Origin of the sequence: Paenibacillus sp. JCM 10914 (assembly GCF_001315105.1) — a bacterium.
Taxonomy (GTDB): Bacteria; Bacillota; Bacilli; order Paenibacillales; family Paenibacillaceae; genus Paenibacillus_AQ.
Genome location: NZ_BAZR01000019.1, coordinates 1 through 55,763, shown reverse-complemented (window position 1 = coordinate 55,763; position 55,763 = coordinate 1). Strand labels below are relative to the sequence as shown.

Annotated in this window: 55 protein-coding genes, 17 tRNA genes, 8 pseudogenes, 1 riboswitch and 1 other annotated feature (1 of these 82 running past the window's edge); of the genes and pseudogenes, 15 read left to right on the top strand and 65 right to left on the bottom strand. The window is 48.1% G+C overall.

Annotated features, from left to right (window positions below; genetic code table 11):
- The 6 genes from JCM10914_RS18950 to JCM10914_RS18930 form a co-directional block, all read right to left on the bottom strand.
- On the bottom strand, positions 1 to 418 hold the start of the coding sequence (locus tag JCM10914_RS18950) for a tyrosine-type recombinase/integrase (protein WP_231638707.1). Its footprint begins 440 nt before the window's first position; only the first 418 of its 858 coding nucleotides appear in the window; its start codon is at positions 416 to 418; its stop codon lies beyond the left edge, outside the window.
- 327 nt (positions 419 to 745) lie between these two features.
- On the bottom strand, positions 746 to 985 hold the full coding sequence (locus JCM10914_RS18945) for a type II toxin-antitoxin system HicB family antitoxin (RefSeq protein ID WP_023963701.1): 240 nt from the start codon (positions 983 to 985) through the stop codon (positions 746 to 748).
- Between the two features lie 650 nt (positions 986 to 1,635).
- Complete coding sequence (locus tag JCM10914_RS18940; protein ID WP_052019874.1) at positions 1,636 to 2,022, bottom strand: hypothetical protein; 387 nt, start codon at positions 2,020 to 2,022, stop codon at positions 1,636 to 1,638.
- The gene (locus JCM10914_RS30645; RefSeq protein WP_231638706.1) at positions 1,986 to 2,123 is read right to left on the bottom strand and encodes a hypothetical protein; all 138 of its coding nucleotides are present in this window, start codon (positions 2,121 to 2,123) and stop codon (positions 1,986 to 1,988) included. Before JCM10914_RS30645 ends, JCM10914_RS18940 begins: the two co-directional genes overlap by 37 nt.
- Positions 2,120 to 3,151, bottom strand: a complete 1,032-nt coding sequence (locus JCM10914_RS18935) for a tyrosine-type recombinase/integrase (protein WP_023963700.1) — start codon at positions 3,149 to 3,151, stop codon at positions 2,120 to 2,122. Before JCM10914_RS18935 ends, JCM10914_RS30645 begins: the two co-directional genes overlap by 4 nt.
- 202 nt (positions 3,152 to 3,353) lie before the next feature.
- Positions 3,354 to 3,713 carry an iron-sulfur cluster assembly accessory protein gene (locus JCM10914_RS18930; protein ID WP_023963699.1) on the bottom strand — a complete coding sequence of 120 codons (360 nt, stop codon included), beginning with the start codon at positions 3,711 to 3,713 and terminating at the stop codon, positions 3,354 to 3,356.
- Between the two features lie 384 nt (positions 3,714 to 4,097).
- Between JCM10914_RS18930 and mqnE the strand changes: the two genes are divergently transcribed.
- Both mqnE and JCM10914_RS18920 read left to right on the top strand, forming a co-directional pair.
- Entirely contained in the window at positions 4,098 to 5,204 is a 1,107-nt protein-coding gene (gene mqnE, locus JCM10914_RS18925; protein ID WP_023963698.1) for an aminofutalosine synthase MqnE, read from the top strand.
- A gap of 156 nt (positions 5,205 to 5,360) precedes the next feature.
- Positions 5,361 to 6,419, top strand: a complete 1,059-nt coding sequence (locus JCM10914_RS18920; protein WP_023963697.1) for an NAD(P)/FAD-dependent oxidoreductase — start codon at positions 5,361 to 5,363, stop codon at positions 6,417 to 6,419.
- A gap of 1 nt (position 6,420) precedes the next feature.
- Here the strand turns inward: JCM10914_RS18920 and JCM10914_RS18915 are convergent, their stop codons facing one another.
- Positions 6,421 to 6,657 carry a YuzB family protein gene (locus JCM10914_RS18915; RefSeq protein ID WP_023963696.1) on the bottom strand — a complete coding sequence of 79 codons (237 nt, stop codon included), beginning with the start codon at positions 6,655 to 6,657 and terminating at the stop codon, positions 6,421 to 6,423.
- 81 nt (positions 6,658 to 6,738) lie between these two features.
- On the opposite strand from JCM10914_RS18915, the gene JCM10914_RS18910 reads away from it, so the two are divergent.
- Positions 6,739 to 6,984 (top strand): NifU family protein, encoded by a 246-nt coding sequence (locus JCM10914_RS18910; RefSeq protein ID WP_023963695.1) that lies wholly within the window; start codon positions 6,739 to 6,741, stop codon positions 6,982 to 6,984.
- A 64-nt stretch (positions 6,985 to 7,048) separates the two neighbouring features.
- Here the strand turns inward: JCM10914_RS18910 and JCM10914_RS18905 are convergent, their stop codons facing one another.
- From JCM10914_RS18905 to JCM10914_RS18870, 8 genes are all read right to left on the bottom strand, one after another.
- Positions 7,049 to 7,819, bottom strand: coding sequence for an SDR family oxidoreductase (locus JCM10914_RS18905; RefSeq protein ID WP_023963694.1), 771 nt, complete (start codon positions 7,817 to 7,819; stop codon positions 7,049 to 7,051).
- Between the two features lie 165 nt (positions 7,820 to 7,984).
- A complete protein-coding gene (locus tag JCM10914_RS18900; protein WP_023963693.1) occupies positions 7,985 to 8,827 on the bottom strand; it encodes a MetQ/NlpA family ABC transporter substrate-binding protein in 843 nt (280 codons plus the stop codon).
- A gap of 66 nt (positions 8,828 to 8,893) precedes the next feature.
- A complete protein-coding gene (locus tag JCM10914_RS18895) occupies positions 8,894 to 9,562 on the bottom strand; it encodes a methionine ABC transporter permease (protein ID WP_023963692.1) in 669 nt (222 codons plus the stop codon).
- Entirely contained in the window at positions 9,563 to 10,579 is a 1,017-nt protein-coding gene (locus JCM10914_RS18890; RefSeq protein ID WP_036719017.1) for a methionine ABC transporter ATP-binding protein, read from the bottom strand.
- 109 nt (positions 10,580 to 10,688) lie between these two features.
- Positions 10,689 to 10,839: riboswitch (SAM riboswitch) on the bottom strand.
- Between the two features lie 124 nt (positions 10,840 to 10,963).
- Entirely contained in the window at positions 10,964 to 11,683 is a 720-nt protein-coding gene (locus JCM10914_RS18885; RefSeq protein WP_036719014.1) for a Cthe_2314 family HEPN domain-containing protein, read from the bottom strand.
- Between the two features lie 157 nt (positions 11,684 to 11,840).
- Positions 11,841 to 12,143 (bottom strand): hypothetical protein, encoded by a 303-nt coding sequence (locus tag JCM10914_RS18880; RefSeq protein ID WP_036719011.1) that lies wholly within the window; start codon positions 12,141 to 12,143, stop codon positions 11,841 to 11,843.
- A gap of 234 nt (positions 12,144 to 12,377) precedes the next feature.
- The gene (locus JCM10914_RS18875; protein ID WP_036719057.1) at positions 12,378 to 13,313 is read right to left on the bottom strand and encodes a heme A synthase; all 936 of its coding nucleotides are present in this window, start codon (positions 13,311 to 13,313) and stop codon (positions 12,378 to 12,380) included.
- 164 nt (positions 13,314 to 13,477) lie between these two features.
- A complete protein-coding gene (locus tag JCM10914_RS18870) occupies positions 13,478 to 13,822 on the bottom strand; it encodes a thioredoxin family protein (protein WP_023963687.1) in 345 nt (114 codons plus the stop codon).
- A gap of 136 nt (positions 13,823 to 13,958) precedes the next feature.
- Here JCM10914_RS18870 and JCM10914_RS18865 point away from each other — a divergent pair, with 136 nt between their 5' ends.
- Positions 13,959 to 15,311, top strand: coding sequence for a DUF2515 family protein (locus JCM10914_RS18865; RefSeq protein WP_023963686.1), 1,353 nt, complete (start codon positions 13,959 to 13,961; stop codon positions 15,309 to 15,311).
- Between the two features lie 12 nt (positions 15,312 to 15,323).
- On the opposite strand, the pseudogene JCM10914_RS18860 reads toward JCM10914_RS18865, so the two are convergent.
- From JCM10914_RS18860 to JCM10914_RS18835, 6 genes and pseudogenes are all read right to left on the bottom strand, one after another.
- Positions 15,324 to 16,948, bottom strand: a pseudogene (locus tag JCM10914_RS18860) (oligosaccharide flippase family protein).
- A 55-nt stretch (positions 16,949 to 17,003) separates the two neighbouring features.
- On the bottom strand, positions 17,004 to 17,486 hold the full coding sequence (locus tag JCM10914_RS18855) for a DUF456 domain-containing protein (RefSeq protein ID WP_023963684.1): 483 nt from the start codon (positions 17,484 to 17,486) through the stop codon (positions 17,004 to 17,006).
- A 7-nt stretch (positions 17,487 to 17,493) separates the two neighbouring features.
- On the bottom strand, positions 17,494 to 18,240 hold the full coding sequence (locus tag JCM10914_RS18850; RefSeq protein ID WP_023963683.1) for a Cof-type HAD-IIB family hydrolase: 747 nt from the start codon (positions 18,238 to 18,240) through the stop codon (positions 17,494 to 17,496).
- Positions 18,241 to 18,402: 162 nt separating this feature from the next.
- A pseudogene (locus JCM10914_RS18845) lies at positions 18,403 to 20,441 on the bottom strand (peptidoglycan D,D-transpeptidase FtsI family protein).
- Positions 20,442 to 20,578: 137 nt separating this feature from the next.
- A pseudogene (locus tag JCM10914_RS18840) lies at positions 20,579 to 21,729 on the bottom strand (transglutaminase domain-containing protein).
- Positions 21,730 to 21,777: 48 nt separating this feature from the next.
- Entirely contained in the window at positions 21,778 to 22,224 is a 447-nt protein-coding gene (locus JCM10914_RS18835; RefSeq protein ID WP_023963678.1) for a hypothetical protein, read from the bottom strand.
- A gap of 177 nt (positions 22,225 to 22,401) precedes the next feature.
- Between JCM10914_RS18835 and JCM10914_RS18830 the strand changes: the two genes are divergently transcribed.
- A complete protein-coding gene (locus JCM10914_RS18830) occupies positions 22,402 to 23,568 on the top strand; it encodes an MFS transporter (RefSeq protein ID WP_023963676.1) in 1,167 nt (388 codons plus the stop codon).
- Positions 23,569 to 23,973: 405 nt separating this feature from the next.
- Positions 23,974 to 24,321 (top strand): toprim domain-containing protein, encoded by a 348-nt coding sequence (locus JCM10914_RS18825; RefSeq protein WP_023963675.1) that lies wholly within the window; start codon positions 23,974 to 23,976, stop codon positions 24,319 to 24,321.
- Between the two features lie 93 nt (positions 24,322 to 24,414).
- Here the strand turns inward: JCM10914_RS18825 and JCM10914_RS18820 are convergent, their stop codons facing one another.
- The 3 genes from JCM10914_RS18820 to JCM10914_RS18810 form a co-directional block, all read right to left on the bottom strand.
- Entirely contained in the window at positions 24,415 to 25,032 is a 618-nt protein-coding gene (locus JCM10914_RS18820; RefSeq protein ID WP_023963674.1) for an SCO family protein, read from the bottom strand.
- A 68-nt stretch (positions 25,033 to 25,100) separates the two neighbouring features.
- Positions 25,101 to 26,039, bottom strand: coding sequence for a heme o synthase (gene cyoE, locus JCM10914_RS18815; protein WP_023963673.1), 939 nt, complete (start codon positions 26,037 to 26,039; stop codon positions 25,101 to 25,103).
- Positions 26,040 to 26,322: 283 nt separating this feature from the next.
- A complete protein-coding gene (locus JCM10914_RS18810) occupies positions 26,323 to 26,538 on the bottom strand; it encodes an alpha/beta-type small acid-soluble spore protein (RefSeq protein ID WP_036719006.1) in 216 nt (71 codons plus the stop codon).
- A gap of 126 nt (positions 26,539 to 26,664) precedes the next feature.
- Between JCM10914_RS18810 and JCM10914_RS29335 the strand changes: the two genes are divergently transcribed.
- On the top strand, positions 26,665 to 26,832 hold the full coding sequence (locus JCM10914_RS29335; protein ID WP_162834838.1) for a hypothetical protein: 168 nt from the start codon (positions 26,665 to 26,667) through the stop codon (positions 26,830 to 26,832).
- Between the two features lie 4 nt (positions 26,833 to 26,836).
- Here the strand turns inward: JCM10914_RS29335 and trpS are convergent, their stop codons facing one another.
- Positions 26,837 to 27,823 carry a tryptophan--tRNA ligase gene (gene trpS / locus JCM10914_RS18805; RefSeq protein WP_023963671.1) on the bottom strand — a complete coding sequence of 329 codons (987 nt, stop codon included), beginning with the start codon at positions 27,821 to 27,823 and terminating at the stop codon, positions 26,837 to 26,839.
- Positions 27,824 to 27,931: 108 nt separating this feature from the next.
- Positions 27,932 to 28,172: a binding site (T-box leader), on the bottom strand.
- A 178-nt stretch (positions 28,173 to 28,350) separates the two neighbouring features.
- Between trpS and JCM10914_RS18800 the strand changes: the two genes are divergently transcribed.
- A complete protein-coding gene (locus JCM10914_RS18800) occupies positions 28,351 to 29,322 on the top strand; it encodes an aldose 1-epimerase (protein WP_023963670.1) in 972 nt (323 codons plus the stop codon).
- A gap of 179 nt (positions 29,323 to 29,501) precedes the next feature.
- Entirely contained in the window at positions 29,502 to 29,723 is a 222-nt protein-coding gene (locus tag JCM10914_RS18795; protein ID WP_023963669.1) for an alpha/beta-type small acid-soluble spore protein, read from the top strand.
- A 96-nt stretch (positions 29,724 to 29,819) separates the two neighbouring features.
- Here the strand turns inward: JCM10914_RS18795 and JCM10914_RS18790 are convergent, their stop codons facing one another.
- Positions 29,820 to 30,224 carry a hypothetical protein gene (locus tag JCM10914_RS18790; protein ID WP_023963668.1) on the bottom strand — a complete coding sequence of 135 codons (405 nt, stop codon included), beginning with the start codon at positions 30,222 to 30,224 and terminating at the stop codon, positions 29,820 to 29,822.
- Positions 30,225 to 30,514: 290 nt separating this feature from the next.
- Positions 30,515 to 32,308, bottom strand: coding sequence for a M3 family oligoendopeptidase (locus JCM10914_RS18785; RefSeq protein WP_036719002.1), 1,794 nt, complete (start codon positions 32,306 to 32,308; stop codon positions 30,515 to 30,517).
- 124 nt (positions 32,309 to 32,432) lie between these two features.
- Here JCM10914_RS18785 and JCM10914_RS18780 point away from each other — a divergent pair, with 124 nt between their 5' ends.
- Together JCM10914_RS18780 and JCM10914_RS18775 are read left to right on the top strand one after the other, a co-directional pair.
- Entirely contained in the window at positions 32,433 to 32,618 is a 186-nt protein-coding gene (locus JCM10914_RS18780) for a YycC family protein (RefSeq protein WP_023963666.1), read from the top strand.
- Positions 32,615 to 32,845, top strand: coding sequence for a hypothetical protein (locus tag JCM10914_RS18775; RefSeq protein ID WP_023963665.1), 231 nt, complete (start codon positions 32,615 to 32,617; stop codon positions 32,843 to 32,845). Before JCM10914_RS18780 ends, JCM10914_RS18775 begins: the two co-directional genes overlap by 4 nt.
- A gap of 72 nt (positions 32,846 to 32,917) precedes the next feature.
- On the opposite strand, the gene JCM10914_RS18770 is transcribed toward JCM10914_RS18775, so the two are convergent.
- Positions 32,918 to 33,610: a DUF2225 domain-containing protein gene (locus JCM10914_RS18770; protein WP_231638705.1), complete on the bottom strand. Its 693-nt coding sequence runs from the start codon at positions 33,608 to 33,610 to the stop codon at positions 32,918 to 32,920.
- A gap of 58 nt (positions 33,611 to 33,668) precedes the next feature.
- A complete protein-coding gene (locus tag JCM10914_RS18765; protein ID WP_023963663.1) occupies positions 33,669 to 34,046 on the bottom strand; it encodes a hemoglobin-like protein HbO in 378 nt (125 codons plus the stop codon).
- A gap of 411 nt (positions 34,047 to 34,457) precedes the next feature.
- On the opposite strand from JCM10914_RS18765, the gene ylbJ reads away from it, so the two are divergent.
- Both ylbJ and JCM10914_RS18755 read left to right on the top strand, forming a co-directional pair.
- Entirely contained in the window at positions 34,458 to 35,684 is a 1,227-nt protein-coding gene (gene ylbJ / locus JCM10914_RS18760) for a sporulation integral membrane protein YlbJ (RefSeq protein ID WP_023963662.1), read from the top strand.
- Between the two features lie 64 nt (positions 35,685 to 35,748).
- Entirely contained in the window at positions 35,749 to 36,552 is an 804-nt protein-coding gene (locus JCM10914_RS18755) for an NAD kinase (RefSeq protein ID WP_023963661.1), read from the top strand.
- Positions 36,553 to 36,620: 68 nt separating this feature from the next.
- On the opposite strand, the gene JCM10914_RS18750 is transcribed toward JCM10914_RS18755, so the two are convergent.
- Together JCM10914_RS18750 and lipA are read right to left on the bottom strand one after the other, a co-directional pair.
- Positions 36,621 to 37,112, bottom strand: a complete 492-nt coding sequence (locus JCM10914_RS18750) for a YutD family protein (protein WP_023963660.1) — start codon at positions 37,110 to 37,112, stop codon at positions 36,621 to 36,623.
- Positions 37,113 to 37,139: 27 nt separating this feature from the next.
- Positions 37,140 to 38,032: pseudogene (gene lipA / locus JCM10914_RS18745) on the bottom strand (lipoyl synthase).
- 254 nt (positions 38,033 to 38,286) lie between these two features.
- Between lipA and JCM10914_RS18740 the strand changes: the two are divergent.
- Positions 38,287 to 39,338: pseudogene (locus JCM10914_RS18740) on the top strand (M23 family metallopeptidase).
- Positions 39,339 to 39,389: 51 nt separating this feature from the next.
- Here the strand turns inward: JCM10914_RS18740 and yunB are convergent.
- The 6 genes from yunB to JCM10914_RS18710 form a co-directional block, all read right to left on the bottom strand.
- A complete protein-coding gene (gene yunB, locus JCM10914_RS18735; RefSeq protein ID WP_081739846.1) occupies positions 39,390 to 40,346 on the bottom strand; it encodes a sporulation protein YunB in 957 nt (318 codons plus the stop codon).
- 108 nt (positions 40,347 to 40,454) lie between these two features.
- Positions 40,455 to 40,793 carry a helix-turn-helix transcriptional regulator gene (locus JCM10914_RS18730; RefSeq protein ID WP_023963654.1) on the bottom strand — a complete coding sequence of 113 codons (339 nt, stop codon included), beginning with the start codon at positions 40,791 to 40,793 and terminating at the stop codon, positions 40,455 to 40,457.
- A gap of 3 nt (positions 40,794 to 40,796) precedes the next feature.
- On the bottom strand, positions 40,797 to 41,222 hold the full coding sequence (locus tag JCM10914_RS18725; RefSeq protein WP_023963653.1) for an SRPBCC domain-containing protein: 426 nt from the start codon (positions 41,220 to 41,222) through the stop codon (positions 40,797 to 40,799).
- A 74-nt stretch (positions 41,223 to 41,296) separates the two neighbouring features.
- Complete coding sequence (locus tag JCM10914_RS18720) at positions 41,297 to 41,725, bottom strand: DUF1801 domain-containing protein (protein WP_023963652.1); 429 nt, start codon at positions 41,723 to 41,725, stop codon at positions 41,297 to 41,299.
- Positions 41,726 to 41,819: 94 nt separating this feature from the next.
- Positions 41,820 to 42,617: an RNA methyltransferase gene (locus JCM10914_RS18715; protein ID WP_023963651.1), complete on the bottom strand. Its 798-nt coding sequence runs from the start codon at positions 42,615 to 42,617 to the stop codon at positions 41,820 to 41,822.
- A 35-nt stretch (positions 42,618 to 42,652) separates the two neighbouring features.
- Positions 42,653 to 43,345, bottom strand: a complete 693-nt coding sequence (locus JCM10914_RS18710; RefSeq protein ID WP_081739845.1) for a TrkA family potassium uptake protein — start codon at positions 43,343 to 43,345, stop codon at positions 42,653 to 42,655.
- Between the two features lie 113 nt (positions 43,346 to 43,458).
- Between JCM10914_RS18710 and sspI the strand changes: the two genes are divergently transcribed.
- On the top strand, positions 43,459 to 43,695 hold the full coding sequence (gene sspI, locus JCM10914_RS18705) for a small acid-soluble spore protein SspI (protein ID WP_023963649.1): 237 nt from the start codon (positions 43,459 to 43,461) through the stop codon (positions 43,693 to 43,695).
- Between the two features lie 92 nt (positions 43,696 to 43,787).
- Here the strand turns inward: sspI and JCM10914_RS18700 are convergent, their stop codons facing one another.
- The 28 genes and pseudogenes from JCM10914_RS18700 to JCM10914_RS18565 form a co-directional block, all read right to left on the bottom strand.
- On the bottom strand, positions 43,788 to 45,368 hold the full coding sequence (locus JCM10914_RS18700; RefSeq protein ID WP_023963648.1) for a peptide chain release factor 3: 1,581 nt from the start codon (positions 45,366 to 45,368) through the stop codon (positions 43,788 to 43,790).
- A 127-nt stretch (positions 45,369 to 45,495) separates the two neighbouring features.
- A pseudogene (zwf, locus tag JCM10914_RS18695) lies at positions 45,496 to 47,042 on the bottom strand (glucose-6-phosphate dehydrogenase).
- A gap of 137 nt (positions 47,043 to 47,179) precedes the next feature.
- Positions 47,180 to 47,986, bottom strand: a complete 807-nt coding sequence (locus JCM10914_RS18690) for a YwmB family TATA-box binding protein (protein ID WP_023963646.1) — start codon at positions 47,984 to 47,986, stop codon at positions 47,180 to 47,182.
- Positions 47,987 to 48,137: 151 nt separating this feature from the next.
- Positions 48,138 to 48,788, bottom strand: coding sequence for a response regulator transcription factor (locus JCM10914_RS18685; RefSeq protein ID WP_036718996.1), 651 nt, complete (start codon positions 48,786 to 48,788; stop codon positions 48,138 to 48,140).
- Positions 48,766 to 49,838, bottom strand: a pseudogene (locus JCM10914_RS18680) (histidine kinase). The gene JCM10914_RS18685 and the pseudogene JCM10914_RS18680 overlap by 23 nt, the downstream one beginning before the upstream one ends.
- Positions 49,839 to 49,911: 73 nt before the next feature.
- Positions 49,912 to 50,556, bottom strand: a complete 645-nt coding sequence (gene liaF, locus JCM10914_RS18675) for a cell wall-active antibiotics response protein LiaF (RefSeq protein ID WP_023963642.1) — start codon at positions 50,554 to 50,556, stop codon at positions 49,912 to 49,914.
- A gap of 172 nt (positions 50,557 to 50,728) precedes the next feature.
- Positions 50,729 to 51,418, bottom strand: coding sequence for a PspA/IM30 family protein (locus JCM10914_RS18670; protein ID WP_023963641.1), 690 nt, complete (start codon positions 51,416 to 51,418; stop codon positions 50,729 to 50,731).
- 1 nt (position 51,419) lies between these two features.
- Positions 51,420 to 51,910, bottom strand: a pseudogene (locus tag JCM10914_RS18665) (PspC domain-containing protein).
- A gap of 2 nt (positions 51,911 to 51,912) precedes the next feature.
- Positions 51,913 to 52,587, bottom strand: a complete 675-nt coding sequence (locus JCM10914_RS18660; RefSeq protein WP_023963639.1) for a PspA/IM30 family protein — start codon at positions 52,585 to 52,587, stop codon at positions 51,913 to 51,915.
- A 61-nt stretch (positions 52,588 to 52,648) separates the two neighbouring features.
- The gene (locus JCM10914_RS18655; RefSeq protein ID WP_023963638.1) at positions 52,649 to 52,948 is read right to left on the bottom strand and encodes a hypothetical protein; all 300 of its coding nucleotides are present in this window, start codon (positions 52,946 to 52,948) and stop codon (positions 52,649 to 52,651) included.
- A gap of 231 nt (positions 52,949 to 53,179) precedes the next feature.
- Complete coding sequence (locus JCM10914_RS18650) at positions 53,180 to 53,668, bottom strand: MgtC/SapB family protein (protein ID WP_023963637.1); 489 nt, start codon at positions 53,666 to 53,668, stop codon at positions 53,180 to 53,182.
- Between the two features lie 335 nt (positions 53,669 to 54,003).
- Positions 54,004 to 54,083: transfer RNA gene (locus tag JCM10914_RS18645), tRNA-Leu, on the bottom strand.
- 8 nt (positions 54,084 to 54,091) lie between these two features.
- Positions 54,092 to 54,168 (bottom strand) — tRNA-Arg (locus JCM10914_RS18640).
- Between the two features lie 10 nt (positions 54,169 to 54,178).
- Positions 54,179 to 54,252, bottom strand: a tRNA-Cys gene (locus tag JCM10914_RS18635).
- Between the two features lie 11 nt (positions 54,253 to 54,263).
- Positions 54,264 to 54,338, bottom strand: a tRNA-Gly gene (locus tag JCM10914_RS18630).
- 14 nt (positions 54,339 to 54,352) lie between these two features.
- A tRNA-Gln gene (locus JCM10914_RS18625) sits at positions 54,353 to 54,427 on the bottom strand.
- Positions 54,428 to 54,445: 18 nt separating this feature from the next.
- Positions 54,446 to 54,521: transfer RNA gene (locus JCM10914_RS18620), tRNA-His, on the bottom strand.
- A 45-nt stretch (positions 54,522 to 54,566) separates the two neighbouring features.
- Positions 54,567 to 54,639: transfer RNA gene (locus JCM10914_RS18615), tRNA-His, on the bottom strand.
- 22 nt (positions 54,640 to 54,661) lie between these two features.
- Positions 54,662 to 54,735, bottom strand: a tRNA-Trp gene (locus JCM10914_RS18610).
- A gap of 6 nt (positions 54,736 to 54,741) precedes the next feature.
- Positions 54,742 to 54,826 (bottom strand) — tRNA-Tyr (locus JCM10914_RS18605).
- Between the two features lie 7 nt (positions 54,827 to 54,833).
- Positions 54,834 to 54,909 (bottom strand) — tRNA-Thr (locus tag JCM10914_RS18600).
- 24 nt (positions 54,910 to 54,933) lie between these two features.
- A tRNA-Phe gene (locus JCM10914_RS18595) sits at positions 54,934 to 55,009 on the bottom strand.
- Positions 55,010 to 55,079: 70 nt separating this feature from the next.
- A tRNA-Asp gene (locus tag JCM10914_RS18590) sits at positions 55,080 to 55,156 on the bottom strand.
- Positions 55,157 to 55,188: 32 nt separating this feature from the next.
- A tRNA-Met gene (locus tag JCM10914_RS18585) sits at positions 55,189 to 55,265 on the bottom strand.
- Between the two features lie 28 nt (positions 55,266 to 55,293).
- Positions 55,294 to 55,369: transfer RNA gene (locus JCM10914_RS18580), tRNA-Val, on the bottom strand.
- A 75-nt stretch (positions 55,370 to 55,444) separates the two neighbouring features.
- Positions 55,445 to 55,519 (bottom strand) — tRNA-Glu (locus JCM10914_RS18575).
- Between the two features lie 16 nt (positions 55,520 to 55,535).
- Positions 55,536 to 55,627 (bottom strand) — tRNA-Ser (locus JCM10914_RS18570).
- Between the two features lie 5 nt (positions 55,628 to 55,632).
- Positions 55,633 to 55,708, bottom strand: a tRNA-Asn gene (locus tag JCM10914_RS18565).
- Positions 55,709 to 55,763 lie beyond the last annotated feature (55 nt).

The window sequence follows — 55,763 nt, the reverse complement described above, 5'->3', positions numbered from 1 at the left end:
AGGCTTCCGATGGCCGTATTCCAGTGTCCAACGTCAGAATTATAAGTGTATAATCCCGCATACCAACAAAGGTCGATTGATCGGGTGCTTTAATCAATTCCTGCAAAGTCTCTATGCTAATCGCTACAATTCTAGAGCCCTCTTTTCGCTTTTTGATGTTAGTAAGAGGGTTCTTTTTCAAATAGCCTTTTTCCATACACCAGTTGAAGAATGTACGCAAATACGTTAATCGACTATTAAATGTTGCCGGTGCAATCCCCTCCTGATTTAAGTGTTGGATGACTGCCTCTTCTAAGTTATAGTATGAATCCCACGCATTTGGATATCTTTTTAAGAGTAAATTAACTGTGCGTACATAGTCATCCCGCGTTGATTTAGCTATCCCATTGAGCAACTTAAATTTTAAAAACTCTTCCAAAATGTCCTTCCAGTGCCGAGTAGTCATTTGATTAGGTCTTCTAGGTGGTCTAGGCATTCTTTTTCCCCTTAGTTGATTTTTTCGATATTATAACAAAACCGCAAAAAAACGAACAAATTCACGTAAATATACGAAGGCGCCCACCAACAAAGTGTATACGATTCTATACGAATCAAAACTCCGCTGATGGGCGCATTTTTTATTTTTCGTGATCCACGTATCCGTTACAGTCCGCAGGCTACTTACAATTCCAAGAACGACCAACATGCCAAGTACTTCGTTGCCGTTAAGTCTTGTCGCGACAACGGTTTACCGGGTTTACGCGGATTACTGTACCTCGATAACAACAATTTTCTGATCAGCACCAACAACGATATCCATCGCGTCTGTCGGTTGCGGAATATCGTCACCGTCCGTTTCCATTCCGTAGAGATGTAGCGCAAGACAATCCTTCGCCATGTGCAGCGCTTCTTCGTCCGTGTCGCCGCAGGTTAATGCGCCGGGGAGATCCGGAAACTCTACGGAGATGCCGTCGTCCGCGTAAGTGAAGATTGCGGGATACTTCATCGTTTATCACTCGTTTCTATAACGTTATGTATTACGGTGGGTAGGGGCCCTCGGAAGTGTTTACGTATTAATAACGTAATTTTGTATGTGTTTGTGGCAGGAAAATCGAAAAAAGTTCAAGTATGTTTTATGTCCGCTTTAGGCGAAATCGCCGCGAATTTAACGTCTGTATTTGTTAAAGGTTCGTTAGTATTCCGGGCGCGATTAGAACGGCTAATTCATCGCTTAGATTAGCTAGAACATACCTAATATGATATGGATAGAAGAACGACCCCCAACGGAAACTATTCGGAAACTATTCCCGACAGTGGTTACAGCTAATTAGCTACAAAATAGTTGAATGGTTGCGTATACAGGTGTAGAATAAGATTGACACGATCGAAATGGTCGCAAGGTAAGGCAGTAATAATAAAATCTTATTTAACCGAGTAGCTGATGCCTTCCCCAAGAGATCGGCTACTCTTTGTTTTGCGATAATTTAATCAATTCGATTATTGCGGTAAACAATGCCACTACGAAAGTCATAGCTATAAAGATAATTGTAATCGTTTGATATACGTCCAGAGTATCACCACCGGGCCGCTCTTACCTCGCCATATATTATTCTAGCACAAGTTAGGCGAGCCGCCTCTGCAAAAAAGAACCTCAAATCAAACATATTTTTTCTTAAATCTCCCCGCCTCCCACTCCGCCAGTGCTTCCGCAAATACATCGTGAAAAACACCCACCGGAGAATACACGCTAGGCTTCGGCATTCCCGTCCGCAGATCAACGGCCTTCGTGAAATACCGATCAGCAGCCAATTCGATAACCTCCGCCTCTAGTTGACCGCTAAATCTACGCGTCAGCATCGCGTAAGTATCCTCGAAATAGTGGTCGTATAGGCTTGCGGTATCGTTTAGCGGCAGCTTGCGCAATGCTTTAGCCAGCGCGTGTAATATGGCGTCGTTGTCGCTCTTATCTATTTCTCTTTTAGAGTCATTAGTACTTAAATCATTAATTACTTGTGTCGGTTTCTCCGTCTTCGGTTTTTCCACGTACGGAATTTCCGTTCGTCCGATAAGAAGAACGGGTCCAGTATCGTATAGCCGCTATCGCGCTTCTGAACGCGGACAATGCCGCCTGATGGTTTCGTCATGATTGCGGCCCTTTCTTGCGGATGAACTTGTTAATCGGCGTGTTCTGATCGTGACTTAAACGTACGTCGCGCGTATCCATCTGCACATAACGCCGCATAGTCCGAACGTCTTGCCATCCTCCCATTTTTTGAAGCGTGAAGAGGTCCGCACCATTCAAAACCATTGAACGCGCCCAGGTATGGCGGTATACGTGCGCTGTCATTTTCTTACCTTCTATGCCGGCTTTTTCTCCGTAATATTTCAGCCGCTTATTAAAGTGATTCGCGGTAACCGGATCGCCGTAGCACGATAGAAACAATCGATCAGTCGTAAAGTGCGCGCGATTCTCATCAATTAGTTGAAGAAGTAGTTTCGCGACCTGTGCGGAGATAGGTACGAGACGCGGCTTCCGGTTCTTATTTCGATCGCCGGGCAGCGTAATGAACCGTGTCTGGAAATCGATATCAGCCGCCCGAAGACTTAGCATCTCAGATATACGCAGTCCAGAGTCAAGCATTAAGCATATTGCAACATAATCGCGGAATCCTACGAAGTCACGACGATCCGGTTGCGCAAGGATAGCCGTAACCTCTTCGTCCGTTAGTCCGTTTGTGAGATCCAAGTCCTGACGCATTAACTTAACTGGTCCTGCCGGATTTATTTCTATCAGCTCATCGCGTTCTAATTGATTGAATAGCGCCTTTAACGTTCTCAACCGAATATTAATTGTCGTATCTGTCAATCCAATACGTTGTTTGTCCGACTCTATGTACTTATGGCCGTAGTACCGGCGAGCATCATGCTTCATGTAAAGCACAAAATCGCGCAATGTTGCGGTAGTGACGTCGTCGATATATACCGCCTCTGGATGATTCTCGCGCAGCCACATAACGAAGTATCCGTAATGCTTCTCGTAATCCTTTATCGTACGATCGCGCAGGCCTTCCGCCTTCTTCGCGCTGATTGCCATGTCGAGCGCTTGCTCAAACGTTAATTGCGGATAACTCTTATCGGTATTAATTCGCTTCGTGCGTTTTTTTAAAGACATAAAAAACGACCTCCATAACGGTTATTTACCGTCATAAAGGCCGTGATCCACAATCCCAAAACGCTAATTTTAGGGTTGTTATTATTCCATATCGCGATTGAGGACTGCGTTTTTGCCCGGTACAATCCGCAATCATGGCGCTTATGCTTCCGCAAGGCTTCCGTTCGTCACATCCGAAACCGTTAACGCGGCATTCCCGTCATTAACAAGGCTCTTCGTTTGGTTTGCCAGCATCTGCCGCTGTGCGGAACGATGATCCGCAGCCGCACGTTACCGTTGCGTTCGGATTATGGATCGTAAATCCTCCGGTCATGCCGGATTCCTCGAAGTCGATCTCCAGACCGTTCAAATATTTCAGGTCATCCTTCTCGACAACCACCTTTAACTCCTGTACGTCCATATATACATCGGCATCGGTCTCATTGTCGTCGAAACCCATGGCGTATGAAAAACCACTGCATCCGCCTGCGGCTACACCCAAACGAAGGAACATATTGGGTACTTCCTGTTCAGCCAGCATCTCTCTTAAACGTTCTGCGGCCGTGTCGCTGATCGTAATCATAGGTCACCCTCCTTATATCCTAAGTATACTCCTCTTCCTCTATTCACTCAAGAATGGAATGCTGCCCATTTTCCCTTTAATACAATTACCAGCTTCATTTCCTCTATTTGTATTGCTACCCCGAGGGGTCAGGTTTATAATAGGGAAGGAATATGGGCGGCAACTGTGAGATCATGGTCCAATCGCCTCCGATTTCAACAGGTTAAGGTTTATGGCGGTCTACAGTTGTATATTTTTTCACAAAGTTTCGTATTTATTCAGTCCTAATTATTCAAGTCGTCCGACATATCGAATGCAACCGGACCGTTCCCCATGGGGAATGATTTCACTTTATACACTAAACCTGCTGCACCAAGCAGACAAGTGTGAACAGGAGGATGGAGCATGTCTACCTTAGTAACCCCTTTTACCGACCAGAGAATGGCGGAGATCGTTGCCAAAGTTCGCAACGGCGAACGCTTGAATCTTGAAGACGGTGTATATCTATACCAAACGGATGATCTGCTGACGCTAGGTCAGCTCGCCAATGAAGCCAATCTGCGCAAGAATGGCAATAAGGTCTATTTCATCGAGAATATGAGCCTCTATTTCACGAACGTCTGTGAATCCCATTGCGCTTTTTGCAATTTCCGGAAAGACCAGGGTGAGGAAGGCTCCTACACCTTATCCGGTCCTGAAATGATTGAATATGTCGAGCAGCACATCCATCCGGGTGTCCGTGAGTTCCACATCGTCGGCGGACATAATAATCATGTGCCATTCCAATACTATGTAGACTCGCTAAAAGCACTGCATGAGAAATATCCAGATGTTACATTGAAGGCTTACACGGCAGCGGAGATTGAATTCTTCACCCGAATCAGCGGTCTTAGCACGAAGGAAGTGCTGCAGGAACTACAGAAGGCTGGTCTAAAGTCATTGACCGGTGGCGGCGCTGAAATTCTGTCTGACCAATACCGGCAGAAGATGAAGGTGGATAAGGCGAATGTCGATCAATATCTTGACGTTCACCGCACCGCGCACAAGCTGGGCATGAAGACACATACAACGATGCTGTACGGCTCGATTGAAAGCCACGAAGACCGGATTCGTCATATGCTGCAAATTCGCGATCTCCAGGATGAGACGAATGGGTTCATGGTATTCATTCCGCTGTCCATGCAGCCGAAGAATAAGAATGCGGGGATCATGCGCCGAAACTCCGCTTATGAGGATCTTAAGACGATTGCCATCAGTCGTTTGATGCTCGATAACATTGATCATATCAAGGCATACTTTATTAATATCGGTGCGCAACTAACGCAGGTTGCCCTTAGCTTTGGGGCTTCCGACGTACACGGCACCATCATCAAAGAACGTATCAGCCATGCTGCTGGGGCATTAACACCGGAAGGTCTGACGCGTAAAGAGCTCGTATGGCTGATCCAAGGTGCCGGACGGATTCCGGTAGAGCGCGATACGTTCTATAACGAAATTAAGGTCTACGAATAACCCAGTATCAGCACACCAGATTCATACAACAACGTTCCAAAAAACGGAAAACAGGTTAAAGAGATAATATAGCGTGGTTAGTTTATGCCGCTTAAGCAGCGGCGTTTTTCTTGTGACTTGCACCTCCTGCTTATCTCTTGAGAAAGGAAGTTATTTATGAAAAAGCTCGTCATTCTCGGTGGAGGCTATGGTGGTCTTGCCCTTATTCAGGAATTATTCAGCGGCTACCTCCCTCCAGACGTTGAGGTCGTGCTCATTGACCGCATGCCATATCAAGGACTGAAAACCGAATATTACGCTCTGGCAGCCGGAACTGTTGCTGATACGTCCGTGCGCGTTAAGTTCCCGGAATACGATCGTCTTCACAAAGTCTATGGGGACGTAACTTCCATTGATCTTGAACGCAAACAGGTTCATCTAAACAATCAAGATCCTGTTGAATACGATCAGCTTGCGATCGCTCTGGGATGCACGGACCGCTATCACGGAGTTCCGGGCGCAGAAGAGTTCACCTTCAGCCTGCAATCCTTCTCTGCATCGAGAAAGACCTATTTACAGCTCAACAACCTGAAGCCTTACGGTCATGTGCATATTATCGGTGGTGGTCTAAGTGGTATCGAGCTTGCCGCAGATCTGCGCGAGAGTCGACCTGACCTTAATATTGCCATTTTGGACCGGGGACAGCGGGTACTCTCTTCTTTTCCTAACCGTTTGTCCGCCTATATTCATCGCTGGTTTGAGGAGAATCATGTGGATATTCACAGTGGTGTTTCCGTATCCAGAGTTGAGGGGAACGCTGTATTTAATCTGGATGTGCCAATCCCGACCGATCTGGCCGTGTGGACAGCAGGCATTCAGCCCGTGCAGGTCGTACAGGACCTCGATCTGCCAAAAGACCGCAGCGGACGCGTTCTGCTCAACGAATGGTATCAGGTGCCGTCACATCCCGAGGTGTACGTGATTGGCGACTGTGCCAGCCTTCCATTCGTGCCAAGTGCTCAAGCTGCAGGTGCGCAGGCTGAGCAGGTCGGACACGTGCTAAAAGCTTTATGGCGGGACGACACCCCTAAAGTGTCCCCATTAAAGCTTAAGGGCACGCTTGGTTCGCTTGGCAAGCACGCAGGTTTCGGTCTGATGGGCAGCACGTCCGTCATGGGGCGCGTTCCAAGAATATTAAAGAGCGGGGTTCTCTGGAAATCGAAGCGCCATTACTAACTCAGGTATCGAGCAGTGCGATGAGCTTCTGCACCACCGCTTCATACAGTTCCTCGGCGGTGGGTGCCTCCACCCAATCACCGTCAACATAAGCGAATGGCATCAGATAACATTGCCCGCAACTGGTTAGACAACCATACTCGATCACCTGGCAATCGAACTGTTTCTCCAGCGGCAGCAGCAATTGATCTGTACCGAAATAAGAATTGTTTGTACAAAATTCAATCATGATGGACATTGCATTTAACCCGCCTTAAGATTGGCATTTTAATTTGCCGATTTATGTACTATAATATAGGGAGGAAAGGAGTTGAACAAGATGAGCGAAAACACACAAACCACTGTATATGATGAAGTGCTGGATGTGCTGGATAAGCTTCGTCCGTTCCTGCAGCGCGACGGCGGTGACGTGGAACTGGTCGACGTTGAAGACGGCATCGTTAAGCTGAAGCTGATGGGTGCATGCGGCAGCTGCCCAAGCTCCACCATTACTCTGAAGGCAGGGATTGAACGTGCCCTGGTTGAAGAAGTGGAAGGCATTCAAGAAGTTGTGCAAGTATTCTAATACAGTTTCTTTACTATAAAGAGTCTTGACCCCAAGCGGGTCAAGACTCTTTTTTTGGAGCTCATCATGGTTGAATGCGCGGACGAATCGGATCAAGGCCGCCGGATATGTCCATAATATTGCCGGTAATGAAATCGGACGAATCGAGGCATAAATACTCAATGACCCTGGCGATGTCTTCCCCGCTGCCGGATCGGCCACGCGGAGTCAACTCGTCCGGAATACTTGATACCTCGGCAATGGTCTTCTCTTTATTAGCGCCGCGTATATCCCCCGGGCAGATCATGTTGACAGTAATGCCATACGGAGCTTCTTCCACCGCCAGCGTCTTGGTGAACGACACCAGCCCAACCTTGGCAGCGGCATAAGCGGCGCGCTGTGGCCAAGCTCTCGCTTCACCAGCGTGCCCAAAGCCAAAGTGGATGATTCTCCCCCACCTATTCTTACGCATAGCCGCCAGAACGCGATGGTCAAGGAGCATCACTCCGGTCAGATTGCCATTAGCCATATGTACGATTTCATCCCGGGTATACTCGGAGAACAACCGCCGTTCATGAATGAACGGCCCGGCATTATTGACGAGTATATCCACGCTGCCGAGCTGAAGCTCTGTCTGATCCACAAGGGTATATAATTCGGCCTCCTTCGCGATATCCGCTCTGATCGCGATCGATCGGACGCCCAATGCCTCAATCTCTCGTGACAGTTCTTCCGCTGCAACCTGGCTATTTACATAATTTATAGCAATATGACAGCCTTGCCGTGCTAACGCAAGAGCCGTCATTTTCCCTAAACCTGTCGCACTGCCCGTAACCAGCGCCACTTTCCCTTTCAAGGCAATCCCTCCTCATGGCGATTCCTTCTCTCAGTATAAAAGATTTAAACGGGGCGGACAACTTGGCGATCAGACACTTGCGCTGCAAAGATAACAAAAAAAGCATATCGGCCCGGTTTATAAACCGCCGATATGCTTTTTCCATTGAACTAATTCACTTCAATCTTAGAATGCCGGGAGAACAGCACCTTTATACTCTTCTTCAATAAAGGTCTTCACGTCTTCTGAGGTTAGTGCTTTTGCTAATTTCTGAATAGCATCCGAATCCTTGTTATCTGGGCGTGCTACCAGCAGATTCGCATACGGATTCTCTTTATCCTCAATAAACAAAGCGTCCTTCGTTGGATCAAGGCCTGCTTCCAGCGCATAGTTGGTATTGATGATAGCGAGATCAAGTTCATCCAGCATGCGTGGCAGCATAGCTGCTTCGACTTCCTGAAATTTCAGGTTCTTCGGATTCTCCACGATATCCTTCGCGGTTGCTTCGAGTTTATTCTCGTCAGACAGCTTGATGACGCCGTTCTTTGCCAACAACGATAGTGCGCGGCCACCATTGGATGGGTCGTTCGGAATCGCGATAACACTGCCTTCTTTCAGCTCATCCACGGACTCGATCTTTTTGGAGTATGCGCCCAATGGCTCGATGTGAACTGCGATTACAGGTGCTAAATCGAGACCACGTTGATTGATTTCATTATCAAGGTAAGGCTTATGCTGGAAAAAGTTAGCGTCGATCTCCTTGGAATCCACTTGCGTATTTGGCAATATATAATCCGTAAATTCAACGATCTCGAGAATGACGCCTTCTTGTTCCAATGCAGGCTTAACATGAGCCAGAATTTTGGAATGCGGTTCAGGTGAAGCGCCTACCTTCAAGGTAACGGTTTCTGTACCTACTCCGCCTGTGTTGCCCTCAGGCTCCCCCGCATTTTCCGCCGGCTTGTTGCCGCATGCAGCCAATACCACCACCAAAGTCAAACTAATGAATGCCAATACCCACTTCTTCATGCTTAAAAACTCCCTCCAAAAATGTATTATTTATATGTTGTCTCCCTTGATGCCTCATTAATCCCGTTATTTTCTCGTGAAATGACGGACCAATCGGTCTCCTGCCATCTGCAGAAGCTGCACGAGCACTACCATGAGCCCGACTGCAAGTATCATGATCTCAGTCTCATAACGATGATAACCATACTTAATTGCCAGATCACCCAAGCCGCCCCCGCCAACCTGGCCGGACATCGCTGTGTAAGAAACCAATGTCACAACCGTGATTGTCATACCTGCCAGTAAACCCGGACGTGCTTCAGGCAACAACACCTTCCATACGATTTGGCTTGTCGAGGTGCCCATGGCATGAGCCGCCTCAATTACACCTTTATCCACTTCATTAAGCGCAGTCTCCACAAGTCTGGCGAAGAATGGGGCAGCCCCTACGACGAGTGGCGGAATCGTGCCCAGCACGCCATAGGACACGCCTACAATGGATTTCGTAATGGGAATCATGGCTACGATCAGAATGATAAACGGAACGGAGCGCAGAATGTTCACGATAAACGACAGAATCGAATAACCGAATCGCACAAAGCCGGAGGTGGATCTTGCAGCCATATAAAGCACGACGCCCACAGGCAGGCCAATGATAAAGCTGAATAGCGCTGAAATGCCTAACATTCGGAGTGTATCCAGCGTCGCCTTCCAGATCTCACTCCAATCGACCAGACTGAAATCGAGTTCAAACATTTAATAAAGCACCTCCACATCAAGCCCTTGGTCTAGCAGCTTGCGGATCGTTAGCTCAATAGCAGCCTCGTTCCCTTCAAATCTGACAATTAGCTGACCATAAGGGGTCTCCTTGATCGTGGAGATCGTCCCTTGCAAGATCGCGAAATTCACGCCTGTTTCGTGAACGGTACGGGAGAGAATCGACTCATAAGTCTTCTGTCCAAGAAACGTAATCTGTACCGCCTGAGCTGACTCATCGCCTTGGTTAGTTGTAGATAAGCCGAGCAGGCCTCCGCTGTCCCTCTCTTGCCGGATAAACTCGCGTGTCACCTCGTGCTGCGGCTTCAAGAACACCTCGGTAACCGGTCCATGCTCGACAATGCCTCCTTGATGAATGACCGCGACCCGGTCGCATATGCTCTGAATGACGTGCATTTCATGTGTGATCAGCACAATGGTCAGATGGAATTTCTTGTTGATGTCCAGCAGCAGCCGTAGAATCGAATCCGTTGTTTGCGGATCAAGCGCGGATGTCGCTTCGTCACAGAGCAGCACTTCTGGATCACTTGCCAGCGCTCTGGCAATGCCTACACGCTGCTTCTGACCGCCGGATAACTGGGCGGGATATTTGTCGCGATGTTCTTCCAGCCCGACCAAGGCCAACAGGTCGGACACCTTCCGTTCAACTTCTGCCCTTGGCGTCTTAATCAGTCGCAAGGGAAACGCTATGTTGTCGTAAACGGTAGCGGACGAGAGCAGATTAAAATGCTGGAAGATCATCCCGATCTTGCGTCGCTCTGTTTGCAGCTGCTGCTTCCCGAGCCGAGTCAGATTCTTGCCTTGAATCCACACCTCGCCGGACGTTGGCCGTTCGAGCAGATTAATACAGCGAATCAACGTGCTCTTGCCTGCGCCAGAATGTCCGATGATGCCGAAGATTTCGCCTTTATCAATCGACAGGTCCACATTGGATAACGCTGTCGTTAAGCTTCCGCCTTTTCCATACTGCTTCGATAATTGTTTAAGCTCGATCAATCCCATAAACCTCCTTTGCTAGACTTCCTATCCGATCATTACCCAAAAAGAAAAGAGCCTCTTTTTTGTAGAATCAAAAAGGGCTCTCTTTACGTAAAGTCAACGCCTTTTCTCATCTGTCAAAGTAGTAGGCCATTCACCTATACTTTGAAGGAATTAGCACCATGTCACTCCAAAATGTCATTCGCATCATAACGAATTACATTGGAGCCGGTTGCCGGGCTTCATCGGGCCTGTCCCTCCGCCTCTCTCGATAAGAAAACATCGATATGAAATTTTTTCCGATTAAGTTGATCTGAATTAGATGTATTTTAAGGAATGCAATAGTTAGTATAGATTCTCCGCAAGCATTTGTCAAAAGGAATTTCACGACTGCCATAAAATTCAGGCTTTCACACCACTCTTCTCCCATAGTTTGTTCGTATACTTATACGCTGCGGCGAGGCTTCGGCATACCATCTCGACCCCTTGTGCCAGATCGACTAAATGCTGCTCGATATCCTCCAGCTCAATCTTGTCCGACAGTCCCTGGTGCCGTTGCCAAAGATCATCTTGCATCTCGGAATTCATGTAATGAATTTCCGTGTTTCGCCGTTTGCGAAGCGCGTTGAGCGGCGTTTTGTAACGATCCTTTATCTCTTCGAGTCCCTTAGCCAGCTCCGTATGCGACTTCAGGAACTTGAACTGGCGAAGCACGGTAAAATAAGAAAAGTGCGCCTTCACTTTCGAGGTATGGAGATCATACAGATCATTCAGCACAGTTCCCAGCTTGTCAAGGATCGAGAAAACGCGTATAAATCCGTTCTTATAAAAATACACATATCTTGCATATTCGCCTTGCTCCTGAACCGACATATCATCAACGAATCCAGAATTCACGGACTTGCTGAAATGTCTTGCCGCATTCAAACTTTGCTCCAGTTCATCAAGCGATACAACCAAGCCTCGAGTCCAGATCTCTAATTTACGGAAATCATGGGTCGGATCCTGATTCTTATCCATTTCCTGCCGCAGCAGTTGCGCTGTTCGGACCATCGACTCGATGGCCTCCTCAAGTATGCCGTTATTATGCCTGGGCTGTTCTCCGAGCAATATGCGAAGCATCCTGAAGCCCCCCTACATCATAATGATCTGACCTAAATAACTTCATTCAAGGTTGGGGAAAATAAAGATTCCAACGGCTGTCGACCGTCTTAACGATATCCTCATGCGGTAAGCATTCTTCAACGGTAGCTTATAGGCTAGATGATGATGCTGAATTTCAGCCGCAGCATACAGATCGCTTGCCGGATCGAAACGGGCAAAGACCATCCATCAGAATGAAGATTGCGTTGCCACGGCCTGATGGGCCTCGTCCACCACAATGACCAGCGGCCAGCTTGAATTTCGAGATCTCAAACTTCTCCATGACTCTTTGGGCCAACCCGGGATTATGACTATAGGATGCCCCGGAAACGACCAGACATCCGCCGCAGTAAGGCAATGCATCGGATATCCCAAGAATCTCAACTTCATCATAATATTGGGGCAACACGCGGATCGGTCGGCCCACTCCCATCAACACAGCTTAACCGTCATGCCTAGCACGATCCCGACAATCCAATACGTGTGACGTCTTATTATATATAAACAGATCCTTTCCCGGGTCAAACGGTTCCAGCACAGCCTCAAGCACCTCGGGTAAATTCGACAGTTCAAGCGGACGATTCGTTAATCAATGAAGCTCGTCTTGATACAACAAAGTCCTCGAATCGTTAGCTCAAGGACTTGTGTAATTATCTTATTTTTTTCGATCAGCTTATGGCTTCTGCGGTCTGCTAAGCTGCCAGACTCTTACACTTAAGTAACAGAGGACACCGAACAATGCGGCGATCAACAAGGTATGACCTAAAGCGGAGAACACGTAGACGTCCTCATTATGGATCGTCATCATGATGACAGCCCCGCTGAGCACTTGCAGCAAGCAGAGTAAGGTAGCGGATACCCCGAGCATCTGAATCTCCCGATTATCTTGATTGCGCCAATACGCGAAATGCCCCATAATTGCTACGACAATGAGCAGCAATAATGCTGCGGCACGGTGCATAAAGGCTATGCCTACTCCGCCCGACAGGTCATCCGGAATCACCTGCCCATTGCAGAGCGGCCACCCCGAGCAGCCTTCCCTTGAATCGGTATGACTGACAAAAGCACCGATATAAACCACAATATAAGAATAGATCGTCGTTCCCCATACAAGCCAACTAAAGGATCGACTGACCGGAGCCAGCCTCTCTTCGGCCATCGGTACCTTCGATTGTTCCACTCTCCTCATTGCCAGGGCAAGCATAACGGAGCTCGCGAATGCAATCAGGGAGAACCCGAAATGCAGCGCCATCACAGCGGCGGATTGAGGTTGAACAACCGCCAGTGCACCCATAATGGCTTGTACCACCACAAAAACCGATGTCATCCCGACATAAGCCATTAAGTCTTTGCGATCTCTTTTATACTTCCAAAACGCGATAAGTGAAGCCAGAGCGGCCAATCCCGCCATTCCGCTGACGGCTCGATGTGAATACTCGATCATCGAGGAAATCGTATAAGCTGGAATGAATTTGCCATGACATAGCGGCCATTCCTGTCCACAGCCCATCCCGGAATCTGTTTTTGTAACGACCATGCCCCCGAAGGTGGCACAGAACATGATGATGCATGTTATGTAACTGAGCCATTTCAACTGCTTATTATTCAATAATCTCACCTGCTGCTCATAATCATTCAAACTTTTGACATAGTCCACACTCCATTATACCTGATAAAGAGGCGCTGGTCACTTGAACGAATGTGACAAATTGTTCAAAAAATGAATAACACCACCGACCTGTATGTTCAGGCGGCGGTGTTATCACCATTTGTTTACTTATGGATGGTTCCGTATACGTCTACGGCATTTTGCAAGAATTTCTCAATCTCCTCACGGGATTTACGGAACTTGTTCACGAAGCGAACGAGTTCCCGACCGTCTGTATAAGCGACGAAGCTGGGAATTCCTAAAATATTCTGTTGCTGACTCACATCACCGACAGCATCGACGTCCACTTCAACGAGGGTTAATTGATTCGCGAATTGCGTCTCGACCTCTGGCATGAACGGATCGATGAATTTGCAATCGCCGCACCAATCCGCTTTGAACACGGCAACGGTTAGCCGCGGAGATTGGATTGCAACTTGAAATTGTGCTTCTGACGTGATTTTTTCCATGATAATCTCCCCTTAACGTCGATTTCTTTCACACCTAGTGAATCAAAATGTGGAGTGGAAGTCAAATTTTCGAGACATACTGAATAGAGCCACGCTCACGATACAATCAGAACAGAAAGCAGCAGGTGATACTAGGATGAACTCCCAGGGAACCAAGGATAAGCGCATGCGATGGGCGGCACTGCGAACATGGACTAATGCAGTGTACACTGCATTATCCGAGGCGGCGGCGGGTTGGCTTGCTTCCTCGCATATATCGAAGCAGCTGCGGCTGAAGAAGCTACCCCTGCACTGGAGTAATGCCACGGTAGCTAACCTTAGACATCAACTGCAATCAATGATCACGTCCGAGTCGCAAGAACCCCCTGCGTCAACCGTCGCATACACCACAGAAGCACATATGAGGAATATTTCTGCGCAAGAGATACAGCTTATCGCGCACATTCAGGAGACCACCACCGCGCACAATCGCAGCAATGTCACGCGAACGTCAGCTTATCTCGAGATGTATGAGGCTTATCCTGAGCTGCACTGGGCTTTCCTCGCTCATATGGTATCACGTAACGGAGGGTGGAATATGAGTGATCTGAAGGGCGGCTTGATGTCCGACCTGATGGACCCTGCATTTAAAGAACAGCTGTATCAATTTCTTGAGCGATGCAATGCCCTCATATTTCAAGATGCTTACCCGCAATTATTGCTTTATAAACACAGCCTTGAACGTGGGACCCCATTGTTTCATTTGCTGCCCGAGTTCCACGTATCCAGATTCATGTCGCCATTCTGGGAGCAGTTCTGGGAGGATCGGGTAAGCCCGCTTCTGACCGTAGCACTTATCATTAATGAACAGAATTATATCGAATGCCGAGTGGCACAGCACCCTTTCTACCGCAAGCATGTCCTGAATCATCCCAGCTTTCGCCTGCATGAGCATGCGAGACTGAATCAGATTGTCTTCCCGCTGCACCATCAGGACATCCCGTCGGTTCCTGGCCAATGGCGCATTCGTTCCTTGCCTTCCCGCCCGTTAATCGGGCTACGCATGCCGAGATTCAATAACCTTAAGATAAGGATCAATACCGGCAAAGCACTCTACGCCATGTTATTCGGTTACGAAGAACCGTTTGAGCAGACTTTGGCTTATGCCAGATCAACCCCACACCACGGGTCACGGGCTGAGTATTGGCCGGAACTATTTACTTACGCAAGAGATGCTGCCATGACCACGGCGAATGCCAACCTCGAGCTTACCGGATCTGAGTGGCTACGCAGCGGCAATCGATTGTTCAGTCCACTCATCGAAGACGTATGGCATGATTCGGAGTATGAATCGATTTCTGAGCAGGATTGGTTTCAAAATGAACGAATGCTCTCCTATCTCTCCGCCCCGAAGCGTCCATTCCAGATCGATATGACACACGCTCACCGTACCGCGTTAGAAGAGATTGCCATCGTGCACGATCTGGAACGCCAACTGCCGATTGGATAGTGTATATAGCCTCTAGCCGCGATCCCGCAGCCGGGAAGGTTGTAATCTCATCAACGGACGAAATACCTTCTGCAATGGACGAGGATAGCTGCCAAGCTCCGATTGGCGCAGGACGCCGAACATCACCAACAACACGAGATAAACAACAACGACCGCCATCCCGACAACCAAGCATGTCAACAAGAAGGCCACACGTGCCGGCATGAATTCAACCAGTTGAATACCTGCCTGATTCAAGCCATAACCGATTCCACCCGCAATGGCGACCGTCATCACGAATCCCATCCATCGTTTACCGAGGATAGAGAACGATACGATGCCTCGAATCGATCTCAGATTAAGGATCGTTATGACCAGGAAACAAAGGGCCGTGCTGCCGATGATGCCGTATATCCCGAACAATGGCGCGAGCAGAAAGCTTCCCGCCAGCTTGACGGCTACACCGATCATAACGTGTACCATTGACAGCCTCGCCTTGCCGATTCCCAGCAAGATCGAGTTGGTGGTCATCATCGTAATCTGGAAAATCGTCCCGAACGTCAAGAATCCGATAATCCCGCTGCCGTCCAGTGAACTGAACAGTAATCCGTTAATCGAGTAGGCAGCTACACAGAGCGCGGTAACTACCGGCATGCCGGTTAAGATTGACACACGTAAGGCAAGCGTAACCTGACTCTTCAGATGCTCCTGATCCTTGCGTGCGAAAGCCGCCGATATAATCGGAATTAACGACGTGCTGAGCGCGATGGCCAGTATCGGCGGAATGCCTGCTATGCTCTGGGCACGGTTGCCAAGTACCGCAAGTGCTGCTGTCGCTTGCTCGGGCCCGATTTGACCGTTCAAAAGTGGCTTCACAATGGAACCATCAATAAAATTGACCGCTGGAACAGCCAATGACGACAATACGATCGGAATCGACAGTGTAAATATATCTTTGTAAATGCCAGCAAGTGGAATGCTGCGATCTGCCGAAGGCAGCTCGAGTTTCCGATCTTGACGGCGAAGCTTGACTGTAAAATACATCATAACACCAAAGGCGCCAATGCTGCCCAGCACACCGCCAAAGGAAGCACCTGCCGCAATCCATGTATCGTCATAACCCATGCGCAATAAGACGTAGGCCAGTCCAATTGCGGTTACTACTCTGGCAATCTGCTCAATAATCTGCGAGATTCCTCCTGCAGCCATATTGTTACGACCTTGGAAGTATCCCCGCATCATGGCGATAGCGGGGAATAACAGCAAGGCTGGCGCTAGCATCTGAATTGCCGCTGCCGATTCTGGTACCTTAGCGACATGGGTCGCATAAAAAGGTGCCCCGAAATACAGCAGCAGTGTCATAACAACACCCGCAGCTGCCGCGAAGATTAAGGCCGCATGGTAAACACGACGGGCTTCTGCCGGCTTATTTAAGGCATGCCGCTCCGACACCATTTTGCTTAAGGTGCTTGGAATACCTGCCGTAGCTACTGTTAACAGCATTAAATATACATTATTGGCGATGGTAAAGGCCGCATCCCCGACATCATTAAGCATGTGCTCCAGCGGGACCCGCTGGGCAAGCCCCAGCACCCTGCTACGAGCGCCGCAACCGCCAAAATAATCGTACCTTTAATAAACGTCTCTTTCTTCGACAAATCCGTACCCTTCTTTCTCCTCTATAAACGCCGCTTACAGCGAATCCCTATGTCTCTATCCCAGAACCCAGATCAAGAACACGATAATCATGGCAAGCTGCAGAATAATTTTGACTGCGATCGTGCTAAATAAACCGAGCACCGAACCGAAACCGACCTTCACTGATTTAGCGGGCGTAGAGCCTGCCAGCAACTCACCAACGAATGCACCAAGGAATGGTCCAATAATCAGGCCGAAGGCCGGGATTGCGAATGGACCTACGATAAGTCCAATCGTACTGCCCCAGATCGATGCTTTGGAGCCGCCCAGCTTCTTGACTCCCCATGCATTGACCGCGTAATCGGCCACGAACAGGATAACGAGTATCAGCGTCTGAATAATCCAGAACCAGGCGTTGTAATGCGCGAACGTAAAAAACCAGCCATACACGAATAACGCCAAATAAATGGCCACGACCCCTGGCAAAATCGGGTAGATCGCTCCAGCCATACCAATGACAAACAGAGCGATGATAATAATCCAGCCTAATACGTCCATTCACGCATCACCCTTTGGTCAGAATGTAATCCCTGATTACTTCTACAATTCCGTCATCATTATTACTCGATACGACGATATCCGCCTCGTCTTTCACCGTCTCTTGCGCATTTCCCATCGCAACACCGAGACCAGCTTGCTGGATGACGGCCAGATCGTTCAGACTATCCCCAACGGCAACCACCTGTTCCATGGTAATACCGAGCAGCTCACAGACTTGACCGATTCCGGTCGCTTTATTGACTCCAAGTGGATTAATCTCCAGATTGATGGGGGAAGAATTCGTGATCTCCAGTCCACCCATATCCTGCAACCGCATCAAAATGGTGTGCCTGGTCTCATCGTCCTTGGTGGAATATCCAAACTTTAACCATTCCTGCCCTGCCACGTCATCCGTCCATTGCTCCGGATTATGTAACCTTTCGACGGAGTATGCCCAGAACCAGGAGCCCGTTTCCACGGCAAGCGCATGCATCTGCTCGACGAGCTTGACGTCCAGCAGCGAACGCTGGTACAGATCATAAGGTGCGCGCCACACTTCACTGCCATTCACCGTTACCATCGGAGTCGTTAACTCCAACTGCTTGGCATACGGATACGCGTTCGCGAAGGCCCTTCCCGTAGACAGGCACACATGAACGCCGTGACGTACCGCCTCTTTAATCCACTTTACCGTCTCCACGGAGATTTCATGATCATCCTGCAGCAATGTTCCATCCATATCCAACGCTAACAATCGATAGTTTGGATTCATGTAATGCCTCCCTTTGTGTCTAGTCACGAGTAAACATAACGACATTTTACCACAATCCAGTTGGCTAAACTATGTGCGTACCTGACCCGTCTAAATAACAATGGCAGCCATAACCTTTCGGGCTGTTGGCTGCCATTCATTTAAATGCTAATCATGATCCGTCTAGTCCCCATCGCCATCTTCACCGTTCTCATCTTGCTTCTTCGGATGCGGCGTACCGTCTAATCCATAGACCTCATCGTATGCATCGAATATTTTACGAGCTACCGGAGCCGCACTTTGTGAACCGAAACCTGCCTCGGGAATGACAACCGCAACGGCCAGTTTCGGGTTTTGCCGTGGTGCGAAGGCAATAAATACGCCATTCTCAACCAGCTTACCGCCAACCGATTGTTCCGATGTACCGGTCTTCCGTGCAAGATCATACTTGAAACCTTCGAATGCTCGCAGCCCCTGCGTATTCATGCCAGCAATAACCTCATTCCAATATTGATCGGGGAACTCAGCCTTATTCAATACTTCGCGTTCAAATTCTTTGACCACATTGCCGTTTTGATCTTCAATCCTCGTTGCCATTTGAGGTCTGATTCGCTCACCACGATTAGCCAACGTGGATGTATATTGGGCCAGTTGCAGCGTTGTGTATTTCCCCGATTGTCCGAATGAAGCGTAAGCCATGGAAGCCAGATAACTTCCCGCTTGCTCAATATTGGTATACTCAATAATTCCTTTGTGTTCTTTAGGCAGACCGGATTCAGTTGATACACCAAGCCCGAATTTCTTCATGTATTCATCCCACACGCCAACCGACTGAGCACCGTATTTGTTGTACAGCTTCTCTCCGATCCAATCTACCATAAATGCGTTGGAGGAGTTTTCAATCGCCTTTCTTGCATTCAGAGAACCGAAGCTTTACCACCCGAGTTCCGCACTCTGGAGTTATCCTTCCCGAAGAAGGCGGCGCCGGAATCATGATAATAATCGTTCGGGCCGAACAATTTCTCATTGAGTCCAATAAGCACGCTCAGCGGTTTCACTGTAGACCCTAGCAATACCACCGACTCCAAATTATTGCCAGAACGACCGGAACTGTAAGGAGAAATCGTACCGTTCCCGTAATACTTCATGACGCTTTCCCAGTCATCTGAACCGAATTCCCAGACGTTCGAATCATAATCGGGCATGCTGGCCATCGCCACGATATTGCCGGTATCCACCTCCATCGCCACCGCATATCCGGTTTGCGCATTCGGATGCAGCTTGCCGGATACCGGGTTCGAATGCAGCCATTTCAACTGATCGATAATGGCCTGCTGTGCGGCCAACTGTATATCTTTATGGATGGTTGTATGAATGTTATAACCCTTCTCTGGTGCAACCATCGTAGGCACGCCATCGGCCATGTTCTGTGGATTGATCGGAATTTCGATATATCCGTTCTTACCCCGTAATTCATCCTGGAACATCATTTCAAGACCGTCAACGCCCACCTTCTCGCGTTCGGTATAGAAAAGTCCCGGATCTTTCAACGTTTTGTTTTGTTCGTCGATTTCTTTATATTTACTCTGATCCTTGGTCCCCCTGAATTCTTTAAGATATCCGATGGCCTGCACGGCCACCTGGTCCTGGCTGTAATGTCGCTGGCTTTCTTCTACAACCTCGACTCCCGGATATTCGGATTTATGTTCCATGAAATAAGCGACTTCTTTGGTTGATAGATGCGCCTTGATCCGTCTTGGTTCAAAGCCCGGCTGTTTATTAAATTCGAGATCCATCGCCTTAATCACGTCATCGTAGGTCAGATTCTCTGCATCCTTGTCCCCGAATTGATTGAACACCTCGACCATCTCTTCAGCCAGCTGCTCAATTTCCGGGCGATTCTGCTGCCCTTTCTCCGACGAGCTATAATCTTTCAGCAAGGTTAAATACAAGGATTGCGAAGGCGTGGAATACGCTAATGGCATTCCTGAAGCATCAATAATGCTGCCCCTTATAGGCTGCAAGGGAAAATTCTTAACCTGTCCGCCCATCTCCTGCTCCTTAAGCTCTGGACCTTCCACGAACTGAAGGATGGCGAGACGTATAATAATGACGCAAAATATAATAAAAGTGCTGAAAAAGAACACATTCACCCGTAAATTGAACTGACTGCCGGCATCTCCGTCTTCTGGTTTGCGCTTGTCCGGCCTAAACCCTTTCACGTAAGCTTCTCCCCTTTATCTGCGTGCATTCCACTATCGATATATAGAACATCTTATCATAAACGCCCCCCCACTTCATCCGGCGTCCATATAACAAGAGCAGACCTTCATACTTGAAAGCCCGCTCCCATAACATCCTAGAACACTTGCTCTTTAATATGCGTCTCATGGAATTTAGGCGGATTAAACCAATTACCGCTCTGTGCCCACGTCGGATCCAGTGGAGCCCATGCTTCTTTCTCGCTCAGATACACTTCATTCCACGCATGCGGTCCATAGCCGCCTTGTCCATTATAGCCTCGACCCGTGACTACCCTAACTTGCAAATCCTCGGAACGGGCCATCATCGCGTATAGCCGCGCATAATCAATGCAGACACCCATACGGGTATCATACGTATCCTGAGGTGTCTGTTCCTTCCAGATTCGCTGTTCTTCATAAAGCGTGACCTTGTCGTAGTCGTAGGCAATTCGGCTGCCTACCCAATCATAGAGCTTTCGCGCTTTCTCCTCATCGGTTGAAGCTCCTTGCACGACATGGGCGGCAGTCTGTTCGATTCCCTTCGGAATCTGGTGGTCAATCACTTCGTACTTTCGTTGCATGATGCCATTTAATTCTTCTTGCACGGATTGGGTGAATACAGGTAGTTTCTCCCGCACGATATTGCCTGACAACGGTTCGATCACAGCCTGGGCGCCTTGCTGATACACTGGTGAAGCTTCAACATAGCGGCTAAAGCGTGATCAGGATACACACTAACCCATATAAATAAAATAGCAATGGCAATAATACCTCTGGCGGCACCCATAATGATGCCGATTCCGGCACCAGCAAGACGACTGATCAGTGAAGCGGGCGTTGCCTGTGCAGCGCCGGCATAGTATCCCGCTCTCCCTCCCGTAACGAATTGTACGATCGATCTTAGTATCCACACGATGAGTCCATAGCTCAGCATAAACAATACGGCAAACCGTAACAACGGGAAGTCCGCCAATGACTTAATAGCCGTGTAGTAGATCTGTTCCCATAACCGCAATTCGCGGTCCGGTAATACGAAGCGCTGACTGAGCCAATCTCCTGCAAGGGGAGATACACGAAGTATCAATAACGCCGACAGGACCAGGCCCGCCAAACGCAGCACCGCATCCCCTAGAAAAAAAACAAGCTTCCCAGCTGACCGGGAGGCTCCGCGATTCCATCCTTGAAACAAGGAGAATGCCATAATCAATAGCAGTAAGATCGTAATGACATTCCCATTAAGTGCGCTTTCCACCCAAGCAGACATCAATTCAGCATCCCTCCTCTCAAGCTGTCAGATGCCTCCGACTTATCCCGCTCATTTAGAGCCTGCATTATTCCTCGCGTCATTAATAAATCCTTGTATCGTATCGTTTATATCCCATTTGCCCACCGGAACACCACGAAAAGATACCTCTACCTCTCTCGAGGTTGAACTCCCGACCAACTCCAGGTTGGGGGCTTTTACCGTATAGGTACCGTCTTCATTCGATGTATATTTTGCTTCCTTTGCTTCCTTCATCATCATATTCATGGCTTCGGTCTTAATTGTGTCCACCGTCTCATCTTTGACGGTAGATACCACTTCCCCGATTTTGTCGAGCGATATCCCGCTATAAATAAGCAAGCCTGCAATGATCAATACAGCAAGCGCCCATTTAACTACCGTTCGCACCACGTTCAACACGATAAATAACACAACCAGACCAATCGCTATAACCAGCCAGTTTTGCTTAAGAAATTCAATCCAGACCTGTGTATCCATTTCATTCACTCCCGTCCTTTTCAAAGCGGCGGTTATTGGCCGTCTTATTAATTATACATGATACCCGGATCAACTGTCAGCCAACCTCCCCGTTTCATAAAAAAAGGTATAAGCTTGCCCGCTAAGGCGTACAAGTAGTAGTGGCGTTCATCAATTGTCTGGTAGGAGGTTGCTGCTTTGAAGACCGCATTATGGCTATACATGTTTTTGTTCCTGGCTTTTTTTGATCTGCATGCTCAATATCCCGTGCTGACTCCATTTGCAATCTCGCTTGGAGCAGCTCCCACCTTCATCGGCTGGATGATGGGCATCTATGCCTTAACCCATCTCCCGGGCAATCTCATCGCTGGAGGACTGATCGATCGTCACGGCAGCAAGCGCTACATCATCTTCAGCTTAACCGCTGCTGGCGTTGTGCTGCTGCTGCAAGCGCATGTTCAACTGCCATGGCAACTCCTGGCGCTGCGATCGATTAGCGGTTTTGTGCTCGCTTTTCTATCACCTGCATGCTTGACGCTATTGGCCTCACTGTCAAGGGATCCGGTAACACAGGGTAAATATATGTCCGGACATGGCGTTATTCATACGCTTGCTTCCGTTTTGTCGCCGGCCGCGGGTGCCTTTATTGTAGCCAACGCTGGATTCTCCGGCACCTTTCAGACGCTTGGTTGGTTATTAATTTTCACGGGAATGATGGCCTTATTTAGCTTGCCTAAGCATTCACCAGTATCTTCTGGAGAGGACAGCACGGCTGATGCCATAGAAGAGAAGTCTAAGCGTCTTCCCTTTAGTCTACGCATCTATCTCATTCCATTTGCCATCGCGTGCTCCCAAGGCATCCTCTTCTTTGAGATTCCGCTGCGAGACAGCGGCCAGGCAAGCATTATGTCTACTGGATTGCTTTTCTCCGTAATCAGTCTCGGTGCATTGGTCACGCTTAGCATGCTGTTTCTTAATCGCTACAAGCCTCACGGCCGAGTCGCTTTGGGCATACTCGGGCTTGCTATCTGCTTCTACGCCCTGGCTGCAGCCGATCATACTCCGCTACCCTATATTCTGTTTGCACTCGGTTTGTCCAAAGGCGTTCTCTTTCCCGCCGTGTCGTCCCTTTTTATTAATCTAAGTGGTGGACGAAAGCTCGGAAGTGTATTCTCGCTGCAATCCATCGCCATGTCCCTCGGATCTTTCGTTGGACCGATTGCCGCCGGTCAGCTCCGAATGGTTGTGTCCCCTTACTTTATAGCGTTCTTACTATTAATGTTGGTCTTGCTCATGCTTCCGAAGCATAATCATCATGAGCCCGAAGCATCTATATCCTCCGATAGCCCTATCTCCACCATATAATCGAATAGCCCAAAACCTGGGTAACTAGGCCAATGCACAATCCGCATGGGTAGATTGACATAAGATACAGTGTGGCAAATGACCACGGACAATAAACCAAGGGGTGAAACCTTCATGAGTCACGTACATCATAAACATCATTGTCATACAGCAGGCCATGGAAATTCAGTTGGTATGATTCTTGTACTGTACATTCTGCTTGTCATTATCCTTAGCTGTTTCTAGAGAACAGGTCCGAATCTCTATTGTTTAACGGCCTTCCAACGAGGGCCGTCTTTCTTTTTTTTGCATGATAAACCGCAAACAAGTTACACTATACATACATTATTCGACGGCTAAGCTACATTTCCCGGGGAATGCTGCCGAGTAAAGCCATATAATGACAACGGTAACCGAGGTGACATCATGTCTATATTTATCATTGTTGAGGGGAAGAATGACCGCAGCCGCCTTCGCCGACTACTAACGACCGACATTACGATCCTGTGTACATTCGGCACCTTGAACACCACCAAGATCGAAACGTTGCTGAAGCAGGTTCGTGATCAAGAGGTGTATCTATTCATGGACAATGACAGCTCGGGCAAGAGAATCCGAGGTCAACTTCGAGACGCCTTTCCCGATGCGGAGCAGATCTATACTCGCCGAGGATATGCCGGCGTTGAAGGCACACCTGATGAATATTTGATCGGCCAGCTGGAGAAAGCGGGGCTTGAGCCTTATATTTTGTACCCACCTGTAATCGAATATTGAATCATTTACTCACGATATGAATGATTCATCACGATAAATAAAGGCGTTCCCCATCTATAACGATGAAGAACGCCTTTTAGTTGTAATATAAGATTATTCTTTAACTAAAATCTTGATATCGTTCACAACATCCTTAATCTCAACTTCCTTCGGATCTGCCGCATTATACATCTTGCGAATGTTGTTGTCCCGATCCACGAGCGCTATGGAGTTTCCGTGCGTAAAGTTGGTCGAGTCGTTGCCGAGCAGCGGAATCTTGAATGACTCCTGCATCAGCTTCCGCGTCTCCTCCTGATCTCCACGCAAGAAATACCAACCGCTATAATCCGCGAAGAAACGATCGCCGAATTCCTTGATCTTCTCCTTCGTATCCGTCTCAGGATCAAACGAGATCGATACGAACTTAACCTCGTTGCCGAACAACCCTTCCTTCTTCAATTCTTCTTGAATTTGCGAAAGAACCAGAGTCGTGATCGGACATACATCCGGGCAGCTCGTGAAGTAGAAGTACATCAGCTTGACGGATCCTTGGGTATCCTCTGACGTCACGGTAGTCCCATCCACATTCTCCATCGAGTACGCACTGACTTCCCGTACGATGGGGAATTTGTCTTTACCAAGACCCAGAGCGTTGGCTACCAAATACGCAGCAGCAACCAAGCAGATCGCAAGCAATATCCAAGTCCATTTGTATCGTTTAAATGTATTCATAGCCTTTATCGTTCTCCCTTCGTTCCCGTCCCTAGTCGGTATAAGAAATCGCCCAACGCCCCACTACTTTAGGAAATGGTGTTGAGGATAAGAACGATCAGGCTCAACGTCAGGTAATTAATCGAGAACATAAATACTTTTTTCGACCACACCTCGTCGTCTTTAGCCCAGAAGCCTTTTATCGCGGTATACAACCAACCGATCGAGAGCAACAGGCCGATAACGAGAAAGAATTTGCCTGCGTAGCCGTAGGTGTACATCAGAATCGGCAATGGAATCAGTAGTACCAGATACGGAATCATTTGTATCTTCGTACGCTTAATCCCTTTCACAACCGGTAATAACGGAAAACCTGCCGCCCGGTATTCCTCCACTCGACGAATGCCAAGAGCCCAGAAATGGGGTGGCTGCCACAGAAATAACAGTGCAAAGAGCAGAATCGCTCCCATATCAACTGTGCCTGTTACCGCAACGTAACCGATGACTGGCGGCATAGCGCCTGAAATCGCGCCTACGGAGGTGCTCCATGTAGATGTCCGTTTAAGCCAGAGTGTATAGACTACGACATAGACTAACATTCCTACTAGACCGAATACTCCCGCCATCCAACCGGAGAATCCAAACAGAGTAGCTAGTCCAACCACACCGAGTATAATGGCATACCAAAGAACAACCTTTGGAGTTAACCGTCCGGTTGGTAATGAACGATCCCGGGTGCGCTCCATCTTCATGTCCAGCTCCCGGTCAAAATAGTTATTGAAGACACATGCGGAAGCCATGACAAGTACGGTTCCCAGCAATGTCATTATCATCAATCCGAATTGAAAATCCCATTTCGACGCGAGCCAAAATCCGGCAAAAGTCGCTATGAGATTCGACCGCAGTATTCCGGGTTTCGTCACCGTGATAAAATCCTTCCAAGTCCCCGCCTTTTCGGGAGGTGCAGGCGCTGCCGAAGCCAGTGCTGCGGATTCTGAAGGAGCCTGGTATCTCAAGTGATTATCCACGTGTAAACGTTCCTCCTTGTTTCTGTCTTTGTGGAGGAAGTGCTGCCTCCGATATAAAGTGTATCATATCATTAATAAAAAGTGTTTAGCAATCCTTCATAATTCATACGTCCTATATGACAATTCAGTGACATTTGGTAACGATAAATCCTTGACGGTATACCGTTGTTTAAGGCACAATCTGTCTATGCAGCGATACGTTGTTACGCGCTTATGTAATAATACAAGCCCGGGCGCAAATGATAGCGCACCGGGCTTTCCAATCTACTATAGGGAAGAGATATTACAGCTGGCGACCAGTGCCCGAAAGCGCCTGTTCAGCTTGCTGTACCAAACGTTTTGTAATGTATCCGCCCAGGGAACCCGTTTCGCGGGAAGTGTAGTTACCATAGTAACCGTCCTGTGGAATTGTTACGCCCAGTTCTTGAGCAGCCTCCAGTTTCAATTGTTGAAGAGCTGCGTTTGCTTGAGGTACAACCAGATTGTTGCTGCGTGCCATATTAAATATCTCCCTTCACTGAATGTCTGTGTGTTATTCCAGTGCAAGCTTGCAAACTTATTATGGCTCTTTCTCGCAGCCTTATTCGTTATTTTTTTAAATTTAATTCTATGGGGGTTTTTTCGTATGAGTAAAGGTCTTTCTTTATGGTTTGCCATCTCGTCTATCGTCCTTTTGAGCGCTGCCGCTATGACCATCAGCACCAATGCCATTATCGCCGTTGTTCTAGGTGTTCTATCCATCTTCAATATGGGTTGGGGCTTCATCATTAAGGCAAGACGACGTCGGAACTAGCGCTCTACTTCGCCGGGAGAAATCCCATCTTGTCTCGCACGCCGTGCATAATCTTCGATGCCGTCTGCTCGGCATGCTCCGCACCTTTAGCCAGGATGTCATGAATCTCGCCGGTTTGGCGAATCTCGTAGTATCTGTTCTGAAGAGGTTCGAGAGCAGCTACTACCACTTCTCCAAGCTCCTTCTTAAATGCACCATACATCTTCCCTTCAAAACGCCCCTGCACCTCTTCCAGAGAGATACCTGCACACTCGGAATAAATGCTCATCAAATTACTGACTTCCGGCTTCGCCGACGGGTCATATACGACTTCCGCCCCGGAGTCGGTCGTTGCTCTGCTGATTTTTTTGCGTATTTGATCCGGTGTATCCAGCATCGCGATATAGCTTCCTTCTACAGGATTGCTCTTACTCATCTTCTTCGAAGCATCGTCCAGCGACATAATCCGTGCTCCGACCTTCGGAATATATGGATCTGGAAGAGTGAAGTAGTTACCAAACCGATGATTGAACCTTGCTGCCAGATCACGTGTGATCTCCAGATGCTGCTTCTGATCGTCCCCAACCGGAACGAGATCGGCGTTATACAGCAGAATGTCCGCCGCCATCAGCGCCGGGTATACAAACAACCCTGCTCCGACGGAATCCTTTCCTTCTGACTTATCCTTGAACTGCGTCATTCGCTCCAGCTCACCCATGTTGGTCAACGTCGTCATAATCCATCCAAGCTCCGTGTGCTGCGGGACATGCGATTGCAAGAAGATGTTAGCACGTGCCGGGTCGATTCCAGCTGCTACGTATAAAGCGGCTACCGATTCGGAGCGGTCGCGCAATGAAGCAGGGTCTTGTGCTACTGTAATGGCATGCAAATCAACGACCATGAAATAACAATGGTGTTCTTCTTGCAATTTGACGAAATTTTTGATGGCGCCAATGTAGTTACCGAGTGTCAGGTTCCCGCTTGGTTGTATGCCTGAGAGTACCGTTTTCATAAATAATCGAACCTCCATTTACCATTCTGTATTCTAAATTTGCTCCCATAACCTGATGAATCGCCGCTCTGCCAGTAGCAGAGAGAACGCAAAAAAAGCCTCCAGTCCGCAAGGGACGTGAGACCGTGGTACCACCCTTATTCACTACAATCAAAAAAAATTAACTGTAGCCTTGTCATTCCTGTAACGGGGAATACCCGGCCGGCATAGTAAGGATTACATAAGGCTCCCGTTTCTGCTCCAGCACTCAAAGGTCCATTCAGCAAAGCGGCTCCACCGGTTCACATCAACCACCGGCTTTCTGAAGGATATTCCGCGTATGCTTACTTGTCCTTGTCATCGTGTTCAAATCATCATTGATCACTATTACATGCAATGATAAAACTCTTGGAGTAGCTTGTCAATTCCCGTCTGAAATTCGAGTGAGTCGGATATTTACCAAGCTTTTCATACGCATCTGGCAGAAAATCTGTTATGATGTGTTTAATCGTTCAGACCATGATTTCTGTTAGTAAAGGAGCATCGATATGAATCAAGTGACCAAAGGCCAGTGGAATGGTTATGACACCTATATTCTAAACAGCGGCCGTCTTGAAGTGACTCTCCTTCCTCGTCTTGGTAACAACGTCATTGGAATCAAAGACATCGAAGAACAGCGCGACATCCTCCGAAAACCTGATGAAAGCGAGCTCGCCTTCTATCTGCAAAAGCCTTACCACTTCGGTATTCCGATGCTCATTCCGCCAGGGCGGATAGCGAAGGGCCGTTTTGATTACGGCGGAGTGGCGTATCAATTTGACCAAAATACCGCCAACGATAATCATATTCACGGTCTGCACCGTTCCCAGGCTTGGTGTGTCAGTGATATCGAGGAAGACGAAGATGAAGGATGTACGGTAACGACTGAATTCATTACAAGTGACGATCCCAAATGGATCGCACAGTTCCCCGTACCGCTAAAGCTGGAGATGTCGTTTCACCTCCATGGCTCTGTATTTAAGCAGAGACTGCGTGTAACCAATACAGGATCAAGTCCCATTCCTTTCGGACTGGGCTATCATACATGGTTCCTGCTCGATCGTGAACCGCATCGCTGGACTTTAGAGCTGCCGGTTGAAGGCATCTATACGCTGGATTCCGAATTGATCCCGACAGGCGAATTTTCCTCGCTTGGGCAACTGGAACCTTTGAATACCGGTATGAACATGAAAGATGCTGATTTGGATACTATCCTTAAAATTCCGGATGGCCAACCAGCCGAAGCCAAGCTTACACGAGATGATGGTTATGAGATTATCTATTCCGCCGATCGAACCCACTTCAAGCACTGGGTTCTCTACACCAAAGGCAACGCTGAAGAATATCTCTGCATCGAGCCTTATACCTGGCTGCCCAATGCTCCGAATCTGAATCTTCCGGATGAGGAAACCGGTCTGATTCATCTGGAACCAGGCCAGCATGTAGAGTTAAATACGGATATACGCATCCATAAATCATAACGTAGTACTTCAGAGCAGCCCAGACAACGGGCTGCTCTTTTGCTTGCTTTCATCATACAAGTAGAGCTACCGATCTTGCTTGATAATTTTACCACTGTCACCTCTTCAATTTTTACGAATGAGATTCCTATAGTTAAGGTCATAATATCCTCATACAACATCAAAGGAGGTGACATGACATGGCTCAAGGTCGTTCTTCTAACAATCTTGTCGTACCTCAAGCAACCGCAGCTCTTCAACAATTGAAGATTGAAGCTGCACAAGAATTGGGCGTAACGATTCCACAAGACGGTTACTACGGAAACTACACTTCCCGCGAAACTGGTTCTTTGGGAGGTTACATCACCAAGCGTCTTGTACAATTGGCAGAGCAGCAATTATCGGGTCGTTCGAACCAGTAATTCGCATCTCTTCCCTCCAGCTAAGTATAGAAAGAGGCGATCTTCTCCCCAGAGATCGCCTCTTTCCTTGTTATATATTGTATAAGTCTTATCATTTCAAGATTCCGAAGCAGCTTCGGCATATGTATGTCGAGGGTAGCGAATCATCAAACTCGCCATGTTATAGTTCGATTCAAGAATCGCATCTACAACAACCATTCCTTGTCGTACCATGAATTCGTAACTGATCTCGCCATGCGTCCAATGACGTTTATGCTTCAGGCTTTCGAGCGCCATCGTTCGAAAAGAGAGTTGTTGAGCTTCACTAAGCCCCTCTTCAAGCGGAGCCATGACTCCGTTACGACCAGCCAAAGGATTATGCCTTATGCCAAATTTCCCAATGACGTTATTTCGTATTTGTACAAACACCGTACCTGAACTTAGACCTCCCAACTCTTCTTCCAGCTCTTTGAAAACAATGTCTAATTGTCTAGCCAGTGATAATTGATCTAGTTTCACCATCTCTTCTCCCCCCTTTATTAGTAAATACTCCCTATAATTAGGCTTGTGACTCATTATAGGGTAAAGAAATCAATGTATCAACAATATTCAACACAATTAGGTATTTATTACTAAAATTGCACAAATATTTTATGTTATTCGTCCTTTTTTGCGCCATCTTTCATTCTTTTACGACAAAAAAAGAAGCCCCGTAGCTTCCATCATGAGTGATGAATAAATACGAATCCATACCTCCATAAAACGATGACAATTAAATCATTACATATCATATTATGCGTTATTTCAACAAATTATGCCATATTATCCGTCATTTCCAAAAATTCTTTGATGTCCGCTACGCAAGAATCCGCCGCACTTTGCCAGAAATCACGCTGAGTTAAATCCACATTCAGATGTTTTTTCGCCAAATCTTCGACAGACATGATGGCCGTATCGCGCAATAAGGCATCGTATTTGTCGGCGAATGTTGGACCTTCCTGCATCGCACGTACGTAGAGTCCGGTGCTGAACATATAACCAAACGTATACGGGAAGTTATAGAACGGCATGCCCGTGCTGTAGAAGTGCAACTTGGAGGCCCAGAAATGAGGATGATATGAAGTCAAGGCATCACAATACGCTTCCTTTTGAGCTTCCACCATCAGCTCATTAATCTCCTCCGTGCTAAGCAGGCCATTCCTTCGTTTCTCGTAGAAACGAGTCTCGAACAGGAAGCGGGCATGGATATTCATAAAGAAGGCCACGCTGTTCTGAATCTTCTCCTCAAGTAAAGCTACCTTCTCTTCGATCGAACTTGCACCCTTCACCATCGCGTCAAATACAATCATCTCAGCAAAGGTCGAGGCGGTCTCGGCTACGTTCATGGCATACTTCTGATTCAGCACCGGGATACCGCGCATGACGTGCTGATGATAGGCATGACCAAGTTCATGCGCCAAGGTGGATACGTTCGAGGCGGTTCCGCCGAATGTCATGAAGATCCTTGTTTGGTTACTTGCAGGGAAAGATGTACAGAATCCACCGGGGCGTTTGCCGGCACGGTCCTCAACCTCGATCCAACCTTTGTCAAAAGCCATCTGGGAGAACTCTGCCAATCTCGGGCTGAACTTTCCGAATTGCTCAACGATATTAACTGCGGCATCGTCATACGTGATTTTGCTGGCGGACGCACGCAGCGGAGCGTCAACGTCCGTCCATGCTAAACCTTCAAGCCCCATAAGCTTCGCTTTACGGTTCAAATACTCGACGAGCACCGGCTTGGCATCTTGAATAACAGCCCACATCGTATCCAGTGTCTTGCGCTCCATACGGCCGATCGCGAGAGGTTCCTTCAGTACGTCTTCCCATCCACGACTCTCATACAGCTTCAAACGGAAGCCCGAAAGATGGTTGATCGTATCTGCACAGTAGTCTGCTGATTCGCCCCAAGCTTGCTCCCATTGCTCGAACATCTTTTGGCGAACCTCGCGTCTTGGATCATGCATCCGGTTGAAGGCTTGCCCTGCCGACAGCAGCTCGGTTTTCCCGCTTTCCTCATACGGAATTTTGATCTTGCTGACAATTGTATTGTAGAATTTCCCCCATCCATGGTAACCGTCTACGCCCAAAGACAAGGCCAGGCTCTCCAGTTCGGGACTCATCTTCTCCATCGCGAGATTCCGGCTTTCGTTCAGTACGAAATCCAGTTCGGAAACGCTCTCGCTACTGGTCCACTCTGCCCACAACGCATCGTCGATTCCGCGCAGCACGTTGTCGAACTGATTCTTGGCCGCCTGAAGCGCGGCTCCAAGCGAGGTCATGCGGCCCGAGAGTTGCGACGCCTTCTTGTCGTTGACGTCCTGCGCGCTTAGACAGCTTACGAATGCAGACGCTTCACGGGTGCGTGCATAGGCGCTTTGGAACTGCTCTATAAATTGTTCCAGCTCCGAGGTCTCCTCTATCGCAGCAGGCACTACCATTTTTTTTACCTCCGACTGAAGACCTAACACATCGGACTCCAGTTGTTCTATAAAGGTCAAAAACTGCGGAGAAGCAGATCCTCCGGGAAATATCGAATCCAAATCCCACGTTGGTCGAAGTGCCATACATCCTCATCACCTTTCTAATCTCTAAATAATTTCTGTTGTCTAGCATAACCACATTTGTACGAACTTCGGGAAAAGTGTATAACTATATATAACGAAAATTATGGCTGGAGGAACGATACAAATGAGACCTTTACAAATCTCGCCGGAAACGGCGATTGCGCTGTCCAAACAGCTGGGTGTCCCACTTGAACAGCTGATGCATATGCCACAGCATATATTGATGCAAAAAATTGCAGAACTGGCAAAACAAGAGGGAGCAGGCTCGCAGGGAGAAGCAAATGAACCCGAAAGCTCGGAGAACTCATGATTCCTTTTTCGAATACCGTGCCCTACGATGTCGTCAGCAACGATGTATATGTACAAAACTGCCCTTTCTGCGGCGCGGATAACGTTCTGCTTCCCATGAAACCCAAGGAGCTGATCACCGTGCGTGAGGGCAAGAAGAAGCTGCTGATTTTCCCTTGCTGCCACAACAAAGTCACCGTACTCGACAGCGATGGCGACTATCTGCTTACAGACCAGCGCTTACGATAGAACTATTGAAATGGCCCACGACGTACTGCGCCTCTTCTAGCGTCTGCCCCGAAGTGGGCTTATTGCTTGTCTTCAGCTATTCGCTTCCGATGCGCTATCCTCGCCTCGCATCTGCTCACTGGCTAAACGCCATTGTTCCCTGGACGCGCGAATCATAGCAGCATCCAAAATCTTCTCATCCCGCACTAGCCGCGAGAACCACTGTACGGCTTCCTGATATTCCCCAAGCCTGCGATGAATTTCTCCAATCAGGTAGAGCAGTCTGGCATCATTCGCCCCGACTCCCTCGAGCTCGAACACCCGAATATAAGAACCCAGACTATACCGCAGGAACCTGTCCTCCTGTTCCTGATTATGCTGGTAACGATGCAGCCACGCGATATGATGCAGTAAGCTGGCGATAATTCGATCCCGCTCCCCAATCACCTGTGCACAGAGCAAGGCCAGTTTGTACGCTTCCAGCGCGTCATCCAGATTTCGTTGTCCGCCCAGATCCCGCTTCTCCCAGCGATGACCGATTTGGGATTGGAAATCCGCCTTTTGTCGTTCGTTTAACCGCTCTGCCGAATTCTCCGTTGAAGCAAATCCACATTCAGGGCAAATGCGAACCACATAGAAATCCGGATTCTCGGATTTATAATAAGCACAGAAATCCGTATCGGTTCGGGTCGCTTTCTTGAAGCTGGGCCTTACCCTTGATGTTAGATATTCATGGTCGCAATATGCACATTTCACCTTTATCGAATACAAAGGTTCCATTTTCACGCCAACCGCCATCCCTTCAAATCATGCACCCTAAGCCTTATCAACTGCCATGGTGGCATTAGTTCGTGTTCACAAAATGATGTGCCGGACCCGAGAGTCGTTGCAGCACAAAATCACGCAATTCATCCTCGGCGCCAATCTCGATCAATGCACCCGCCATACAACTAAGCCATTGCTCTGCGTGACGGTCGGTGATCGGGAATTTCATATGCCGGGCACGCATCATGGGATGTCCATATGCTTCTGAGAATAAGGCCGGACCGCCAAAAAATTGGCTAAGAAACATGTATTGCTTCTCCATGACCGGTAGAATATCCTCAGGAAACAATGGGGACAGCAGCTCATTCTCCTGAACTCTCGGATAAAAGGCTTCCACGAGTGCTCGTACACCCTCAGCGCCTCCAAGGTTATCATAAATGCTAAGACTCGGATTCATACCCCTTCATACCTCCCATCTGTCTAAATACTCTTGAATAGGCACACTACACTCTCATTATAACGCAAAAAACAAACAAAAAAAGGCGCTAAGCTAGCTTAGCACCTTCTAATCCCTATTCAGTAACTGCGCCAATCCTCTTCACTCTGGACGAGAGAAGCACGTATAACATAAACGAAGGCGCACACTAGTATACCTGCGACTATGCTCATGATCATCACTCCATCCAAACTTAATACGAAAGATGTGCTTTGATGCTTTTATTATAGCACACAATGCTTCAAAATAAAGGGGTTTTGTAACCGCTTTCTCATGTTTTTTTATACTGTTTGTCCTATTTCCAGCATATATTTTAATCGTTGAGACCTATATCGTTGCATTTCACACCAAAGCAGGGGGCGTACTCCATATATGACCAAGAAAAACATAGGCTGGCTATTCTTAATGACAGCGCTGCTCAGCGTTATTATCCTGATGGCTGCATTTCCGGATGCTGCCCTGCAATCAGCTCTGCGCGGCCTTTCCATATGGTGGGACATCCTGTTCCCTTCGCTGTTTCCGTTCTTTGTTATTTCTGAGGTGCTGCTTGGCCTTGGTGTCGTTCATTTAATCGGTACCTTGCTCGATCCCCTGATGAGACCGCTGTTCCGCATTCCAGGCGCTGGCGGCTTTGTTGCAGCGATGGGTTATGTGTCAGGATACCCTGTTGGAGCGAAATTAACCGCCAAGTTATGGGAACAAAAAATGGTAAATCGCGAGGAAGGTGAACGCCTTGTTGCTTTTACGACCTCCTCGGATCCGATATTTCTGATCGGTGCTGTATCGATTGGCTTCTTTCACGATGCCAAGGTTGGCCTCATGCTGGCGTTGGCCCATTATGGAGGAGGATTAGTGGTTGGTCTGCTGATGCGTTTCCATGGTAAGTCACAACCCCTTAACCATGACGGCATTCATCTATCCCATCGCAAGATCAGTCGAATCAAACGGGCTTTGCATTCGATGCACCTTGCCAGACAAGAGGATGGCCGGGATTTGGGCACACTGATCAAGGACGCCATTCAATCTTCGCTACAACTGATTATCGTAGTTGGTGGTCTGGTTGTATTCTTCTCGGTGTTTCTTGAACTTTGGACAAGGGCTGGTGCCATTCCAGCGTTAACTGCATCGATTAGTGTCATCCTCTCGTTCGTGGGCATTCCAGAATCCTTATCGACTGCTATCGTAGGCGGGTTATTCGAAGTTACCCTCGGGGCTCGTTATGCCGGTGAAGCCGGGGCAGCCATCCCATTGCCTTACAAGGCTGCCGTTGCTGCTTTTATCTTATCATGGGGGGGCTTGTCCGTTCATGCTCAGATCATAAGTATCCTCAATTCAACGAATTTGCGATATGCTCCATTTGTATTCGCTCGCCTCATGCATGGCGTCATTGCGGCCAGCGCGGTATTAATGTTGTGGGAATACGTGATGGGCTCTTCTCTGCCTGCGATGATGCCTATGGGTGTTTCGGACACGTATTTAAACGGGTATACCCATATAATGACGGCTTTTTGCATACTGCTGGGAGGCATCATCTTCCTCGCGCTGTGCATTCATTGGTTGAGGTACCTCCAGCAAAAATTCCGTAAAACCCCAAGGTGAACATTGTGTTATTCTCCAAGATTGATTATCATCTTTATATAACCTTACAAAGGAGCTTATCAACTTGAGATATTATGTTCTGGACCGCGGTGACCCATTGTCTGTAGAGCTGACTCAGCAATTTCACAAGCTGGCGGAGCAGCGGGGGTTTGTGCTGGATGCAGAATCTCCTGAGATTGTTGTATCGATCGGCGGAGACGGTACGATGCTACATGCTTTCCATACTTTTATTGATCGAATTCCTGATCTTGCCTTTGTCGGCGTGCACACGGGCCATCTGGGGTTCTATGCTGACTGGAAGGCAGACGAATTAACAGAACTGATTGATCATATGAGCGGAGAAGGAGAGCTTGACAACGTCAAGCCACGCCTGGTCAAATACCCCCTTGTTCAACTGGAGATTCACAAGAAATCAGGAACGTCCTCTTATATTGCGTTGAATGAATTTACCCTTAAAGGCATTGACGGTACCGTCGTAGCTCAGATTGACATTAACGACGTGACCTTTGAAATGTTCCGAGGCGATGGTATATGCATATCCACCCCATCCGGCAGCACTGCTTATAACAAGAGTGTCGGGGGGGCGATGGTACACCCAACGATTGAGGCTCTCCAGATCGCTGAGATCGCTTCGATTAACAATCGTATATTCCGAACCTTGGGATCACCGTTGCTGCTGCCCAAGCATCACCATTGTGATATCTTCTCGCGTAAAGAGCAGCGTCTGTTACTGACCATTGATCATATCAATATATCGATAGATGATCTCGTATCCATTCGTTGTCAAGTAGCAGAACAGCAAGTCAGTTTCGCTCGCTATCGTCCCTTCCCCTTCTGGAATCGCGTCCGTGATGCATTCCTGGGCTAACCCCCATCCTGGATACACACAAAAAAAATCGGCTCCCCATTTGGCGGGTGACCGATCTTTTTTTATGATTAATGCGTAGATTTATGTGTCTTTCCTTCACGCTGTTCCCGTCTGGACTCTTTGCCATCCCGATGTTCACGCTGTGACCGATGCTCACGACTTTCCTTATGCGGCTTATCCGAACCGTTATCCTTGTTAGCTTTGGGTTCGGTCTCCACTTCGGACTCCTTCGCCATTTCCTTGCCCTCGGACGAATCCTTGGATTCCCGCTCCTTCACATCCTTGTGTTCCTTTGTTTTTTGCAGCACGAAGTGCGCGCAGCCAAAGTTGCAGTATTCGTTAATATAATCAGACATGCTGGAGAATGTAGAATCCTTTGCTGCCTTAGGGTGATTGTCGCGATAGAAGCCCTTCAACCGAAGCTGATTGTATCCCCAATCCCCGACGATATAATCATAACGGTCAAGCACTTCGCTGTATCGTTCACGGAAAGCTTCCGGGTTCCAGCCGTTACGATGATCCTTCAACACTTCATAGCTCTTATTGCCGACAACGATCATTTGAAGCTTCCCCTACCCTTCTCAAGGTTACAACTGAACCGTTTCTTCCTTATTGCGTTCTGCCGATTTTACTTGCTCATGTGCATGATAAGAGCTGCGAACAAGCGGACCTGATTCAACGTGGCTGAAGCCCCGCTTCATCCCTTCCTCTTTCAGTATAGCAAACTCTTCAGGTGTGTAATATTTATCAACGTTCAAATGCTTCGGTGATGGCTGTAAATACTGGCCAATGGTCATAATATCACAGCCTACGGAACGTAGATCGTCCATCGCTTCAAGGATTTCATGCCACTGCTCGCCTACCCCCAGCATAATACTGGATTTGGTCGGAATGTCCGGCTGCATCGACTTCGCATTCTTGAGCAGTTCTAGTGAACGGGAATATTTCGCTTTGGCGCGTACCCGGTCCGACATTCGCTCTACCGTCTCAATATTATGATTTAGAATGTCCGGCTTTACGTCCATCACGATTTTGAGTGAGTCCGCGTCACCCATGAAGTCGGGAATAAGCACTTCGACCGAACATAACGGCAGGCGACGACGGATCGCTTTCACCGTCTCTGCAAATATATAGCACCGCCATCTTTCAGATCATCCCTGGCTACGCTGGTAACCACACAGTGACGCAAGTTCATCTGCTCAGCCGCCTCGGCTACGCGCTCAGGTTCCTGCAGATCAAGCTCTGTTGGAAGTCCCGTATTCACAGCGCAGAAGCGGCAAGCACGCGTACAAATGTCTCCTAGAATCATGAAGGTCGCCGTACGATTAGCCCAGCACTCATAGATATTCGGACAACGCGCCTCTTCACATACGGTATGTAACGTCTTGGATCGCATCATGCTCTTGATTTCTTTATAATTATCGCCGGTCGTCAGCTTGATTTTAATCCAATCCGGTTTAGGCTGTTTAGTCTTTGACAACGAAAAAACCTTCTTTCGAATGTATTGATTGGCCCTTGATTCCGCCTATCTTTTTTTGTTGTTCCATATTATATCATGAAACCCAGCATAATACCTGTTTCACATCGGTATGAGATTGATCTTGCTCCGGCATGGATAAAAATCCTTCTTTCGATTCACCCTACAGTGTAGTCACCACTGTCCGTACTTCATGAAGACCATCTTAGAAGGAGGAGAAAGATACTTTGAGGATATTACAACCACTTCGGCGTGGCATGAGCAATTACCGTCGGATCGTTGCAGTGATAGCTGCCGTCACGGCTGCATGCTGTTTGTCTGGACACGTATTTGCTTCCGCTTCTGCAATGGGTTCAGCGGTAGAGGAGCCGGCCAAAACAGCCGATGCTGTAACCATATTCGCTGCGAGGAAGTCCATATATGATCAAGTTGCCGCGATTAGCCAAATTCCATGGTATCGGCTTGCAGCCATCGATCAATATGAACGCACATTAACCCGCGTACACCCCAAAGACCGGAAGCATCCGGAGCGGACCGTCGGCATCTTCATCCCTCCTACGAGGTGGGCTGGACCGCTAAACCCGAATCCGGAAGACATGAACCCCACATCCATCAGTGTCTTCTCTGGCATCGGTCTTGACGGTGACGGCGACGGGAAGGCTGATCCCAACAACAATCTTGATCTGTTGTATACAGTGGCTACAAGGTTATCCCCATATGGGCATGCTGCAGACGACTTCAGTATCGGTTTGTGGTCCTACTATCAGAATACCCGGGCCGTGCAGCGGATCATGCAATATGCCAAGTTGTATGAGACGTTCGGCAAGCTGGATCTGTTCGACCATGCATTTCCTTTGCCCGTCAAAAGCGACTACTCTTACCGCAGCACCTTCGGCATGGGGCGCAATTGGGGAGGTCGGAGAACACACGAGGCACTGACTTGTTCGCGCATTATGGAGTACCCGTTCGCAGCACCTGTTTCGGCGTAGTGGAGATTAAGGGTTGGAACAAATACGGCGGCTGGCGCATCGGCATTCGCGATCTAAACAATCATTATCATTATTACGCCCACCTTCAGGGCTTCGACAAAGGTATTTCTCTCGGCGATGTGGTAACGCCAGGGCAAACTTTAGGCTGGGTCGGCAGTTCCGGCTATGGCAAACCAGGCACTTCAGGTAAATTCCCGCCGCATCTCCATTATGGCATTTACCGTGATACCGGATTAACCGAATGGGCATTCGATCCCTATCCGCTATTGAAACGCTGGGAAACGGAAGAAAAGCGAGCAAAGAAAAAAACGCGTTCCTGAGAGTGTTCAGGGCGCGTTTTCTTCATCCAATCATGTTAATTCCCCGTTCCGCTAAGTTCCCCCTCCGGTCTGCCCGCTCTGCGTATGATCCAAACCGGGAACAACCGGCACCAGACTGTCTTGGGAAGTTGAGTCTCCCGGCTGAGCTGTAGAGGGAGGCGTATTGGGCGTATTTCCTGTCCCTTGTTGATCCATTACAGGCGGTGGAATCGCAATGCTTGGTGCATTCGCTTTATTCTCCCCGACCGCCTTGCCTTGGCTGTCATAATAATACATGGGCACATCGCCCACAACGAGCAGATACGATATAGGGATGTCTGTCTCTACAATTTGTGGTTCCATATCGAACGGAACAACAACCGCCACTTCCGTTAAGATATGGACAAACACCTCGACGAGGATCATATTGATCCCCGCGTTTTGCTGTCTCGTATCAAGCTGCACCTTAACTGCTCCCTGCGGCTCGATCTTGAGCGGAATATTCGGTCCGAAGGACGCGATAATCGGACTTTTCATAACCTGCCCCAGCGGTATCTGTTCTTTGCGCTTATGCATATCATCGAGCGTCTTTTGAACGACCTGGGTCGTATGAGAGGTGATCTTGATATGCTCGTTATAATTCAACATGAAACCTGTCACTTTACCGTTGCTGTCCGTTTTCCAATTGACGAGATTATCAAAATCCTTGCCTTCCGTTATTTGTGAGGTAATAGCTTTATTAATCGCTTCCGTAGCGATCTGCTTTACTCTGATTTGGGCAAGATGCATAATTGGTGGGCGCAGGTTCCGCTCGATATATATAAAGAACTGGACGATAAGTATGACAATCAGCAACGAACCGATCAGCCACCATTTGCGTGAACTGCGATGTTTGACTACTTGTGGCCGGCTTCTTACATTGCCTCCTGCCTTAAACCCCCGTCGAACTGGTTTAAACGGCCTCCTCGCTCTAGGCCAGGACAGGGACGGAAAGGACAACCGCCGGCGTCCCCATTTTTTCCTCCTCATATCTAGGTTCCCCCTTTACCCATCCAGGTTAGCCTGTGCACCGTGGCAAGCTCTCTATAGAGGGTATGCGGACAAACCACAAAAAAGAAGAGCAAGGATAAGTTCTCCCTACTCTTCAGACCGTTTGTGATCCTCTTCGACATAATATTTAAGCATGGACAGTTTATTCTCCCAGAACCGGTCGAAGTAAGCAAGCCAATCTTTTAGCTCCATAAGTGGCTGTGGATCCAGGCGGTAGCGGGTTTCCCGTCCAACCTTGCGCTCCCGCAGCAGTCCCGCTTCTTCCAGAATTCGAAGATGCTTGGAGACCGCTGTACGTGTCATAGGGAAGTGCCCCGATATATCCTTCACCGGCATTTCTTTATCGCTTAACAGGCTCAGTAACTTACGGCGCGTGGGATCGGCGATGGCCTGGTAGACATCAGGCTTCGGAGCGGTTGCAGACATCGGTTACGCCCCGACATATGTCGCGAGTTTCTGAACAATGCCTGCCCAGCCATTATCCATACGTCCCCGTACCACATGATGCGCTTCCCCGAACTCCGTCACCTGATCTGCGGTCCAGCCACCATGGATGAGCGTGAATTCCGTATATTCGCCTTGCTGCACTAACTCAAAGGTAACAACCCAATCTTTTCCCCAATTAAAGGAGAGCTTCCTTGGCTCATCAATCAGCGTTACCTTGCAAGGTGAATTGCCAAAAGGACCCGCATTTAGATGAAACTCATAGCCCTCTATAGGTTCAAAATCACTTGGCATAAACCATGCTGCTATTCCTTCTGCCGTTGCTACCGCTTGCCATACCTTCTCAACAGGCGCTTTGAGCAGAATCGTATGACGAATATCCGCCAACTTGCCGCTTGATTGGTTATCCATATAATCCCTCACTTTTGTTTTTGTGAAACCATTTGGTTTCGCATTTTGATTATATGATACCATATGGTTTCATGTCAACGCCCTGATTCTGGATAGGTTTTGTTCAGAAAAATGATCGATTCCGAGATCAGTTGCTTCAATACCTCAACATCAATATCCGCTATTTTGTTAATATACACACAGCCCTTTCCGGCAGTATGCTTACCGAAGCGCTGCAGCAGTGCGTCCCTCTTATCGTCACCTGGCGCGAAATACAGACTGACCTTTGCCTTTCTTGGCGAGAACCCGACCAACGGCGCATCGCCCTCATGTCCGGAAGCATACCGATAATGATATGCGCCAAACCCGATAATGCTAGAACCCCACATTTTTGCCGGGTACCCACTGGTTTCCTCGAAGATGTCCAATAGCCGGTACGCATCTTCACGTTTTCTTGGCGATTCCACTTGCTCAATAAACTCAATCACACTGTGATCCGATTCTTTGGTTTTGAGTTCGTACATGAAACTTCACTCCTTATATGAATGTAAAAAGGCGAGGAATGACCAGCAGCATGATCTGATCTTTCTCCACCTGATAGAAATTCATTCAACCACATTATGGGTTAGCATACTCACGCTGTCTCAGTGCTTCGTACATCAAGACGGAAGCGGCCATGGCCGCATTCAACGATTCGGCCTGACCGGGCATCGGAATGCGAATGGCATCGTCGACTAGCGCCGCCACTTCTGGTGATACCCCTCGACCTTCGCTTCCGATGATAATCCAGCTTGTCCCACGGAAGTCGTATTCGAAGCAATTACGCTCCCCTTCCAGCAAGGTCGTCACCAAACGTGCCCCCCGCTCCCGCGCTTCCGGCAATATATCCAGCAGGTCGCCTTCCAGAATCGGCAAATGGAACAGCGAGCCCATTGTAGAACGCAGCGTCTTCGGATTGTACAGATCCGCACATCCTCGTCCGAGCACAACGCCAGCAGCTCCGATGGCATCGGCGCCTCGAATAATCGTACCCACATTACCAGGATCCTGTAATCCATCCAGAACCATGACAAGCCCGTTCTCCCGCAGAATCAGTTCCTGCCAATCACGCGTTTCCTTTCGGATCACTGCAAAAACTTGCTGGGGAGACGAAGTATCGCTGACTTTGGATATAACCTCCTTAGATACCCCTATCCAATCCGTTCCCTGACCGGTATCCGGTATTTGGCTGAGCTCTAACGGGATTCCCCGCTCTGTGTCATAAGCTACACATTCCACATCCGCCCCTGACATTAGTGCCTCCTGGACAAGATGAATTCCCTCTACAACATATTTATTCAGTTTGTCTCTATACTTTTTCTCCTGCAGTTGTGCCCATGCCTTCACTCGCGGGTTCTGTGGCGACAATATCTCCATGGCTATCATCCGTTCCTGTACTAGTATGATTGTTATTATTTGGGGTAAGCAAGCTCCAGTTTCGTCAGATCGTTCTTATGACCGACGATGATTAACACATCCCCTTGAGCAATCCGGTCGTCTGGGCTAGGTGAAATATTCATATCTGCATCACGCCGGATGGCCATAACGTTGCACCCGAAGCGGGCACGAATATCGAGTTCCCTCAGATTATGCCCGATCAGATCGCCGCTGGCCAGCATTTCCATAATACTATAATCATCTGATAAATCGATGTAGTCCAAAATGTTCGGTGATACGAGATGATGAGCAACTCGAAGGCCCATATCGCGTTCTGGAAAAATCACCTTGTCTGCGCCAATCTTGTGTAGTACTTTGCCGTGCAATTCATTTTTGGCTTTTACGATAATGACCGGTACACCCAAATCCTTCAGAATCAGTGTTGTTAATATACTTGACTGTATATCCTCACCGATGGCCACAACGACCACGTCAAAATTCCGAATACCAAGTGCACGCAGTGCCTCTTCATCGGTTGAATCAGCCGACACCGCATGCGTAACCAAGTTCGCAATTTCTTGCACGCGCTGCTCGCTTGCGTCCACAGCCAGCACATCAAATCCCATGCCGCTTAGTTCCTTGGCAACACTCGTGCCGAAACGCCCCATACCGATTACCGCGAACTGTTTCTTCGCCATATCCTTATCCCTCCGCCACTTAAGGCCCATCCAATGTCCTATAATGTGATTAGTATATCACACAGCCCAAGATACTTGTATGTAACCGCCTGTGAAGGGGTACATTACTCAATGACCCTTTCATAACAAGGAGGAACATTTCGATGTCCATATTGTTAGATCTTAGGCAAGCTGTCATTCATAAAGTCCATAATCAGGACGAAGGAGAGCTCCGCTCCATGATCGAGGGTTCCGTAGACGGGCCAGAAGCCGCGCTACCGGGACTTGGTGTCATGTTTGAAATGATCTGGAAAGACATGGATGATTCCCAGCAGAACAACCTCGTCTCAACGATTCATGATCAATTGAAGAACATAACCCCCGGCAAGCTGCAAGAATAACGGTCTTTGATACGGAGAATCACTAAGAACCCCCGAGCCTAATGGCCGGGGGTTCTTGTATGGAATAGCCTGTTGTTCATCTTTCTTGTTGCTTATGGTGCGGTTTCCAGGAACTTCGCGGTAGGATTCTTCTCCATCGCTGTTCTCATCGCATATTCATTCTCGAATAACACCACATAATTATCCTTCTTATCCTTAACGAGGGTCGAATTGATTCGGAACTTGGAAGGATCGATCTGATCATCTACGATCCAACGTGCGAATTGATACGGCATCTTCTGGAGCTGCACATCGACACCGTATTCGCCCTTCATACGATATTCAAAAACCTCGAATTGGAGTTGGCCTACAACCCCCAGAATCGTCTCTTCAAAGCTCACGGTACGGAATACCTGAATGGTTCCCTCTTCAGTCAGCTGATCGATCCCCTTCTGATATTGCTTATGCTTAAGCGCGTTCTTCACAGTAACCTTGGCAAAAATCTCAGGTGAGAACGTTGGCAGTTCATCAAATACCACTTCTCTTCCCTGGCTAAGAGAGTCGCCGATTCGGAAGATACCGGGATCGAACAAGCCGATGATATCCCCAGGATAGGCTTCCTGCACGATATCGCGATCCTGTGCCAGGAATTGCTGCGGCTGGGATAGCTTAATCTCCTTGCCTACCCGAACATGCTTTACGCTCATGCCGCGTTCGAATTTACCAGATACGATTCGCAAGAAAGCGATCCGGTCACGGTGCGCCGGGTTCATATTCGCTTGAATCTTAAATACATAACCGGAGAACTTCTCGTCCGTTGGCTCGACCAAGCCATCCGTACTGCGGCGCGGTTCTGGCTTCGGTGCCAGCTGCAGGAAGTTCTCCAGGAACGTCTGGACGCCGAAATTGTTGATTGCACTACCGAAGAAGACCGGCGTCAACTGTCCCTGCATAACCTTCTCCAGATCGAATGGATCGCCTGCCACGTCCAGCAGTTCCAAGTCCTGGCATAATTGATCATGCAGATAATCTCCGGCCATCTCACGGATAAGGGGATCCTCGTACCCATCAACCTTCTGCACTTTAATTGTCGAATGGTCATCGCCTTGGAACAGCTCAACTTGATTCTTCACGCGATCATATACCCCGCACAGATCGCGACCTGAACCGATTGGCCAGTTCATGGGCACGGAACGAATGCCTAGAACCTGCTCCAGCTCTTCCATGAGATCGAACGGACTTTGGCCTTCACGATCCAGTTTATTGATGAATGTGAAGATTGGAATGCCTCGCTTTGCGCAGACCTGGAACAATTTGATCGTCTGAGCCTCGACGCCTTTGGCAACGTCTATCAACATAACCGCGCTATCCGCTGCAGTTAGTGTTCGATACGTGTCTTCACTGAAATCCTGGTGACCCGGTGTATCCAATATGTTAATGCGATGTCCAGCATAATCAAATTGCATGACGGAAGAAGTTACGGAGATTCCCCGTTGCTTCTCAATTTCCATCCAGTCACTCGTAGCGTGCTTGCTCGCCTTGCGAGCCTTAACTGTTCCTGCTAAACGGATCGCTCCCCCGAACAGCAGCAGCTTCTCGGTCAGCGTTGTCTTACCGGCATCAGGGTGAGATATAATCGCAAACGTGCGTCGCTTATCCACTTCCTGCTGCAACTCATCTATTAGCTTAGCCATTTCACTTATCCCTTCGTCACTAAAGTCATGTATATCATTGTACCACAATTAGTACGCAAATCATCCCCATACGCCTGGCGTAAGGGGATGATTTTCAGACTTAATTATGGCATCTGTTTATGGCAAGTTAGTTTTTCAGCCAAACCACATTGTCCTCAAGCTGACCATTAACTGGCCACCAATGGAATCCGTCTTCCTGTAGCAGTTCGTCTGCCTTTTTCGGTCCCCAAGAGCCTGCAGGATATGACTCAAGTTCACCTTGATTCTCTTTCCAAGCGTCGGCGATCCGATCCACGAAGGACCATGCCGATGCAACTTCATCCCAGCGTGTGAAGTAGGTGGAATCTCCCTCGGCAGCGTCATGCAGCAGACGTTCGTACGCCTCCGGCGAATTAATGCCCACGATGCAGCTCTGGCAGAAGTCCATAGCAACGGGCGCAATCTCAGACTCAGATCCGGTTTCTTGGCATTGATCTTCACGTACAGGCCTTCCATCGGGTTAACGCGGATCACCAGCAGGTTGGGCTCCAGTGAATGCTTCTGACCCAAGTAGACATTGGTCGGCATCCGTTTGAATTCAACAACGACCTCGGTCGTTTTCACCGGGAGACGTTTGCCTGTTCTAATGTAGAACGGCACTCCTGCCCAGCGGAAATTATCAACGAATACCCGTGCTGCAAAATATGTCTCCGTATTGGAATCCGGATTTACCTTATCTTCTTCGCGATATGCAGGGAGATCCTTGCCTCCGGCGCTACCGCTCGTATATTGACCACGTACCACATTGTTCTTAACTTCCTCGTTGGTAGCGTATGGACGCAAGGAACGTAGTACCTTTACCTTCTCATCGCGGATATCCTCGGCGAGCAGACGGCTCGGCGGTTCCATGGCAATCATCGTCAGCAGCTGCAGCATATGGTTCTGCCCCATATCTCTGAGGGCTCCTGCATGGTCGTAATAACCTCCGCGTTCCTCAACACCAACCGTTTCACCGAGGGTGATTTGAATGTTGGCAATATGTTTATTATTCCAGAGTGGCTCAAAGAATGCATTGGCAAAACGAATGACCTCAATGTTCTGCACCATTTCTTTGCCAAGATAATGATCGATCCGGAAAATCTCTTCTTCCTTAAACACTTTGCGAATCTCTTCGTTCAGCTTGGCAGCCGACTCCAGATCGTATCCGAAAGGCTTCTCAATGACCAGACGATTCCAACCCTCGCCATCAAGCATGCCGCCCTTCATCAGATTAAAGGACACGCTACCGAACAATTCCGGCGCAAGCGCAAGATAGAACAGACGATTACCTGGAATATTGTATCTTGCTTCCAACTGCTCAGTCTGCTCCCGCAATTCGCGGAAACCGTCGATATTGTTAATATCCAATGATTTATATTCGAAATGTTGAGCGAATGTATTCCATTCATCATCCTGCTCAGAGCTGTATCGGCAAAACTCTTCAATGGAGCGGTACACGTCCTCCCGGAATTCATCCTGAGTACGCGGACGTCGTGCCACGCCGATTACAGCAAAATCCTCATCTAATTTCCCTTCACGATAAAGACTATAGATCGCCGGAAACAGTTTACGTCTTGCTAAATCACCGGTCGCTCCAAAGATGAAAAATACCGCACCCGGTGTCTTCAATGTATCTAGATTTTGAATTTCAGCCATGGCTCCTCATTCTTTCTATGTAATATAGTGTATTTTTATGCAACTAAACTTAACATGATGTGATGACAGTTTAGCACATTCATTTCAAGTATGCTATCTCATTTCACAATTTTTCATCGTAGTTTCAGAAGAGATTTTCAGTATTCTACCGTAATGACGGGAAATCCGATCGTTATTCTACTGCTTTTCTTCACCGAATCTTCATGCACTGCCATTTGCATATGAATGGAATCATTTCCACTTCGCACAAAATTCGATAATCTCGCAGCATAATATGAGCGGCTAACCGTTGTACTATCATCATAATGCTCTACTAGAGAAATAGGAAGAGTTTTAATAATTACATTTTCTGCCTGCTCTATCGTTTCCTTCGCTGCAACGTTCTCAGATGCATATCCTTGTATAGAAACATTCCAATTCGGTTCGATACCAGCCTGAAGCATCGACTGCTGAAGTCCATCCAGTAAGGACACTAGCTCTTGCTGCTGAACTTGCGGAGATTGGCTTACCAGCAAGATTCTGACATGACTTTTTCCTTGCTGAGTTAGAGCCCAATCCAGTTTCACGTCCACGCCAGATAGCATACCTCCAGCAGTAAATACCTTGTTGCCCTGCAGTGTACTCGTAACGATGTTATGAAGACCGATCATGTTTCCAAGTTCTTGTGCTGCTGTGTTAGCTTGCTCGATCGAAAGCGTATTTATAAGTTCACCCTGGATCTTGAGCGTAAGTACGGATTTAGGGACCATGAGTTCATTTCCAAAATCGATCAGCAACTTCAACTCGTTGCCTATTGCGGCAGCATCTGTTTGAGTGGCTACTGCCCTTTCTGGCGTGATGCTAGCATATTGTTCTCCTGTTATTCCTTTGAATCCGAGTATGATCCCGACCGAAGCGCAGAGCACTAAGACCATCATGATCACTTGTAAACGCAAACCCCGCATCACAAAACCACCCTCTCTTCCAATCTATCAATCTACTAAAAGGATGGCCGCTTCAGCATGCATTTATACCTCCGGCATTCTTAAAAAGAAGCAAACACAAAAAACGCCCTCAGGGCGTTGAAGGTGGATATGAAGAATGGACTCTTACCGACTACTCAGCAAGTCCGTTCTTATATGCATAAATAGCGGCTTGCGTACGGTCCTCTACGCTGAGCTTGCTCAGAATATTGGTCACATGGAACTTTACCGTCTTGATGCCAATAATAAGATCATCGGCGATATCTTGATTGGATTTACCTTGTGCCAGTAATCGAAGCACTTCCATCTCCCGATCCGTCAGATCATGATGTGCCGCTGTCTCGTTCTGGGGATGGCGGAATCGATTCATCATCTTGGAAGCAACTTGCGACTCCAGGACAGACTGTCCCCGAGCAGCAGCTCGAATTGCGTCAGCTACCTCGGAAGCACGGGAAGTTTTCAACAGATAGCTGAACGCCCCGGCTTCGATCACCGGATACATTTTCTCGTCATCTAAATAGCTGGTGAGTACTATTACTTTCAGATTGGGAAATTGTTTCATCAACTGTCTTGTCGTCTCAATCCCGTCCATTCCGTCCATCACCAGATCCATGAGTACGACATCAGGATGATACTCCTGAGCCAGACGAATGCCTTCTTCACCGCTTCCGGCTTCCCCTACCACCTCAATGTTATCCTCAGTTCCCAGTACGGCCGCAAGACCGATGCGAACCATCTCATGATCATCCACCAAGAGCACTTTAATCGGCGCTTCCATCTCCATCCCCCCGTTTGCGTTCTTCATTCACGACTGGCACCGTAATTTCAATGCGAGTACCTTTACCAGGTGCTGTAATAAACTGCAGCGAACCGCCAATCTCGGTCACACGTTCCTGCATGGTAGAGAGTCCATACGATATCTGTTTCTTGTCGTCCATTTCAAACCCGATACCATCATCACGCAACATCACGCGAACGGTATTTTGTCTGCGATGAATGCGAATGTCCATCCTCTCCGCTTTCGCATGCCTGAGCGTGTTCGACATCGCCTCCTGCACGATGCGAAACAGATGGTTCTCAATGCCTTTCACTAAATGGATGTTGTCATCCATCTCGAACGTTATTTCCATCGGCACTTTGATTTGCAATTCCTTGATGAGATCCCGCAGCCCTTGCTCTAGTGCTTTGCCCTCTAGATAAACCGGACGTAAATGCAGCAGCAGGGCCCTCATCTCGGATTGGGCAACCGCTGACATTTCCTCAATCAAGCAACCTGGCGCTGCGCCTTGCCAAAATCCTTATCAAGTGTTCTTCCGACTGCGGTAGCCGTCATCGATATCGCGAATAGCTGCTGTGACACGGCATCATGGAGTTCTCTTGCCAGGCGCTGCCTCTCTTCAACGATAGCCGTCACGCGAGCTTGCTCGGCTAACTGTGCGTTATTGGTGGACAGTCGCTGCAGGGTGGAGACTTGATCCTCCCATTTCTTGCTGATCTGGACCAGTTGCTCGCCAAGCCTACCCACTTCATCTTTACCAATATCAGGCATCACGTCGGTTAATGTGCCTTTTTCCCAACTGACCAATGTCTCCCTGACCAAATCCACGCGCCGCTTCAATCGATACCCCTGAAAAAAACCGTAGATTGCCCCAAGTCCGACCGGAAGCAACACGAGTGTGATGGTCGCCTCAAGCCGGTTCTTCCACGAATCAAACGGCTGTAAATATCCGTATGTATATAACAAATAAAGAACGACCAGCATGACGGCCAACCCCAGGAGAGTCCCTTCGCGCATACTTTGAGTAATGATATTCCCTTTTTTTTCAGTTTCCACAAGGTAACCCTCCTGATCGGCCATTTTATAAACACTAGACAGCATCATTAACTTAAACGAAATATTCTTTATATTATGTCATCTTAATATTCAAATCTCCACCTATATAAGAAACGATAAACTTAACCTTATATTCACTCGTCTCATAATTGGGAGAAGTATATCGAACACGGTTGAGCAGCCCTGTATCTTTGCGGTCACCTAAATGAATCGAACCGAAGAGGATCGAAGCTTCAATCTCAACGCCATAATAATCCGGAATCATAAGATCCATGTCCCCAAGCAATCCATGGAACATCAGGACCGTATGTCGCTCTTCTGGTAGAGCTAAGGACAAATCGATGTCGGAGTCCCCTAGCACATGCCATGAGCTAAGGCTGCGCATCACCCAAGGCGCTCGATTCCATTCCAAGTTGGACATAAAGTTCTGCTTCTGGACATATGCTGTGGTGGTATGGGCACGCTTGGACTTGCCGTAGAAGATACCGAGTGAAATCAGACCAATGCCAATGATCAACATCAAATGGTCCAGTAAGAGCAATACAGTCCCCACACCGAGCAGCATATATCCCTTCTTGGTCTGGCCATCCCGGATTTGAAGCACACCTGCAAAGACGAGCAATAGGGCAACAATGGTAAAGAAACCGAGCCACTGGCCGAATAGCATCGCAAATCCCAAGATAATTAATCCAATTGAAATCCATCGGCTTCTTCCCATGTCGCACCTCCTTGAGATGTAATAAAAAGCTCGGAAAAGCCATAGCCGTGCAGGTTACCCGCACGGTATGGCTTAGCCTGAACTATGCGGACTAACACTCATTCCGTATAGCATATCATATGAAGCTGTGTTCGAATACGGTTTCGTCTTATTTTGCCTTCTTGCTAGGTCATTACTCCGATTTGGAGGATTTGTTACCCACTTTGTTCTTGAGCGCTTGCAACTGCTCATCCACCTTTACTTGCTTCTCAGCGTCCACTGGTGAAGTATATACGGCGTTATTCGGACGGTATGGTGCACGAAGCACATCGGCTTCAGCTTCCATCTGCATAATTTTCTCTTCCATACGGTGGAAGCCCATTGATGCGCTGCCACTCTCGATTGTATGCAGGCTGCTTACCTGAGACATTTGCTTCTTCGCTTTGGCCATCTGAGCACGGGATACAAGCTCATTGCGCTTATTACGCATTTTGTAGAATTCATCTTTCATTTCATGCAACTGTGCAACAAGCTCTTTCGCTTGCGATTCGGAATCCAGGTGAAGCTGTGCATACTCGGTTTCTTTTTGATCGAAGTAGATTTTCTCTTCCAGCAGTTTGCGTGCAACTTCCTCTTGACCATTCTTGAGTGCGAGCTCAGCTTGTGCTTCGCGCTGCGCAGCCATCTTCACGGCTTCTTCTACGCGCTGCTTCATCCGGCGCTCATTGGCCATTTGTTTCGCAACCGTTACCTCTGCTTCATGAATCTCTGCTTCCATGTCCCTCAGGTATTGATTCAACATTACAATTGGATCTTCTACTTTATCCAGCAGTTCATTCACCGATGCCTTCGTCATATCTTTCAGTCTTTTAAATACTCCCATGTTATTTATCTCCCTTCTCATAATCCGATATTTTTTTCTTAAGTTCTTCAATCTCTTTTTGCATGGCCTTCTTCTCAATATCCTTCATCATGCATCCAGATCGGAATCTGAGCTGCCGTTGTTTCTTGCTCCAGAGCCTCCGCTAGGGGCGGCTGGACGATCGTATCTTGGGCCATAGCCACCTTCATTCGGATAACCTTGACGTCCGTATCCATCGTGATTATAGCCTGGGCCTGGACCGTTGTTGTAGCCATCGTTACGATAATTCCCATGTCTTCCCTGTGGCGGTGCGTAGGGGTCGTGATAATATGGCTCTTTAGGAATAACAAGCGCTGCGATCAGATATATCAGAAGCGTTGTACCGCCTGTAAAGAATATACTGATTACAAAAATGATTCGGAGTAGGGTCGATTCGACTCCGAAATAATCGGATATGCCGCCTATCAACCCTGTGAACATCTTGTCGCGGGTGGAACGGTACAATCTAGTCATATTTACTCCTTTCCGCTGTTGTTCAGCTTTTCCTTCAACCGGGCAAGCTCCTTCTCAAGAATGGTGGAGACCGAGGATCCCGTCTGTTCACCATAATCCTGCCCCATGCGACGTAAATCGCGCAGGCTTCTTGCTTCCAGCTCCCAGTCACTGATGCGGTCTTCCAAGCGGTTGAACATCTTAGGTACATCCTGTGCGCCGTAAGATCCTGTCCGCTCATTCATCTTCTGTTGCAGTCGTAGCGTCTCAACCCGAGCAACATAATACTGGCGCTTGCTGTATACCGTTTGGTATTCCATTCGCAGTTCACCGAGCTGCTCCTCGATTTCTTTTAACGAATCCAGGCTCGATGACAACAGGCCTTCATATTGCTCAATCTTTTCCTCATAGATCAGCTTCTCTTGCAGTGCCAGCTTTGCAAGATGATCTTCACCGGCTTTCAAAGCGAGTAATGCTTGCTCTTCACGTTTGGAGCGCATATTCTGTGCTTGGTCAACTTGCTGTTTTAGCTGTCTTGAATGCGTTTGACATTGCTGATGCAGCTTCTCTGCTTCTGCAATATCCTGTCTGGTTGAATGCAGGAACTGATCAATCAATCGTACCGGATCCTGGCTCTCTTCGAGCTTCTCATTCAGTGTTGCAACGGTTATATCTCGTATCCGTCGAAAAACGCTCATATTGGCTTAGCCTCCTCTTCTATCACAATCGTTATATTGCCTTGCAGTTATTCATGCTGCTTTAGTAACGTGGTCTTCCCTTCTTCAACCTGGACACCCCATAGATGATTAAGATGATTCCAAGAATTGGGCCAATTACCCAGGAAAGCTTACCCATCAGCCAGATGACACCGATACCCAGGATCACCCATCCGATTAAGGTGTTACCACGCCGAACTCCGTAATATCCAAGTGCGATCATCAGCACTGGAATCAGAAGACTGAACAACCATCCGAGCAACGGACCAAACACACCCAGGAGAACCAATATCCCTACACCAATCAAAAGGATACTCATTCCATTGCCTCTCGAATTCCTCATGTATACACCACCTTTCTTTAAGTTCATTAATCATTTATTGATTTGTTCAACCTTATGACTCTATTCTAGGTAATTTCCGCTTTAACTAAAACGGACTACGGACGGTTTTTCGTACTAGACCTAAGTCGGGGCAGTTGACAGACCTGCGTCCAAGCCCGGTGCTAGCTGCTTTGGGCATGCAAAAAAGAGGAAGGCAGAGCAGCCCCTGCATTCCTCTTCAATCCGTTCTATTTATTCGGATAGTTCTTGCACATCCGTTTCACTCTCTTTACGTGTCGAGGATCTAGACTTGTTAAACTTCTGCCATTCCAGCAAATTAGCGAACCGTGCCAATCCCATGCAGAGTATAACGGTGAATAAGACCAGACTGTAGAAACCAGCACCGATGCCGATACCGACGCCGCCAACGAACAAGATCATTGCAGCTGATGTGAGACCCTTTACCTTTAGGCCATCTTTCAGGATGACTCCTGCGCCCAGGAAACCTAGCCCTGTTACAATCTGAGCAGCCAGACGCATCGGATCCATCATCGTTCTGCCATCTGCAGTTGAAAGTTTATCTACACTATAAATCGAGATTAATGTAATTAAACAACTTGCTACGCAAACATACATATACGTTTTTAATCCTGCCGGCTTACTCTTTGACTCCCGATCCCAGCCGATGAGAAATCCCAGAAGAGCGCTTAACGTAATTCGAATGTAAATCTCAAAATCCAAATGACAACAACTCCTTCTGCCTCTTGGGACATTCAACAGCAATGATTCATCATATTAACCTTACAAACACTTTAGACAGCGGCATTCCGACTTAGAATATACAACCATCCATCTGGCCCCAGTCACGTATATAATCTCCATTCATGTCCAAGAATGACCTCCTTCCCATGGATGTTCATCGTGCCTGCCTGCAATGGCCATAGCTGTACCTATTTTATCACGATCTTCGGCTTACTTGATACGATTTAATTACCTTAAATTACCTAAATCCTTTAGGCTTATTAGATTACAACAAAAAAGAACGTAGACCATGTCTACGTTCTTCCTCTGGATGATGCCGGTGAAGGGACTCGAACCCCCACGGTTTCCCTCACGATTTTGAGTCGCGCGCGTCTGCCAATTCCGCCACACCGGCTTACTTAATGGCGTGCCCTAAGAGATTCGAACTCCTGACCTTTTGATTCGTAGTCAAACGCTCTATCCAGCTGAGCTAAGGGCACAAAATATTAATGGAGGCGCCACCCAGATTCGAACTGGGGATAAAGCTTTTGCAGAGCTGTGCCTTACCACTTGGCTATGGCGCCAGAAATAAAAATGGAGCGGACGACGGGAATCGAACCCGCGACCCTCGCCTTGGCAAGGCGATGCTCTACCGCTGAGCCACGTCCGCTTACAAAAAACAAATGGCTGGGGATATAGGATTCGAACCTATGCATGACGGAGTCAAAGTCCGTTGCCTTACCGCTTGGCTAATCCCCAACATTTTTTAAAAAACTATGGGGCGACCGATGGGTCTCGAACCCACGAATGCCGGAACCACAATCCGGTGCGTTAACCCCTTCGCCACGATCGCCATAATGAAATAGTTTTTTTGGAGAATAATTATAATGAAGTAATGGGCGACCGATGGGTCTCGAACCCACGAATGCCGGAACCACAATCCGGTGCGTTAACCCCTTCGCGACGATCGCCAAGTTCATTATAAAGATTCAATGGCAGGGGCAGCAGGAATTGAACCCACACTAACGGTTTTGGAGACCGCTGTTCTACCTTTAAACTATGCCCCTAAAAACTGGTGGAGGATGATGGATTCGAACCACCGAACTCGAAGAGAGCAGATTTACAGTCTGCCGTGTTTAGCCACTTCACTAATCCTCCAAAAAAATGGTGCCGGCGAGAGGACTTGAACCCCCAACCTACTGATTACAAGTCAGTTGCTCTACCAGTTGAGCTACACCGGCAAGTGTAGATTTACAAAAATTACATGGTGGCTCGGGACGGAATCGAACCGCCGACACGAGGATTTTCAGTCCTCTGCTCTACCGACTGAGCTACCGAGCCTTAAAGTTCTTCGCGAACTTCGACGAAACCCAAATCGGATACTCATCTCATCCCTGAAGCTTGTAAAAAATGGCGGAACTGACGGGATTCGAACCCGCGATCTCCTGCGTGACAGGCAGGCATGTTAGGCCTCTACACCACAGTTCCATGAGGCACTATCGCAATAAGCGATATAAAATTGGTTGCGGGGGCAGGATTTGAACCTGCGACCTTCGGGTTATGAGCCCGACGAGCTACCGAACTGCTCCACCCCGCGTCATTAAAAGGGTTATTCAAGAATTTCATGGTGGAGGCTGAGGGGTTCGAACCCCCGACCCTCTGCTTGTAAGGCAGATGCTCTCCCAGCTGAGCTAAGCCTCCGTAACAAAATCGACCTTTATCATACCAAAATGCATTATAAGAAGCAAGTCTTTTTCTGATGATAAATGAAATTTATGGTGACCCGTAGGGGATTCGAACCCCTGTTACCTCCGTGAAAGGGAGGTGTCTTAACCCCTTGACCAACGGGCCGTGCTTGAAATAATAGTGGCGGAGAGAGAGGGATTCGAACCCTCGAGACGCTTTTGGCGCCTACACGATTTCCAATCGTGCTCCTTCGGCCAACTCGGACACCTCTCCATAAATGGCTCCCCGAACAGGACTCGAACCTGTGACAACTCGATTAACAGTCGAGTGCTCTACCAACTGAGCTATCAGGGAACAATATTCAATTCAGATGCTTGATCACCTGAAAACTAGATACGAAACGAATGTT

What these genes read in the sequence shown, in the direction of transcription:
- JCM10914_RS18795 (WP_023963669.1), top strand. Translation starts at nt 29,502, where the DNA reads ATGGCTCAAGGTCGTTCTTCTAACAATCTTGTCGTACCTCAAGCAACC.
- JCM10914_RS18855 (WP_023963684.1), bottom strand. Translation starts at nt 17,486, where the DNA reads ATGGACGTATTAGGCTGGATTATTATCATCGCTCTGTTTGTCATTGGT.
- JCM10914_RS18825 (WP_023963675.1), top strand. Translation starts at nt 23,974, where the DNA reads ATGTCTATATTTATCATTGTTGAGGGGAAGAATGACCGCAGCCGCCTT.
- JCM10914_RS18920 (WP_023963697.1), top strand. Translation starts at nt 5,361, where the DNA reads ATGAAAAAGCTCGTCATTCTCGGTGGAGGCTATGGTGGTCTTGCCCTT.
- JCM10914_RS18850 (WP_023963683.1), bottom strand. Translation starts at nt 18,240, where the DNA reads ATGAATCCAAACTATCGATTGTTAGCGTTGGATATGGATGGAACATTG.
- JCM10914_RS18660 (WP_023963639.1), bottom strand. Translation starts at nt 52,587, where the DNA reads ATGAGCGTTTTTCGACGGATACGAGATATAACCGTTGCAACACTGAAT.
- JCM10914_RS30645 (WP_231638706.1), bottom strand. Translation starts at nt 2,123, where the DNA reads ATGACGAAACCATCAGGCGGCATTGTCCGCGTTCAGAAGCGCGATAGC.
- JCM10914_RS18750 (WP_023963660.1), bottom strand. Translation starts at nt 37,112, where the DNA reads ATGATCGTTGTCGGCAATAAGAGCTATGAAGTGTTGAAGGATCATCGT.
- JCM10914_RS18900 (WP_023963693.1), bottom strand. Translation starts at nt 8,827, where the DNA reads ATGAAGAAGTGGGTATTGGCATTCATTAGTTTGACTTTGGTGGTGGTA.
- JCM10914_RS18945 (WP_023963701.1), bottom strand. Translation starts at nt 985, where the DNA reads ATGAAGTATCCCGCAATCTTCACTTACGCGGACGACGGCATCTCCGTA.
- JCM10914_RS18790 (WP_023963668.1), bottom strand. Translation starts at nt 30,224, where the DNA reads ATGGTGAAACTAGATCAATTATCACTGGCTAGACAATTAGACATTGTT.
- JCM10914_RS18915 (WP_023963696.1), bottom strand. Translation starts at nt 6,657, where the DNA reads ATGTCCATCATGATTGAATTTTGTACAAACAATTCTTATTTCGGTACA.
- JCM10914_RS18885 (WP_036719014.1), bottom strand. Translation starts at nt 11,683, where the DNA reads ATGCTTCGCATATTGCTCGGAGAACAGCCCAGGCATAATAACGGCATA.
- JCM10914_RS18810 (WP_036719006.1), bottom strand. Translation starts at nt 26,538, where the DNA reads ATGGCACGCAGCAACAATCTGGTTGTACCTCAAGCAAACGCAGCTCTT.
- mqnE (WP_023963698.1), top strand. Translation starts at nt 4,098, where the DNA reads ATGTCTACCTTAGTAACCCCTTTTACCGACCAGAGAATGGCGGAGATC.
- JCM10914_RS18690 (WP_023963646.1), bottom strand. Translation starts at nt 47,986, where the DNA reads ATGCGGGGTTTGCGTTTACAAGTGATCATGATGGTCTTAGTGCTCTGC.
- JCM10914_RS18710 (WP_081739845.1), bottom strand. Translation starts at nt 43,345, where the DNA reads ATGGGCCTTAAGTGGCGGAGGGATAAGGATATGGCGAAGAAACAGTTC.
- JCM10914_RS18780 (WP_023963666.1), top strand. Translation starts at nt 32,433, where the DNA reads ATGAGACCTTTACAAATCTCGCCGGAAACGGCGATTGCGCTGTCCAAA.
- JCM10914_RS18685 (WP_036718996.1), bottom strand. Translation starts at nt 48,788, where the DNA reads ATGGAGATGGAAGCGCCGATTAAAGTGCTCTTGGTGGATGATCATGAG.
- JCM10914_RS18895 (WP_023963692.1), bottom strand. Translation starts at nt 9,562, where the DNA reads ATGTTTGAACTCGATTTCAGTCTGGTCGATTGGAGTGAGATCTGGAAG.
- JCM10914_RS18785 (WP_036719002.1), bottom strand. Translation starts at nt 32,308, where the DNA reads ATGGCACTTCGACCAACGTGGGATTTGGATTCGATATTTCCCGGAGGA.
- sspI (WP_023963649.1), top strand. Translation starts at nt 43,459, where the DNA reads ATGTCCATATTGTTAGATCTTAGGCAAGCTGTCATTCATAAAGTCCAT.
- JCM10914_RS18930 (WP_023963699.1), bottom strand. Translation starts at nt 3,713, where the DNA reads ATGATTACGATCAGCGACACGGCCGCAGAACGTTTAAGAGAGATGCTG.
- JCM10914_RS18720 (WP_023963652.1), bottom strand. Translation starts at nt 41,725, where the DNA reads ATGTACGAACTCAAAACCAAAGAATCGGATCACAGTGTGATTGAGTTT.
- JCM10914_RS18800 (WP_023963670.1), top strand. Translation starts at nt 28,351, where the DNA reads ATGAATCAAGTGACCAAAGGCCAGTGGAATGGTTATGACACCTATATT.
- JCM10914_RS18700 (WP_023963648.1), bottom strand. Translation starts at nt 45,368, where the DNA reads ATGGCTAAGCTAATAGATGAGTTGCAGCAGGAAGTGGATAAGCGACGC.
- JCM10914_RS18910 (WP_023963695.1), top strand. Translation starts at nt 6,739, where the DNA reads ATGAGCGAAAACACACAAACCACTGTATATGATGAAGTGCTGGATGTG.
- JCM10914_RS18670 (WP_023963641.1), bottom strand. Translation starts at nt 51,418, where the DNA reads ATGGGAGTATTTAAAAGACTGAAAGATATGACGAAGGCATCGGTGAAT.
- JCM10914_RS18715 (WP_023963651.1), bottom strand. Translation starts at nt 42,617, where the DNA reads ATGGAGATATTGTCGCCACAGAACCCGCGAGTGAAGGCATGGGCACAA.
- JCM10914_RS18730 (WP_023963654.1), bottom strand. Translation starts at nt 40,793, where the DNA reads ATGTCTGCAACCGCTCCGAAGCCTGATGTCTACCAGGCCATCGCCGAT.
- yunB (WP_081739846.1), bottom strand. Translation starts at nt 40,346, where the DNA reads ATGAGGAGGAAAAAATGGGGACGCCGGCGGTTGTCCTTTCCGTCCCTG.
- liaF (WP_023963642.1), bottom strand. Translation starts at nt 50,556, where the DNA reads ATGGGAAGAAGCCGATGGATTTCAATTGGATTAATTATCTTGGGATTT.
- JCM10914_RS18725 (WP_023963653.1), bottom strand. Translation starts at nt 41,222, where the DNA reads ATGGATAACCAATCAAGCGGCAAGTTGGCGGATATTCGTCATACGATT.
- JCM10914_RS18870 (WP_023963687.1), bottom strand. Translation starts at nt 13,822, where the DNA reads ATGGAAAAAATCACGTCAGAAGCACAATTTCAAGTTGCAATCCAATCT.
- ylbJ (WP_023963662.1), top strand. Translation starts at nt 34,458, where the DNA reads ATGACCAAGAAAAACATAGGCTGGCTATTCTTAATGACAGCGCTGCTC.
- JCM10914_RS18765 (WP_023963663.1), bottom strand. Translation starts at nt 34,046, where the DNA reads ATGAATCCGAGTCTTAGCATTTATGATAACCTTGGAGGCGCTGAGGGT.
- JCM10914_RS18820 (WP_023963674.1), bottom strand. Translation starts at nt 25,032, where the DNA reads ATGAATACATTTAAACGATACAAATGGACTTGGATATTGCTTGCGATC.
- JCM10914_RS18775 (WP_023963665.1), top strand. Translation starts at nt 32,615, where the DNA reads ATGATTCCTTTTTCGAATACCGTGCCCTACGATGTCGTCAGCAACGAT.
- JCM10914_RS29335 (WP_162834838.1), top strand. Translation starts at nt 26,665, where the DNA reads ATGAGTAAAGGTCTTTCTTTATGGTTTGCCATCTCGTCTATCGTCCTT.
- trpS (WP_023963671.1), bottom strand. Translation starts at nt 27,823, where the DNA reads ATGAAAACGGTACTCTCAGGCATACAACCAAGCGGGAACCTGACACTC.
- JCM10914_RS18835 (WP_023963678.1), bottom strand. Translation starts at nt 22,224, where the DNA reads ATGGATACACAGGTCTGGATTGAATTTCTTAAGCAAAACTGGCTGGTT.
- JCM10914_RS18655 (WP_023963638.1), bottom strand. Translation starts at nt 52,948, where the DNA reads ATGAGGAATTCGAGAGGCAATGGAATGAGTATCCTTTTGATTGGTGTA.
- JCM10914_RS18935 (WP_023963700.1), bottom strand. Translation starts at nt 3,151, where the DNA reads ATGTCTTTAAAAAAACGCACGAAGCGAATTAATACCGATAAGAGTTAT.
- JCM10914_RS18865 (WP_023963686.1), top strand. Translation starts at nt 13,959, where the DNA reads ATGAACTCCCAGGGAACCAAGGATAAGCGCATGCGATGGGCGGCACTG.